This is a genomic window from Chelativorans petroleitrophicus, from assembly GCF_025398195.1.
Lineage (GTDB): Bacteria > Pseudomonadota > Alphaproteobacteria > Rhizobiales > Rhizobiaceae > Chelativorans > Chelativorans petroleitrophicus.
Window position 1 is genome coordinate 1 of record NZ_JAODNV010000011.1, and the last position, 57,129, is coordinate 57,129.

Genomic DNA, 57,129 nt, shown 5'->3' on the forward strand with positions numbered 1-57,129 from the left:
AACAACCCGACCCTACCGGAAAAACACTGGTGACCGCCGCTATCCTGCTACACCACGCCCCGGGACATCATCCAACATCGTCTTCCGACGACCAGGATGACAGGCTCATGTAGCCCCTCCCCGCTTATCTCCTTAACGATTGTCGACAGGCGCCTCGCGGGTACGGAAATCAGGAATTCGTCGCTGGCGTGTTCCGGCGCGTGAAATTTAGCTGCAGCTTCAGGAGGCGTCTAAACTCGGCAAAATCCTCATCAGACAAACCCGAGAACGCCTCTGCCTCGATCCTGTCCGCTACCTCGTCCGCTTGCGCCAGAATGTCTTGGCCTTCTTTTGTCAACCGCGCTGTCAGGATCCGGCGGCTTTGCGCGCTTTCCTCGCGGGACAGGAACCCGCGGCGTTCAAGCGAGCCGACGATCTCGTTCATGGTTTGTGGCGTTACGAAGAACCGGCGGGAAAGCTCTGCCGAGGAGATTCCGTCTCGCGATCCAATGATACTTAGGACCGTGTATTGAATGCCCGTCAGGCCGAGGGGACGGAGGTCCCGCTCAATCCGGCTGCGAACGGCCTGGTTGGCCTGGTTGAGAAGATACATGGTCCTCGGACGCAGCTTGACCCGCTGCGAAACGGTGCCGGGTTGTCTTGACAATATCAGGTCTCCTTATTTATGGCTCCTTGAGATGTTTATCTCAAGGAGCCGGAAAATGACAGCCAGCGACGGAACGCACGCCTCTCCGGATACGCGCAAGCCTTGGGGTGAGTTCGTGACGGTAGCCATCGAGGATGGGATCGCCTGGATCACGCTCAACAGGCCCGAGAAGCGCAATGCCATCAATCCCGGCATCGTCTACGAGATGAACGCGGTGCTGGACGCGATGGAGGAGAATGACGAAGCAAAGGTTCTCGTCATCACCGGAGCCGGAGAAGCCTTTTCGGCGGGCCAGGATCTGAAGGAGTACTTCCGCATACCCGATGCGGGTCCGCCGCTGGAGCGTGAACGTCTCTACCGTGCCAATGCCGCATGGCAATGGCGCCGCATGATGTACTTTCCCAAACCCACCATTGCCATGGTCAATGGCTGGTGCTTCGGCGGCGCGTTCCAGGTATTGATCGCCTGCGATCTCGCGGTGGCGGCAGACGAGGCCGTTTTCGGACTGTCCGAGATCAACTGGGGAATTATCCCGGCGGGCATAGTGACGAAGTCGGTCGCCGAGGTGATGCGACAGCGCGATGCGCTCTACTACATCATGACCGGCGAAACCTTTGACGGAAAGCGGGCGAAGGAACTTGGCCTCGTCAACATTTCCGTGCCGCGCGCCGAGCTGCGCGAGCGCACGATCAAGCTCGCCCAGACTCTGATGGAGAAGAATCCATTCGTTCTGCGCGCCGCCAAGACGGCCTATCACCATGTGAAGGCCATGTCCTGGGAATCCGCCTTCGAGTATCTCATGGCGAAGTCTGACGCGACCAAGTATCGAGACCCGGAAAAGGGCGATCAGGTCGGGATGAAGCAGTTTCTGGACGAAAAGTCTTATCGCCCGGGGCTCGAGAGCTACAAGCGCGAGAGTTGAGACATGGTTCAAGACGGGAGGGGAATTGACCGGCTGCTGCGGCCGCGTTCCGTGGCCGTGGTCGGGGCGTCGTCTGAACCTTTTTCGCTCGGCGCCAATGTCATGGCGAATTTCGAAACCTTTGGCTACACGGGCAATCTCCATCCGGTCAGCCGGCGTTTCGAGACGATCAACGGCATTCCGTGCCGCAAGTCGATTTCGGAACTGCCGGACGGCATCGATCTGGCTGCCCTGGTTGTGCCCGCTGCAGCAGTCCGGCAGGCGATTGAGGAGTGCGCTGCCAAGGGCATTGGCAGCGCGGTCATATTCGCCTCGGGTTTTGCGGAACTTGGAGAGGAGGGCCTGGCCGAGCAGGCGGAGATCGCCCGCATTGCCCGTGCAGCCGGGATGGCTGTGCTCGGACCGAACTGCCTGGGCTTCACCAATTTCGTTTCGTCCGTGCCGGTGACATTCGAGCGCATCCAGCCGATGGCGCTCAACGGCCCTGCGGTTGCCGTCGTGGCACAGAGCGGGGCTATGACCGGGAATATCCGTGAAGCCCTGCGCAGCCGCGGATTGCCCATCGCCTACGCCATCTCGACGGGCAATGAGGCGGTTCTTGCGGCGGAGGACATTCTTTCGGAGCTGGTCGACGACGAAGCCGTCGGTTCCTTTGCCGTCTTCGTTGAACAGATCCGCAATCCGTCGGCATTCCTGGCCTTCGCGCACATGGCCTGGGATCGCGGCAAGCCGGTCGTGCTCATGCACCCGGGCCGCAGCCAGCGCTCGCGCGAAGCGGCCCAGTCGCATACCGGCGCCATGGCCGGCGATCACGCCGTCATGGAAACATTCGTGCGAGCGGCGGGAGTCACGCTGGTCAGCAGTTTCGACGAACTGTTCGACACAACCCTTCTGCGCCACCGCTATCCGCATGCGCGGATCAACGGGCTCGGCATCGTCACCAACTCCGGTGCCGTGCGCGGCTTCTGCCTCGATTTCTGCGAAGACATCGGCCTCGAACTGCCGCTGCTTCAGCAGGAGACTTCCGAGGCTCTGGCAGATGTTCTTCCGGACTTTGCGGCCATCGACAATCCGCTCGACATCACGGCGATGGGCATGAGCAAGCCCAGCCTGTTCGGGGACAGCTGCGCAGCAATGCTTGAAGACAAGGGAATAGACGCGCTTCTCGTTGCTGCCATGGGTGGTGCCCCGCGCCAGGTGATGGCCAAGTGGGAATCCCTCAAGCCTGTCATGTCGGATGCCGGAAAACCGGTCGCAATCGCGTTCATGGGCGACGAACTGCCCATGCCGCAGGAATTTCTCGAAGACATCCGCGCAACCGGCGTTCCCTTTTTCCGCTCCCCCGAGCGCGCGATGCGGGCCTTTGCAAACATTGCCCGCCTGGAATACCACACCGGCCTCCCGGCACCCGCGCAGTTGCCCGGCGGCACCACACGCACTGTCGCAGAGCATCAGGGCAAGGCGCTGCTGCGTGAGCGCGGAATCGCGGTTCCCGACGGAGAACTGGCGCGCGATCTGGCCTCGGCCAAGGCCATCGCGGCGCGCATCGGCTATCCTGTCGCGCTCAAGGTGCAGGCAGCCCACATTGCCCACAAGAGCGACCTTGGCGGCGTGAAATTGAATCTGACCGATGAAGCCGCTCTGGACCGTGCCTGGCAGGACATCGAGACTTCGTTGGAAAATCACGCAGCCGGAGAGGCCATCGACGGCATGCTGGTGGAAAAGATGGCGCCTGCCTTCGACCTCGAACTGGTGGTTTCAGCCCGCCGGGATCCCTCCTGGGGAGTGGTGCTGATCTTCGGCTTGGGCGGAGTGCTTACGGAACTCCTGCGCGACATCCGCATGGTCCCGGCCGGAGTGCCCCGAGCCGTGATCGAGAGCAAGCTCCTCTCGCTCAAGGCTGCTCACCTGTTGCAGGGCTACCGTGGCTCGCCGAGGCTCGACATCGACGCTGTCGTGGAGCTGCTCGAACGGCTCGCGCAACTGATGCTTGATGACTGCTCCATTGCCGAGATCGAGATCAATCCTCTCGCGGTATATCCCGAGGGCGGCGGTGTCCGTATCCTGGATGTGCTGATGACAAGGAGGGACTGACATGACCTCGGCCTATCCGGAACTCGGGCTTTTCATAGACAATGAGCTGCGCCCCGGCAGAGGCTCGGGTGACCGCAGGGTCGTCAACCCGGCCACCGGCGACGAACTGGCTCGCCTGCCGATCGCCTCCGCCGAGGACCTCAATGAAGCGCTCACCAGCTCCGAGCGGGCATTTGCCGCGTGGCGCCGGGTATCGGCTCTGGAGCGTTCAAACATCCTGCGCAAGGCGGCGGGTATCATCCGCTCTCGCGTTGATGAATTCGCCCGCACACTCACCCTGGAACAGGGGAAGGTGCTCGCCGAGGCGCGCATCGAGATGATGGCGGCGGCCGACATCATCGACTGGTTTGCCGAAGAGGGACGCCGCGCCTACGGACGTGTCATCCCGTCTCGTCAGCCGGATATTCGTTTCTCGACCCTGCTGGTGCCGGTTGGACCGGTGGCGGCCTTCTCACCGTGGAATTTCCCGGCTGTGATTCCCGCGCGCAAAGTCGCTGCGTCGCTCGCGGCCGGTTGTACCTGTATCATCAAGCCCGCCGAGGAGACACCCGCGACAATGCTTGGGATAGCCCAGGCGTTCGCCGAGGCGGGGCTGCCCGACGGCGTCCTGAACGTGGTGACCGGCGAACCGGCTGAGATCTCAACCCATCTCATAGCCTCCCCGATCATCAGGAAAGTCTCCTTCACCGGTTCCACCGCCGTCGGGCGCGAGATTGGACGGCTTGCCGCCGGCGGCATCAAGCGGGTGACCTTGGAGCTCGGCGGGCATGCGCCTGTGCTCGTGCTTGAAGATGCGGATATCGAGAAGGCCGTAAGTATCAGCGCGGCCTTCAAATTCCGCAATGCGGGCCAGGTCTGTATCGCGCCCACGCGGTTCTATGTCCACGAACGAGTTTACGATGATTTCGTGAACGGGCTTACCACCCGCGCCGCGGCGCTGAAGGTCGCGGACGGCCTTGCAGAGGGGACGCAGATGGGGCCGCTCGCCAATTCACGCCGGGTCAAGGCCATGGAACGTCTCATTTCGGATGCTGTTACGGCCGGCGCGAGACTTACGACTGGCGGAGAAAGCGGCGCAAACCGAGGCTATTTCTGGCAGCCGACCGTGCTTGCCGATGTACCGGAAACGGCGCGCATCATGAACGAGGAGCCTTTCGGGCCGGTCGCCGTTGTCCGCCGGGTCTCTTCCGTGGACGAGGCCATCGCGGCCGCAAACCGTCTTCCCTACGGGCTTGCTGCGTACGCCTTCACGCGCTCGACATCGAACAGCATCCGCCTGGGCCAAGAAATCGAGGCAGGAATGCTTGGGATCAACAACATGATGATCAACCTGGCCGAAACGCCCTTCGGCGGCGTCAAGGAAAGCGGCTACGGAAGCGAAGGCGGCAGTGAAGGGCTGCACGCCTATCTCGACGTTAAGCTGATCAGCGAAAGCTGAGACACCGGAGCGGCGCGATGGATTTCAGCTTCAGTGAGGAACAGCGGCTGCTGCGGGAGAGTGTCCGCACGCTCATGGATCGCCATGCGCCGCCTGACATGGTGGCGCGTCACGACAGGGAGCGCCTTTACCCCTACGAGCTCCACAAGGCTTGGGCAGAAGCCGGTCTTATTGCCCTTCCGTTCTCGGAGAAGCACGGCGGGCTCGGAGGATCCGTCATCGACATGGCGATTGTCGCCGAGGAGATCGCCTACACGAACGCCGATTTCTTCATGGCCTACGCGGGCAACGTCTTCTGTGGACTGAACATCGAGCGCAAGGGAACGGAGGAGCAGAAGGCGGAATTCCTGCCGAGGCTCATCACCGGCGACCTGCGCATGGCGATCTGCATTTCCGAGGCGGACGCGGGCTCCGATGTGGGTGCGATGCGTACCGTCGCGCGCAAGGATGGCGATGTCTGGCGGGTGAACGGCCACAAGCTCTGGTGTACCGGGGCCGGCGCCAAGAACACCTTGCTCAACGTGTATCTCAAGACGGATACGACCGTTCATCATTCCAAGGGCATGTCGCTGTTCTTGATCGACAACGACGCCCCGGGCGTGGACATGAGGAAGCTCGACATGCTCGGGCGCGGCGCCACCGGCACCTACGAGATCAGATTCGATGAGGTGGCCGTCACGCCCGACAGGATTGTTGGCGGCGTGAACGGCGGTTGGGATTGCATTCTTGCCGGTCTTCAGGTGGAACGCATCACCTCGGCGGCGGGCAATTGCGGGGCGGCACGTGCCGTCGTCGATCTCGCCGCCAATTATGCACGCGAGCGCAAGCAGTTCGGCCGGCCCATCGGATCCAACCAGGCCATCGCTCACATGCTGGCCGACATGCGCACCGAAGTTGAAGCGGCGCGGATGCTGATGTGGCGGGCGGCATGGAAAGTGGCGCAGGGAGAGGAAGCGCTGGCGGACATCTCGATGGCGAAGCTCTATTCGTCGGAGACCTACGTCAAGGTTGCAAATATGGGCATGCAGATCTTCGGTGCCTATGGCTACTCCATGGAGTTTCCCATGCAGCGACACTATCGCGATGCCCGCAGCGCGACGATCGCCGCCGGCTCTTCGCAGATGCTGCGGAATCTCATCGCTCGCTCCATGGGACTGAAGGTCCAGTAGTTTTCCGAACACAAATCTTGCATTTTGAGATTTGTGCCGGTTAATTACAGGATACCTTATATACAGCCGATGGCGAGGATTCGGCTGTGTCACAACGGGAGGAACGGAGAGATGCAGGGAACTGCCAGAATAGTCGGATCATTCGTTACAGCGGCTGTCTTGACGCTTGCCGCAACGCTTGATGCCTCAGCCCAGCTGTCGCGCATCACGATTGGTACCGGGCCCGCCGGTACGGCCTATCACCAGATCGGTACAACCGTCTCGGCGGCGTTGCAGGACGCACTCGGCGTTCCGGCGACCGTCCGTCCGTTCAGTGGAACATCCCAGTATCTGCCGATGCTGCATCGTGGGGAAATCGCGATGGGCATCAATTCTGCCTTGGATGCGCAGGAGGCCTACCTGGGACAGGGCGCCTACGGCCAGCCTATGACGGGAATACGGGCGCTCACATTGATCTCCCGCTCGCCCTATGCCTTCTACGTCAAGGCGGACTCAGGGGTGAAGACGCTCGATGAATTGAGGGGGAAACCTGTCATCACCGAATACCGCGCCATCGCCTCCTTCAATCAGGTTAACGCCGCAGTTCTGGCCACGGCCGGCCTCACACCCGACGATGTCGAGGGTTATACGGTAGCCGGTATTCCGGAAGCCACACGCGCTCTGGTCGACGATCGGGTTGTCGCCTCAGCCTCCGTTCTCGGAATACCGGCTCTGCGGGAGGCCGATGCCTCCATTTCCGGTGGCTTACGCGTGCTGCCGTTGGGAGACAAGGAGGATGCCTTGAGTGCCGTGGCGGGCTTTTCGCCCACGACGCTGCAGCCCGGGCCGGCCTATGTGGGTGTCAGCGAACCGACGCGTGTCGCCCAGTTCGACGTCTTCATGAATGTCGGAGCCAGCATGAGCGAGGACGACGCCTATGCTTTGGCGAAGGCAATTCACGAGAACTGGGAAAGCATGCAGCAGAATCTACCCATGCTGCGCGGAATAGCGGCTGACGAACTGGCCTCTCTGAATTTCAGCCACCCCTATCACGAGGGCGCAATCCGCTACTTCCGCGAAGTGGGGCTTTGGACCGACGTCCATCAGGCACGCCAGGACGAGCTGCTCGCCAACTAGTGGATGAGCCTTCGAACTGACCTGAATGCCAGCGACGACACGCCGCTGGCAGTGGCTGATCCATGACAAAAGAGACCAGCAATGATTGCAACCTGCCTCCAGCGCATCTGCCATGCATTCCTTCTTGTTGGCGGAATCATCTGGGCGCTCAACCTGTTCTCCGTGGCGGGCATTTCCCTTATCGAGGCGGAGTGGTTGGGGCCGTACCTGGGAGTAGGCATCGCGGCCGCGTTTCTCGGCCATCCTTACGGCAGCAAGGCCGGTGCGCTGGAAATCGTCGCGGCCCTGGCCGCGATTGCCTCCTGGGTCTGGCTGGCCCTGAACTTCGAATTCTGGATCGTGGACATCGCAGGAGTCACGCCATCGAAATACATCCCGGCAGTCGTTGCGATCGTCCTGTTGATGGAAGCGGTACGCAAGGTCTGCGGCCTGTCGATCACCCTGCTGGTCTGGGCACTCATCGCCTACGGGCTTTTCGGCTATCTGCTTGAGCCGCCATTGCAGGCAGACCGCGTCTCGTTGGAGGCGCTCGCCTTCTATCTCTACTCCGACACCAACGCCATTCCTGGGCTGGTGCTTGCCATTATCGCCTCGATTGTCATTGCATTTCTGCTGCTCGGCAAGCTGATGGAGGTCAGCGGCGCCACGGCGGCCTTCACCGATCTCGCCCTCGCCTTCATGGGCCACCGGCGTGGCGGACCCGCCAAGGTGGCAATCCTGGCCTCCGCCATGTTCGGCTCGATCAGCAGCTCGCCTGTCGCCAACATCATGTCGACAGGAATTGTGACAATCCCGCTGATGAAGCGCACGGGCTTCCAGGCGCACAATGCAGCCGCAATTGAGGCCGTGGCTTCGACCGGGGGACAGATCAGTCCGCCGGTGATGGGCGCCACTGCCTTCCTGATGGCGGAGTTCCTCCAGATTGGCTATGGGCAAGTGGTCCTCGCCGCGCTGCTGCCGGCAATTCTCTACTATCTGTGCCTGTTCCTGCAGGTGGACGCCATCGCGGCGCGCCAGAACTTGAAGGGGCTCGATCGTTCGGAACTGCCACGCTTGAGGCCAACCCTGAAAACGGGCTGGATCTTCATCATCCCGCTTGTCGTCCTCATCTACCTGATCTTCTGGGGCAATACGACTCCCGGCTTCGCCGCCCTCGTCTCCTCTGCATTGCTGCTGGCATTCGCAGTGTATACGGGACGGCTGCGCAGCCGCGAGGAATGGGCCCGGCTCATCTTCGGCAGCGGGGAGTCAATCGTTCCGCTGGTGCTGATCGCCGGTGCCGCCGGCGCAGTGGTCGGCATCATGAACATATCCGGTCTGGGCCAGTCGCTTTCGTTTGTCCTGGTACGCTTGGGTGAAAACTGGGGGCTGCTTGGCATGCTGATCGTGACAGGGCTGTTGGCGATCGTCCTCGGCATGGGCATGCCCTCAACGGCGATCTATATCATCCTTGCCGCGATCTTGGCTCCCACCCTGGCCGCCATGGGCGTATCGGTTCTCGCCGCACACTTCTTCATATTCTACTTCGGTGTGCTTTCCTTTCTTACCCCGCCGGTTGCCGTTTCGAGTTTCGTGGCTGCGGGCCTCGCGGAGACGAACATGTGGAAGACCGGCTGGGCGGGCATGCGGTTTTCCTTCGTCGCCTATCTCATACCCTTTGTTTGGGTCTATGACCCTGCACTTCTGATGGAAGGTAGCTGGATCGCGACGGGCATTGTTGTTGCGACCACAGTCGCGGCAATCATGATCGTCACCAGGGCCATGTCTATCGAAACGGTGCACTGGCGCGGGCGCGTTGTTTATATTGCGCAGTGGCTGATCGCCATTGCTGTCTGTCTTTCTCCCATACTTCTTGGCGCGGAATCCGTGTGGGCAGCGATCCTCGCAGCAGGAGGAATTAGTTTGTGGTTCTTCGCCCAGCGAGAACGGAACGCCCGCGCCGCCACGAGCGCGGCCGATTAAGCCTGTCTCCTGAAGGGCCAATGGGCGAACACCATCAGGGCCGGCGGCCGGCGGCCGCCGCAAGACCGCAATAACCAGCCGGAGACATGACCACGCCTGCCGTTTATGCAGGGTCACCTTCTTCTGGCTGGCACGAAAGGCCAAGTTCGGAAAGTATCTCGTCGGTATGCTCACCGGGCAGGGGCGGTGGTGCGGATACACCGGGTCCATCATGGGCAAAGCGGAAACCCGCGTTGAGAATGGTTGCGCGCGAGATGGCCGGGTTTGGCACTTCAACCTCAAGCATCAGGTTGCGCCCTTCAAGTTGCGGCAACTTCAGCACCTCGCGCACGGGACGCACCGCGCCAGCGGGTACACCCGCTTCCGAAAGTATGGCTTCCCACTCAAGCGCCGTTTTCGTCATGAAGGTCTTTGCAAGTTCCGCCTGCAGTTCCCTGTCATGTGCCATGCGGGAATCCGGATCTGCAAATCTGGGGTCGGAAAGCAGGTCGGGCCGACCTAGCGCCGCGCACAGCCGCTCATACTGATACTGCTGCACGGCTCCTATGGTTATCGCATTCTCGGCGGTTTCGAACGTATCGGCCGTGGGGGCCAGCGAAAAACCGCGATTACCGGTCCGCTTTGGCTCGATGTTGGAGATGACCAGCGGGTTAACCACGGACGCCATCATCACCAGCGAAGCGTCGAGCATTGACATGTCGATATACTGGCCGCGCCGTTCAGGATCCCGCTCACGCTGGATATAGGCCGCCTGGATGGCGAATGCGGCAAGGAGGGCACTGTAGGTATCGACGACAGGAAAGCCGATACGCATCGGCCCACTATCCGGTTCACCCGAAAGGCCCATAAGCCCCGAAACACTTTGAATGATCTGGTCAATTGCTGGATAGTCGCGCATCGGGCCGTCCTGGCCATAGCCCGAGATCGAACAGAATATGAGACCGGGATTGATCTCGCGAACCGTTTCATATCCGAGCCCGAGGCGATCGATTACGCCAGGACGGAAGTTCTCGACCATGATATCAGCCGTGGCAATGAGCCGTCGTGCCGCTTCCCGTCCGAAATCGGTCTTGAGATCAAGGATGATCGATTTCTTGCCGGCGTTGGCACCGATGAACGGCTCCGCCATTCCGCGCAATTCCTTGCGCTGGGTGTAGTTCCGCAGTACGTCCCCGCCGGGTGGCTCGACCTTGATAACCTCTGCCCCGAGCAAGCATAGGAATTGGGTGGCCAGAGGGCCTGCGATAACATGGCTGAAATCTGCGACCCGGACGCCTTCGAGCGGTTGTGCCAATCCTGCTCCTCCGTTTAGTTCATCACATGAACTAATATGAGGAAGTCTGTCAAGCCGGGATCAGTCGTCACCTTCTCCGGCAATCGCCGCCGACAATCCGGTACGCTGTGCCTGCCGCTCGCCAAGATGCGCGTATAGCTTATTGAGAAGGTCGAAGAACTGCCGTCGCTCTTTCTCGGTGAAGGTTTCAAAGAGCGCGGCATGCTGAGCGGCCACCCGTTCGGAAATTCTTTGGTAGCGCAGCTGTCCCTCTGCCGTAAGTTGCAAAGCGTTGAAGCGCTTGTCAGCCACCACCTTTGCTCGTTCGATCAAGCCGCGCGCTTCGAGCTCCTTGACCAGCTTCGTAATTGCCGACTTCTTGAAGACCAGCGTTGCAGCGAGATCGTTCTGAGAAATCCCCGGATTGAGGGCGATGACACTCAAGACCGCGATCTCACCGTGCTCCGTGGCAAGGTCACCGAAAAATTCCGCATTCTCGGCGCGGATATAGGCGCGCAGGGCGCGTGTCAGGAATGGCAGATTCTCTCGCAGGGAGCCGAGGACCACCCGATCCTGTTGCCCCCCATCCGATGTACCCGCCATGTGCGTCCCCCTCCTTTACTCGATCGCTGACTATCCCTCGCGCCCAAACCTGTCAAACCTGCCAACTTGACGCCCTTCCAATTAGTTCATAACATGAACTATAGGAAAAGGAGGGATGCTTGCCGCACTCATCGTCGCTTCGGTTCGGAGAAGCAGCCGGAACACTACTAGACCGTGCCTTCGACGCGCGCGATCGGCATCGGCCCAGCGTCCCCCTGCCTCGAATAGGCATCTTCGGCAATGGCTTTCCCGAAACACTGGTTGCCGCTGCAGGTGGCCTTCCGGTGCATCTTTCGATGGGACGGCTCAGAAGGACGACGGCCATCGACGAGTTCATAGAACCTTTCGTCGACGAGGAAGTCCGTGTCTTTCTCAATCGCCTGATGAACGGCGAATTTGCGGACTGCCTTGGGATCATCTTTGCCCGCGACGATGCACCAGCGTTGGTTGCCTATCAGTACACCTCCGAGTGGGTGCGGCAGGGCCGGGCACCGAAATCCGTTCCGCCGCTGTTCCTCTGGAACCTGGTCCATACCGCAACGCCGGCCGTGATGCACTTTAACGCCCTTCAGGCCGAAAAACTGTTCGACTTCTTTGAACGGATTGGCCTGAGGAGACCTTCTGATGAAGCGATTGCTGAGGCAGCAGCCGCTGAGGCTGGCCGCCGCCAGGCGCTTGAACGTCTCGAAACAGCAGGATTGTCCGGTACGACTGCGATGCGTTGGCGTAACGCAGGTCGCTTCATGTCGGCAACCGAACATGCCGACCTCCTCAATGCCGCCCTTGTGGATACCAAAAGGACCGCGCAAAAGGGTATGCGCATCGGACTGATCGGATCGTCGCTCGCATCAACCGCTTCCTACGAAGTCTTTGAACGCTTCGGAACAATCGTGTGCGATTGGCAGCCCTGGGGCGCCGTCTGGCCCGGCCCGGGAAACGGCAATGCGACCTTGCCTGAAATCCTGCGCGCAACGGCGGCCGATCCCTCTTGCCCTCGTATTACGCCAACCACGGCTTACCGGAACGCCCTGCTTCAGGCTCTCGCAAACGCGCGCTGTGACCTCGTGCTCTGCCAGCTCGCACCGACTGACGACACCTTCGGCTGGGAAATTCCGGCTCTCGCCTCCAGCCTCGAAAGAAGAGCTATCGCCTTCATCAATCTAGGTTTCCGCGACACGGATCCCGAAACCTGGCACGCACGCGCCGCAACGCTCATTTCCGCCAAGCTTGAGGCCCGAAAGTGACAAGCACCTACGTGCCGCTTGAATCCACCAGAATTGCCACAGACCATCAACGCGGATGGGCCAAAAGCCTTCGGGCGCAAATTACCTCGGGCGCCAAATACGCCTTCGTCAACGCCGATACCCCGCACGAACTCTTTCATCACATGGGCCTGCCTATTGTGACCAACCAGTGGTGGTCGGCGATCATCGCGGCAAAGCAGCTCTCGGAATACTACTTCGATTATATGGAAACCCTTGGTTTCCACGACCGGCTTGCGCGTTATTCCAGCCTTCCTCTCATCGCGGAACTCGAGGGAGATACCGAGCGGCAGCCATGGGGAGGCCTGCCGAAACCGTCCATCCTGTGCGCACGCCAGAGCGCCGACGATCATCAGAAGATCTTTTCGCTCTGGTCGGAAAGAACGGGGGCGCCGCTCTTTCTCATTTCCGCGCCAGCTGTGCCTGACCCGCATCCGGAATGGTGGCGGCTTGCCCGGAGTGACTGGGAAACGCTTTACAGGAGCGACAGGCTCGATCTCATGGTGGCGGAGTTCGAAGCCCTCATCGCCCAGCTCGAGGAACTCACAGGCCGCTCGTTCGATCATGACGGCTTCGTCCGCTACATGGAAGCGATCAATGAGCAGGAACGCATTTTCGAGGACATTTCGGAAATCCTCGCTACTGCTCCACGTTGCCCGATCCGGATTTCCGAGCAGATCCCCAACGTGATGATCCCGCAGTGGCATAGGGGATCAGAATGGGCACTGTCCCACGCGAAGCGTTTTCGCGCCGAGCTTCACGAGCGTGTCAAGGCTGGCGTATCAGTGCTCGAGGAAGAGCGTATCCGCATGATGTGGATCGGCGCTGGTCTCTGGTTTGACACGAGCTTCTACTCAACCTTCGAGGAAAGCCATGGAGCGGTCTTCGCCTGGTCCATGTACCTTCCCTTCGCCGCCGACGGCTACATTCGCGAGATCAAAGGCGACTCACTGCGTGCCCTCGCAGCGCGGGTCTCTGCCATGAACGAACAGCTGCACCAGCCACCATGGATCAATAGCTGGTTGGTCGAGCAGGCGAAGAAGTACCGGATTGATGTGGCACTGATGCTTATTCCCGAGCATGATCGCTTTTCGGGCCAGGGTTCCCTCTTTGCGAAGAAGGCTCTGGAGGAGGCGGGTGTTCGCGTCATCGAAGTCTGGTCCGACATGGTCGACAGGCGCAAGTGGAACCGGGACGAGATGTCCGCCCGCGTCAGCGCCGTTCTCGACGCCGTGCTGGCAGAGAAAGGCGTTTGACTTAGTTCATTCGCTTAACTACCATCCGGGATTGGGATCGGCGCATAACACTTGCGGACAGATGGGAGGAACGCGGTGGGTGCATTGGATGGACTGAAGATCGCCGACTTTTCTTGGGTTGGCGCAGGTCCGCGGGCAACCAAAGACCTCGCCGACAACGGTGCAACAGTCATCAAGATCGAATCCCGCAAGCGCCTCGATTTGGGCCGCATGTCCCCACCCTTTGCCGGTGATCCGAAGGACGTCGACGGTTCGGCATTTTTTGCGCAGACGAACACCTCAAAGAGGAGCGTCACGGTCAACCTGTCCGACCCGCGCGGCATCGAGATCGCGAAAAAGCTCGTGGCATGGGCGGACGTGGTGGTAGAAAATTTCGGGCCGGGCTTCATGGAGCGCATCGGTTTGCACTATCAGGCGCTTCGGAAAATCAAGCCGGACATAATACTTGCCAGTGTTTCGGTAGCCGGGAGGACAGGGCCTCTGTCCGGCTTTCGCGGTTACGGCAACTCCGCTGCGGCCCATTCTGGCCACGCCTGGCTGACAGGCGAGCCGGGAAGCCCACCGCACATGCCTCCCCTCGCCTATGGCGACGTGGTAGCCCCGATGTTTCTCACCGTCGCCATTCTCGCCGCGCTCGAACATCGCGCTCGTACCGGCGAAGGCCAGCACGTCGACGTCTCGCAGATTGAGCCGATGGTGCACGTCATCGCCGATCTCTACGCCCAGGACGAAGCAAAAAAGACAGGCAACGACGACATCGACTTCCTGATCCATGGCGTCTTCCCGACACAGGGCGATGACCACTGGATCGCGATCGCCGTCGAGAACGAAACTCAGGCCGAGGCACTCAAGCGCGAGCTTGGCATTTCGAGCCTAGACCGCGACGCCATCAGCGCTGCGACCAGCGCGCATGACAAGTTCGCACTCTTTGACCGGCTGGCCGCCGCCGGTGTCCCCGCAGGCCCGGTGCTCGACGGCAAGAACGTCCTCGAGAACCCAGAGCTCGCGGCCGCTGGCCATTTCGTCAAGCTCGACCACCCCGTGCTGGGACCGTCGAATATGCCTGCTCCGCCCTATGTGCTGCACGGCACGCCGGGCAAGGTGAACCGCGCGCCGCGCCTTGGCGAGCACAACCGCGAAGTCTTCATCGACATGCTTGGCCTCGAAGCGGACGAGATCGAGATTCTAATCGCCGAAGGGTGTCTCGCATGAGCATGCTGGCCGCTCTCCGCGTTCTCGAGATCGCTGACGGGCTCACCGATTTCGGCGGCCGCATGCTGGCGGAGCTGGGCGCCGACGTTGCCGTTGTCCTTCCCGTGACAAAGGCCAACCGTGCCCGCACGCTCGCCTGGCACCACGGCAAGACGGTCATCGCGCCCGATGACGCCGAGGCGATCCGCGCCCTCGCGGCCAAGGCTGATGTCGTCCTCGACGGCCAGCGCGAAGGCGACCGCTTCGGCCTCGACAAAGCCGTTTCGGACAAAACCATCTACATCCGTGTTGCGCCCTTCAGCGCCAACGGTCCCTATGCCGGCCGCCCGGCAACGGACCTCACGCTCTTTGCGCTTTCGGGCCTCATGCACGTCACCGGCGAACCAGACGGGCCGCCCCTGAAATTCCCCGGTCAGCAGGCATATGCCCTGACCGGTATCCAAGCGGCCACCGTCGCCCTCCTGGGGCTTTACGCCCGTCGGCGTACAGGCAAGGGGCAGAAAGCGGACCTCTCCGCCTTCCAGTGCGCCACACTCTCGAACTACCGCGAAGCCATCATGTACGAATGGACCGGCCGCATCGGCCGCCGCCGAGGCAACATGCTGGTGCGCGGCAAGTCGGGCGTACGCCAGATCTGGGAGTGCAAGGACGGCTTCGTTACTTGGTCGATGATCGACAACCCGTCAATGATGCGCGCGGTCGTGTCCGTTATGGAGGAAAAGGGCGCCGCAGGGGAGCTGAGCCATATCGACTGGAACAACACCCTTGTCGCGGACACCCCACAGGAAACCATCGAGCGTTGGCAGGGGATCGTCGCTGCCTTCTTTGCCAACCATACGCGCGAAGAACTGGGCGCCTGGTCGCTCGAAAAGGGCTGGGGCCTGTCCGTGATCTGCAGCCCGCAGGATGTATGCGACAGCGAACACCTGAAGGCACGCGGCCTTTTCGTCGAGGTGACAGACGAAGAAACGGGCAAGACCGTATCGGTCCCCGGCCCTCTCTTCCGTTCGGCGCAGATGGATACCCCGAGGCGTACCCTCGCAAAGCCGGTGCCTGCCTCAAGCTTCACGGGATGGTAAGGGTAATGAGCGCGCTCGAAAGGGTCAGGGTCGTCGACTTTTCGAAATTCCTGCCGGGGCCTTATTGCACCTGGCTGCTCGCCGACATGGGCGCCGACGTTATCCGCATCGAGAACCCGCGCGAGATCGCCAAGCAAGCCAAGGTGTTCGGCTGGGACCGGCTCTCCGAGGACGAGCGCAAGGCGCTGCGTGAGGTCGATATCCTGGCCCGCAACAAGCGCTCGGTAATGCTCGATATCGGTGACGAGAAGGCGCAGGAAGCTATTAAGGCGCTGGTTGCCACCGCCGATATCGTGGTCGAGGATTACCGGCCGGGCGTACTCGAAGGCATCGGGCTAGGCTACGAGTCGCTCAAGGCCGTCAAGCCCGACCTCATCTATGTGAGCCTCACCCTTTGTGGGCAGACCGGCCCTTATCGAGAAAAGCCCGGACACGATCCGATCGCGCTTGCCATATCTGGCGTTCTCTCACGCATCGGTGAGAACCCCGACGCACCGAGTTTCCCGGGAGTACCTGCTGCCGACGTCATTACCGGCACCCACGCCGCCTTTGCGACACTCGCCGCCTTCATTCACCGCCAGCGCACCGGCGAGGGGCGGCATATCGATGTGGCGATGAGCGATTGTGCGATGAGTCTTCTCGTCAACGTACTCTCGCGCCATCCAGACCCTTCGACCATTCCTCCACGCGGCACACGTCGCGCCGACACGGGGCTGTGGCGCACGAAGGATGGCTCCTTCATCTGCACCACCGATATGGAACCGCGCTACTGGCGCACCTTCTGTGAAACGATTGGGCGGCCCGATTTCATCGAAAGCCAGAATGATGTTGCGCGCCGCAGCGAAATCCGTGCCGAACTCGAGGAGCTATTTGCGTCACGCACCCGTGACGAATGGATCAGGATTCTGGAAGCGGCCGGAACGCAGTTTGCTCCGGTCAATGAGATTTCCGAAGCACTAGTTGATCCCCACCTCCGCGCACGCGGCATGGTTATAGAAAAGCAGGGAACATCCGGCCGCACCGTGCGACAGATTGGACAGCCAGTCCGGTTGGAGGGGGAGACCAGAATCCGGAATTTAGGCCATGCGCCCGGCAGCGACACGGAAGAGGTTCTATCGGAACTGGGACTTTCCAAGGAAAAGATCAACCAGCTCAAGCCAAAGGCAACCTGACGCGCAGGGATGCCCGAACAGAGGGAGGAGAACCATGACAATTAGATCAATAACCATCGCGCTGCTCACCGCGGTGAGTATGGGTACGGCATCCGGCGCCGTGGCGGCGGAGTTCGAACTGACTTACTCAACCACCTATTCTCCAACACATCCGTATGGCCAGGCGGATGAAATGTGGATTCAGCGCATCGAGGAGCAGACCAACGGCCGCGTAAAGATAACCCCCTTCTGGGGTGGTGCGCTCATCAGCAGCCGGGAAGGTATCGACGAGCTCAACGCCGGTGTAGCGGACATCGCCTACATTGCTCCGATCTACGCGACCTCCGGCTATGATCTCAACCGGCTCACGCCGCAATTCTTCTACGGCTATGAGGACGCTTCCAAGGTTCTCGAGGTTTATCTGCAGCTCTGGGAAGAATATCCGCAATATGCGGAGGAACTCGATGGCGCCCAGGTACTCGGCTACAATGTGGGCACCCCGATGCATCTGATGCTTCGGGAAAAGCCCTTTACCCAACTTTCGGACCTCGAAGGTCTCCGTATCCGTTCGGCCGTAGATTATATCGGCGCGCTTACCGCGGCCGGCGCCGAGGGCGTTACCATGCCCATGACCGAAACCTATCCGTCGCTGCAGCGCGGCGTTCTGGATGGCGTTATCGCTCCTTATGAGGCGCTGAAGTCGCTGAGTTTCGCGGAGGTGATCAAGTATTATTCCGAACTGCCGCACAGCCGCGGGGCCTATCCCTCGCGTGCAATAAACGCGGCCGCGTGGTCACGCCTGCCTGAGGACATACAGCAGGTTTTTCTCGATAATATCGATTTCCTCACGCAGAAAACCTACGAACTTGCGCAGGCTGCCGAAGATGAAGGCCGTGCTTACGGCGAGCAGCTTGGCGTTCAGTTCAACGCCGTAGCGCCCGAGGTCATCGCCGAGTACTCTGCTGCCTTCGAGCCCGCCGCCAGGGAGACTGCAGCGCAGCTCGATGCAAAAGGGCTGCCGGGCACGGAAATTCTCGACAAGATTCGCGCCGCCATCAAGAACTAGAGCGAAGGAACGCTTTGCTGCCCGGGCAACCCCGTGGCGGCAAAGCGGCACCGAATAGACCATGCATTTCATTGATACGACTTTGCGACGTATTTGCGCCACAGCCGGCGTAATAGGCATTGCCGCCATTCTCGGCCTTATGGGGCTGACGGTCATTACCGTGGTGCTGCGTGCCCTGCACATCGCTTTTCCGGGAACATACTCACTTTCTGAGCTTCTGCTGATCCCCGCCGTGAGCATTTCGATTGCCTATGCTGCCATGCATAACGACCACACGCGGGCGGTAATCTTCGTAAATCGGATTTCAAACACTAGGCTTCGCCACTTCATTCACGGCCTCATGCTGATCTTGGGGTCGCTGTTCTGGGCGGTGGTGGCTTGGGCCACCATGCGCGAGGCGATCCGTCGTATGGCACAGAACGAGCTTTCGCCCATCATCGACGTCCCGGTGGCTCCGTTTCGCTGGGCAATGGCGTTGGCCATCCTCCTTTGCGTGATCGTGCTGCTCTGGCAGGGGTTCAAGCTCCTGAAAGGCATCCCGGTCGAAGATGAATCTCACCAGTACGCGGACCCGGAAAAATGACCGCGCCGACATTCGGCTTGATCGGAATTGTCATCCTGTTCACGTTGATCGGCTTCGGCATGCCGATCGGCTTTGCGATGGGCCTTGTCGGCTTTGCAGGGTTCGCGTTCCTGGTGAGTCTTGATGCCGCCATCGTGAGGACCGGCGTCACCACCTATAACCTTGCCACCAACTACGCCATCGGCACGGTACCGCTGTTTCTTTTCATGGCTCACATCCTCTTCGCGGCTGGTATCGGCAAGGATCTTTTCGACTTTGCCGCCAAGTGGATTGGCCGCCGGCGCGGCGGCCTGGCAATGGCAACTATCGGTGCTTCGGCTGGATTTGCCTCCGTCAACGCTTCCAGCCTTGCGGCGACAGCGACCATGGGGCTCATCGCGCTACCTGAAATGCGCAAACACAACTACGGTCTTCCACTAGCCTCGGGCAGCGTCGTTGCTGGCGGCACAATCGGCTCGCTTATCCCGCCCAGCGGCATGTTTATCATCTACGGCATCCTTACCGAGACTTCGATCGGAAGGCTTTTCTCCGCTGGCATCATCCCCGGCATCCTGCTCGCCATCTTCTACATGGTAGCGATCGGCATCTGGTGCCGCGTCGATCCCGGGGCCGGGCCGCGCGGACCCAAATATTCCTGGCGAGAAAAGCTTCTGAGCTTCACCAAGATCGGCGAAGTCCTCGCGCTCTTCGTTCTTGTCATGGGCGGCATCATCAGCGGCTGGTTTACCGCCACTGAAGCTGGCGCGGTAGGCGCAACGGGGGCCATCCTCATCGCCCTCGTCCGGCGGCGTCTGACATTTGAAAGCGCCAAAACCGCCATTTATGCCACTCTTAAGACAACCGGCATGATCTTCGGCATCCTTTTTGGCGCCATGGTTTTCAACAGCTTCGTCACCGTTACCACTATCCCCACGCGCGTCGTCGACTTGGTGGCGAATGGCGACTTCTCACCCATGGTCGTGCTGCTGCTGATCCTGATAGTCTATTTCTTTCTGGGTATGATCCTCGATGCCTCAGCGATGATGACGCTGACCGTCCCCCTCTTCTTTCCAATCGTCACGTCGCTGGGCTTCGATGCGATTCTCTTCGGTGTTCTGGTCGTCCGCATGACGGAGATCGCTCTCATCACGCCGCCGGTAGGGATGAATGTCTATGTCCTTTCAGGTATCGCCAAAGATATCCCCCTGACCACCATGTTCCGGGGTGCCATGCCATTCGTCGCGGCTGACATTCTGCACGTAACAGCCCTCATCATCTTCCCCGCGCTTGCTCTCTGGTTGGCCTACCTATGAGCGATAGCCGGCGGACGAGCTGGGCGCTGGTCACCACAACCGGCGTACTCACAGGTTTGGGACACGGCTTTGCCGCCTTTGCGGTTTCCGCCCTACTGAAGCCCCTTGCCGTCGACCTGAATACGGGGCGCGGTACCGTTTCGACCGCCATTGGACTGGGCAGGCTCATCAGTGGACTTTCCGCCCCAATCGTAGGGCGCATCACCGACCTCCACGGGCCACGCCTTATTGTGATCGGCGGTATGCTTCTTTCAGCGCTTGGACTTTTCGTCCTTGCTTTCGTGCGCTCCGAGCTCGAACTTTATATCGCCTGGTCGCTGCTAATTTCGGCTGGCGTAGCGGCAGGTTTTACCGTTGCGCTCGATAAGCTTGTCGTCGCCAGCGTCGCGCGAAGGCGCGGCATGGCGCTTGCGGTGCGGTTCTCGATATCGGCACTCGTCGCGACGCTGATCGTGCCCGTAGTCAGCGTCATGGTCGAAGTTGTCGGCTGGCGTCAGACATGCATCGCCTGGGCCGCCATCACCCTCCTGTTGATCCCGATTCCGGCAATCTGGTTTCGGCGGGCTCCGGTTGCGGAATGCGGAACACTGGAGCTCCGGGATCACGTCGAAGCGAACACCTTGGCCGCGCCATTCAAGGTTCGATCCTTTCTGGGGAACATGAATTTCTGGCTTGTCGCCACGGCACTTTGCGCGCAGGCATCCGTTACCACCGGGCTTTCAGTGCACCTCCTGCCCTTAATGACTGACTACGGGCTCGATCCGGTATTTGCAGGAACACTCTTGGGCGCCACGATCCTCATGACCATTCCGGTTCGTCTGCTGGCCGGCTATATCGCCGACCGGTTGGACCCGAGGCTTCTTCCCAGCATGCTTAGCGGCCTCCTCCTCCTCGAGGGCCTCGCCATTTGCAGCTTCCCGCTTGCGCCGGGCCTTCCGGCCATGCTCGTTGTTGCATGCGCCCTCGGAATCGCCGCCGGCGCCCCCATGGTTCTCGTGCTTGTCATCTGCAACGAACTGTTCGGCCAGTCCAGATTCGGCACTGTCCAGGGAAGTCTGATGATGATCCAGTTTCCCGGAACCACGCTGGCGCCAGCCCTGGCAGGCTATATATACGATTTCACTGGGTCGTATGTCGCGGTTATCGCCGGCTTTGGAATTCTGTTGATTCTTGGCGGTTCGATGCTTGGCTTCGTACGGATGCCGGATCAACGCCGCTAGGTCACCAGTTCGCTATACACCCGCCGGACAAATAGCTTCAAGCGCGGGGATTTCTTCCAGCTTAAAGAGGTAGCGTGCCGCAACCGTTTCGTCGATCTCGATGCCAAGTCCGGGGGCGTCCGGCGCACTCCAAACTCCATTCTTCATATCGAGCGGATAGACCTCGGTGCAGATGTCTCGAAACGAGGGTACAAGCCCTACCGTTCGGACCATAGCGCCGCCGCCTGAAAAAATCTTATAGTTCAAGGGATCAGTAATGGCGCGAGTGACGGGGCTCGAACCCGCGACCTCCGGCGTGACAGGCCGGCACTCTAACCAGCTGAGCTACACCCGCGCTTCGACGCGGCTCGCGCGTCGTGGCGGTGAATTAGGCGCTTCCCGTTGCGCTGTCAAGCAGGTGCAAGCGGGTAACCGGTGAATTCGTCTATTAGCCTGTTGAAGGGCGATTCCCCCTTGCGATCGGGCAGCGAACGGCCTAAACGGACGGGCTTGAAAATGGGCGGCAGCACCGCCCCTTCAGGCGGGCGATTAGCTCAGCTGGTAGAGCGCTTCGTTTACACCGAAGATGTCGGGAGTTCGAGTCTCTCATCGCCCACCATTTCAACCCTTGGAATCACCGGAAGTGACCCCGGGGCCGCTATTCAGCCCTCGTGAAAAGATGGCCTGCGTCAATCGTCAGCGGGCCCCGATCCCTGATGCAACCACGATCTCGGATGCTGGAGCCGCCTTTCCTGCGCGGGTTCAATGAGAACCTGACAGCGCTCGCGCTCAAGCACTTGAAAGTCTGATTTTTGAGGCCTTTGGCTAAGTGGCGGGTTTTCGATGGCCCGCAAAGTGCTGGGGATCCCGCCCTTCGAGCACGCCCGCGCCGCATGGGCTGTGCGTGGCCGGAAACCCGATTGGCGAGATCGCGAATTACCTGTCGGCGAATAAGGCTACCGTCAAGAAGCACGATCGCCGTCGCCACCGTGGCATTACAGGATACCCGAAGGGTCCTCGCGACGGGCTCAGGGCAGACGCCGAGGAGGCGGAACGTGGGATGGCCGGCCGCCCGCCAATCTCACTCGCGCATCAGCACGGCCGCGCGTTCGCGGGATGAAAGCTCCCGCACCGTCTCTTCTTTCCGCCAGACAGGCTCGAACCCCATTTTCTGATAGAGGCCGAGCGCGGCGGGATGATCGAGCGTGCAGGTCTCCACCGAGACCAGACGGGGATTGTGCGCCCAGGCAGCCCGGATCGCCTCTCCCAGGAACCAGCGACCGAGCCCGCGGCCGATCGCATGCGCCATCAGGCCGAAATGAACGAGCCGGCATTCCCCCTCGTTGAGAAGCCTCAGCTCGAAGAACCCCGCCGGGGCGCCGTCCATATAGAGCACGTGGATGTCCGTGCGGCTGCTTGAGAGCCGTTCGGCAAGCTCCGCATCGCTCAGCATCAGCGCGGCCGTCCAGTGCCATGTCCGGCCTACCCGGTCGTAGAGATAGCGGTAATAGTGCAGCGGCATGTTGCGGCATCTCAGAAGCGCAAGCTGAACGCCCACCGGCAGCGGCGGATAACGCTCGGGCGGCCGGTCCATCCGCAGCCGCGTGACGGTCGCGCGAAGCACCCGGCCTTCTCCTGCCGAACCGCCGCTCATCCCTCCTCCGTCACGACCGGCGTGTCGGTTCTGCCGCCCCACTCGCTCCAGGAGCCGTCGTAAAGCCGGTTGTCACGATGGCCGAGCGACTCCAAGGCCAGCGTGATCACCGCCGCCGTAACGCCAGAGCCGCAGGAGGTGACGACCGGGCGCGACAGATCCACGCCGGCCTCCGCCAGCCGTGTGCGAAGCCGATCGAGCGGCAGCAGGCTGCCGTTTTCGGCAAGCGATGCGGCCGGCACGTTCAACGCTCCGGGCATATGGCCGGAGCGCACGCCGGGGCGCGGTTCCGGCTCCTTGCCGGCGAAGCGCCCGGGCGAACGCGCGTCAGCGATCTGCGCCTCGCCCGTTTCCACGAGCCGCCGCATCTCGGCAAGCGTTGCCACGCGGCTTTCATCGAATTCCGGCATGAAGGCGGACGGAGCGATCCGGGTCGGCTCCGCCGTCACGGGACGCCCCTCGGCGCGCCAGCGGTCGAACCCGCCGTCGAGGACATAGACGCGCTCCGCACCCATGACCCGAAAGAGCCACCACACGCGCGGTGCTGAGAAGAGGCCTGGCCCGTCATAAACGACGATGGTGTCGTCCCGCGTGATTCCCATGGAACTTACGTGACGCTGGAATGTGACCGGGTCGGGAAGCGCATGCGGCAGCTCCGATTCGGGATCGACCACAAGATCCTGGTCAAAGAAGATCGCGCCCGGAATGTGCGCTGCCTCGTATTCTACCCGCCCGTCGCGGCCCTGCGCGGGCAGGTACCAAGAGCCGTCTACTATGGACAGGCCAGGCGTCTCCAAACGTTCCTCCAGCCAGTCAGAAGAGACAATGAAGGGGCTCTTTTCGCTCATGGATGCTCCCTGATACCCGCTCGGCGGCAATGAAGGTTCAGCCGCCTTCAATAGATAGGACGCCGCATGTCCCGGCAAGAGGCCTTCGGTTTCGCGCGCCGCTCAGTACGCCGGGAGAGGCCCGAAGCGGATGCGGAACCGCCGGTTCTCGCGCCCCTTCTTCTCGATCTTTCCGATGTGCACCTCTCCCACCTCACCCGTACGCGCCACGTGGGTGCCGCCGCAGGGCTGGCTGTCCACAAGAGCGTCCTCGCCGATACAGACCAGCCGGATGCGACCGCTGCCGGCCGGCGGGCGCACGTTCTTGGACTTCACCAGGGAGGGGTTGGCCTCAAGCTCCTCCTCGGTGATCCAGCGCGTGTAGACGGGGTGGTCGGCCTCCACCAGCTCCATGAGCCGCTCCGTAACGGCCTCCTTGGTCCAGCCCGCCTCGGGCAGATCGAAATCGAGGCGCGAATCGGTCTCGTCCACCGCCGCCCCCGTGACCGGGAAGGGGCAGATAGCGCTGATAAGGTGACAGGCGGTGTGCATGCGCATGAGTCGGTAGCGCCTGTCCCAGTCGATCTCTGCCGTCACCGTCTCGCCCAGCTCAGGCAGGGCTTCGCCTTCGGCGGGCACATGGATGATGTCGTCCTTGGTAAGCCCGGTGACGGTCGTGGCGACGCGGATGCGTGATCCGTCGGCGCGCAGCAGATGCCCCGTATCGCCCGGCTGCCCGCCCGATGTGGCGTAGAATACCGTGCGGTCCAAAATGATGCCGCCGCGCTCGTTGATGCCGGTGACCACGGCTTCTGTCGATTTGAGATAGGGCTGATCGCGGAAAAGCGCTTCGCTGCGCATTGCTGGCTCCGTCGCTGGTTGCAGATGCCGGTTCTGAAAGCAGGCCGAATGCAGCACAGACATAAACCGGATTGTGCCACCGGAAAACCGGCCTTTTTCGCCCGCGCCGAAGCCGCAGCGGACTTGGCCGCGGCCGCACAGTTGGTAGCCGACGGCTTTGCCGGTGCGCACCGGCAGACGATCGGCCGGAAGCGTCTCGGACTGAGGGTCGCCGGTATCAGCCTTCAAGCACCGGCTCGAAGGGCACGGAGATGTTGCCGCGCATCTCGATCCACGCCGGTACAGGCAGGCCCTTTTCGCGCAGGAAGGCCGGGTTGAACAGCTTCGACTGATAGCGCGTGCCATAGTCGGCGAGGATGGTGACGATCACGTGCCCTGGCCCCATCTCCCTGGCAAGCCGGATGGCGCCGGCAATGTTGATGCCGGTCGAGCCTCCCAGGCAAAGCCCTTCCTCCTGAACAAGGCCGAAGATGAGCGGCAGGGCCTCCGCATCGGGAATCTGATAGGAGAAATCAGGCCGGAAGCCTTCGAGATTGGCGGTCACGCGACCCTGGCCGATACCTTCGGTGATCGAACTTCCCTCTGCCTTCAGCTCACCCGTGGTGTAGTAGCTGTGAAGCGCCGCCCCCATGGGGTCGGCGAGAGCGATCTTGACGTTCGGATTCCTTTCCCGCAGCCCCTCGGAAACACCGGCCAGCGTGCCGCCCGTGCCGACAGCGGTGACGAAGCCGTCGATCCGGCCTTCGGTCTGCCGCCAGATTTCCTGCGCCGTGGTCTCCCGGTGCCCGTCGCGGTTCGCCACATTGTCGAACTGGTTTGCCCAGATGGCTCCATTGGGTTCGGTGCGGGCAAGCTGCTCTGCAAGCCTGCCGGAGACCTTCACGTAATTGTTCGGGTTCTTGTAGGGCACTGCGGGCACCTCGATCAGCTCGGCGCCCAGAACGCGCAGCGCGTCCTTCTTCTCCTGGCTCTGGGTTTCGGGAATGACGATGACCGTGCGGTAGCCAAGCGCCCTGCCGACCACGGTGAGGCCAATGCCCGTATTGCCGGCCGTGCCTTCCACGATGACGCCGCCGGGCCGCAATAGGCCCTTCCGCTCCGCATCCCGGATGATGAACAGGGCAGCCCTGTCCTTGACGGACTGACCAGGATTCATGAACTCGGCCTTGCCGTAGATATCGCAGCCGGTCTCCTCAGAGGCGCGCCGGAGACGGATGAGCGGCGTGTTGCCGATGGTTTCGATCACGGATTGATGCATAACGATCCTCGATTGCGGCCGGCTTTACGCGCAGGGGCGCCAGTGAAACCTAGAAACCGGCGCCACGCATGGCAAGCCTCCTGATTTTGGAGCAATGTCCGGTGGTGGCAAATGCTTCGGCCTATGTCCATCCGCTTGGGACGGATTTCCAGTATCTACCGCTCCGCCGGTTCGGGTGCCGCGTCGATGGAACGCTCAGGCGCGGCGTCCCTCGATACAAGATAGACAAGCAGGGCCGCCGCCAGCGGCGCGGCGTAGAAGGCAAAAAGCCAGCGGTAAGCGACGGCCGGCTCTCCCGGCACGGTGGCGGCCGTCACGACTGCCCCGGTCGCAAACTGCATCGCGCCGGTACCGCCAATGGAAAAGAAGTTGAGCAGCGTTACCCCGCGCCCCATCAGATGCGGCGGCAGGAAGGCTCGGCCCTGCGCAAGCAATATGCCATAACCGCCGCCGCAAATGCCGATGACAACCAGCACCAGCGTGGTAATGCCGAGCGGCAGGACCGGAAAGGCGGCAAGCCAGACAAGGGCCGCAAGCCCGATTCCGTTGCTGGCCATCGCTACCCATTTGCGGGTGCCGAAGATCGTGTCGAGAGGCCCGTGAAGAAACGAGCCTGCCGCCATGGCGAGCGCCATGAACAGCGTGATCTCGCCGATGAGCAGTGCCTCCGCGCCATGGACATCGACTAGATATGGCCCTGCCCATAGTCCGCGGATGCCCACCGAAGCGGCCGTGGTAAGCGCAATTAGCGGAAAGATCGGCCACAGCTCACGCAGCCGCAGAAGCTCGAGATAGCCGGAAAGCCCGGCATCGGCCGCGGAATGGCCTTCCGCCGGCGGGTCTTTCAGAAAGACGAGGACCGCCGCGGCGACCACAAGCGTAAAAACTCCAAATCCCGCCAGCACCGGCCGCCAACCGAGCGCCTCGGCGGCCGCTGCCAGGGGTGCCGCCCCAACCACATTGCCCAGCATGCCTGTCGCCATGAGCCAAGAGGTCAGCACCGCCAGCCGCGCAGACGAAAAGGACCGGGCAAAGATGTAGACGGACGCCATCAGGATAGGCGCGCAGCCCATGCCGATCAGCCCCATGGCCAGGATGACCACCCATGGCGCCCAAGCGGACGCACAGAGAAACGCGCCGCCACCCGCTCCGATAGCCAGCAGAGCAGAGGCGGTGCGGCGCGGACCGTAACGGTCAAGCCACACGCCCACAGCGAACTGCATCAGGGCGAAGACGGCAAACCACGTACCCGAAGCTGCGGAGAGGTCCGCCGTGCTCGCGCCAAGCTCGGTCGTCAATGCAGGTGTCAGAACCGCAAGAAAAGAGCGGTAGAACTGCGAAAGGACATAGGCGACCGCGAGCGCGGCGATCCCTGCCATCGGTGGAGATTTCCCCCTCTTTGGACGAGCCTAAGCCTCGGCGGTAAATCCGGCAGGACGTGCCTAACCCAGACCGGTGGGGCAGGCATTGTGCCAGGACCATGGCAATGGGTTGTCCAGAGGCGGCGCAACCGATGCCGGAACGGGCAAGCGCCCGCGCTCGCGCTAGATCCCTTCTGCGTCTCGCCGAAACGTAGAAGGATCTAAGTTGTTGTTTTTGCGCAATTCCAAACGGAAAAATTACCTACTTTCCTGGAATTGTGCCGGACGATCAGGCTGCCTGGGAACCGGCGCGCCTTGAAGTCCCCCAGTTCCGTCTGCGCCGGCTTGAGCTGCGGCGCGGCGGCTTGGACGCCGTCTGCTGCCCCCTCCATGTTCTCGAGCTGCGTGCGGGAACCGAAGCCTCTTCCGCACCATGTCCGGCGTTCGCAGGGCGGGGCTGCGCCGGATCGGGCTCGCCGGTCACATCGCGCAGGACGGGCAGGCGCATACGGATCACCCGTTCCACCTGCCGCAGTTTGGCGACCTCGGACGGATCGCACAGCGTGATGGCCTCGCCGACCGCTCCATTGCGCCCGGTGCGGCCTATGCGGTGTACATAGCTTTCCGCCTCGTCCGGTAGGTCGAAGTTCACGACATGGCTGATGCCCGGCACGTCGATCCCGCGGGCGGCAATATCGGTCGCCACGAGGATGCGCACCGTGCCTTCGCGGAAACTGTCGAGCGCCCTCTGCCGGGCATTCTGCGACTTGTTCCCGTGGATAACGGCGGCTTCAAAGCCGTCGCGTAGAAGATCGCGTGTCACTCGATCCGCGCCATGTTTCGTGCGGGCGAAGACAATGACCTGCCTCATCGTGCCGGTGGAGAGCAGGTCGGCCAGCACCTGCCGCTTCTGCTTCAGGCGTGCCATCACCAAGTGCTGGCGGATTTCGGCTGCCGTCGTGCCCTGGGGCGAGACCTCAATGCGCACGGGATCGCGCAGCAGGCTTGAGGCCAGCGCTTCGATCTCCTTGGGCATGGTGGCGGAAAAGAGTGCCGTCTGGCGTGCGGGGTGCGTCGCCTTCGCGATGCGCCGCACGTCGTTGATGAATCCCATGTCAAGCATGCGGTCGGCCTCGTCGAGAACCAGCCAGGTGGTCTCCGAAAGCACGACCTCTTTCTCGCGCACCAGGTCGGTCAGGCGTCCGGGTGTGGCGATCAGCACGTCCACGCCGGGTGCCATGCGCCTGACCTGGGAGCTACGCGAAACACCGCCGAGCACCATCGCCGTTGAAACATGCGCTCCACGGGCAAGCTCGCGCACCACCTTTTCGATCTGAACCGCGAGTTCCCGCGTCGGCACCAGAACCAGCGCGCGCGCTGTGCGCGGCCGGCGCTTGTCGCCAAGGCCGATGATCTTCGACAGGATTGGCAGGGCGTAGGTGGCCGTCTTCCCGGAGCCGGTCTGCGCCACGCCGAGGACGTCACGCCCGGCCAGGAGCGGTGGTATTGCCCTCTGCTGGATCGGTTTGGGTTCGCACAGACCTGCGGCCGCCGCTGATTTCAGCAATGTGCCCGAAAGCCCAAGACCGGCGAAGCCCGCCGGAACGGCATTGTCATGATTGGTCAAATCTTTTCTTTCTGTACGGCCTTCCAAGAGGAAAGCCCGAATGAACATGCGGCGGGGCGCAACCCGCCGGCTATAGCTTTGATGAAACGACGAGACGGCGGGATTTCCCCCGCGCGGCTGCGCTGTCGCGCCGGGGGCTATTGCCCCAGGCTGCTAATCCTCTTGCCGTCAAAGAAGGACATGAGAGGCAAGGCGCAACCAGTCTCTTGGAGAGAAAGCCGGTCAACCCAGCCCATACGCCTGTGAACTCCATATGGCGCTTCGGGGCCCAAAGCGCAACATAATTATTTGTGCGCCGCAAAATAGTTCAGGGTCAGAGCGCCTCGACCATGCGTCGCAAGGCCAGCGCGGTGCGCCAGTTACGCGCAGTCATGGGCACTTTAAGCGTCGGCTCTATTTTGGGAGCGAAGAGAGACCGACCCATGCCATCTGGCGTATGAAGATAAAGCACCCTGCCCTTCACGACGAAACGCTCGGTGCCGGTGGCCTTTTCCTGAAGCGCAGCCACACGGTCGGGATCCGGCTCACGTTCGAGACAGTAGAGATGGAGCTTGGTAGGTGTCTCGACGGCTTGGGGATAGGGGTTGGCATCGACCGCCCAAGCCCATTCCGCCGCGCTGCGGGCGAAAACGCTCTTGCCAAAACCCATTTTCTCGCTGACCACGGCGGCGACGCGCGCCACAATCTCTTCCTCCGATGCCGACGAGGAAAGGACGGCATTGCCACTGTTGATATAGGTGGCAACGTTCCTGAAACCGGCTTCAGTCAGCACTTCGCGCAGCCTCTTCACGGGGAGCTGGGTGTCGCCACCCACCCCGCGGAAGAGAACGACATATGCCGTTTCCTTCACCATGCTCTCACGCAGGCATCAACAGATCGATCTTCCGGAAGGCGGTAACGTCGATAATCCCGAGGTCGGAAATGCGCAGTTCGGGAATGACGACCAGCGCCAGCAGCGAGTGCTGCATGAAGGCGTTGTTGAGCATGCAGCCCATCTCGCGCATGACCGCGGAAAGCCGCGCCGCCTTCTCCGCGACGATCTCCGCACGCTCATCGGACATGAGGCCGGCGATCGGCAGCTCCACCAGGGCGAGCTCGCGCCCGCCGGATATCAGCACCACGCCGCCGCCCACCTCGCCCAGGCGGTTGGCGGCAGCAGCCATGTCCTCTTTGCCGGTGCCCACCACGATCATGTGGTGTGAATCATGCGCCACGGTGGAGGCGAGCGCGCAGTCCTGCCGGTAGCCGAAGCCGGACACGAAGCCGTTCACCACACCGCCGGTGCCACGATGGCGTTCCACCAGGGCGATCTGGCAGATGTCGTTCGGCCGATCCATGGCGACGACGCCATTCTCGACTGCCAGTTCCGCCTCAAGCGCCCTGGTCGGCGCCTGGTTCTCGATGACGCCGATGACATGGGCGCGGACGCGCTGCGCCCCTTCAGGCGCGCGGATGTCGAAATCGGAGGCCGAGAGGCGCCGGCCGAGCCGCACCGTGTTCTTCGCATGCGCGGGATAGTCGTAGGCCGGAATGTCCGCCTCCAGCCGACCTCCCCGCGCGAGGCACACACCCCGAGCGTAGACCTCGTCGATGACGAGAGACGGGAGATCAGAAACGATGAGGAAGTCCGCAAGCCTTCCCGGGGCAATGGAACCCAGTTCGCGGTCGAGGCGGAAGTGCTGGGCCGTATTGATGGTGGCCATCTGGATGGCTGTGATCGGCTTCAGGCCCTGCTGGATGGCGTGGCGCACCACACGGTCCATGTGCCCGTCATGGACGAGGGTACCGGAGTGGCTGTCGTCCGTGCAGAGGATGAAGTTGCGCGGATCGAGCCCCAGCTCGGTGATGGCCCTCACCTGGCTCGCGACATCGTACCAGGCGGAGCCGAGCCGAAGCATGGCGCGCATACCCTGGCGCACGCGGGCCACCGCATCATCGAGGCGCGTTCCCTCGTGGTCGTCCTCCAGGCCGCCGGCGACATAGCCGTGGAAGGGGCGGCCCAGATCCGGCGAGGCATAGTGACCGCCCACGGTCTTCCCGGCACGCATGGTAGCCGCAATCTCGCCTACCATGAGCGGATCGTTCGCAGCCACGCCTGGGAAGTTCATCACCTCTCCCAGGCCGATGATGTTCGGCCAGGACATGGCCTCTGCCACGTCCTCGACGCTGAGCCGTGCGCCGGCGTTTTCCAGGCCCGGTGCGGAAGGCACGCAGGAGGGCATTTGGACGTAGACATTGATCGGCTGCGCCATGGCCTCGTCATGCATGAGCCGCACGCCATCGATTCCCAGAACGTTGGCGATCTCATGGGGGTCGATGAACATCGTGGTGGTGCCGTGCGGAATGACGGCGCGGCAGAATTCCGTCACCGTCACCATGCCGCTTTCCACATGCATGTGGCCGTCGCAGAGGCCCGGCACCAGATAGCGCCCGCCCGCGTCGATCACCCTGGTGTTTTCACCAATCGTATGTTGCGCGTCGGGTCCGCAATAGGCGAAGCGCCCTTCAGCAATCGCAAGATCGGTTCCGGGGATGATCTCCCCCGAGTACACATTCACCCAGCGTCCGTTGCGCACCACGAGATCCGCGGGCCTGCGCCCCATCGCTACGTCGACGAGAACCGGCGCAACTGCGCTCCAGGGCTTGGGGTGAGCTGTGCTGGCAGGCATTGTCGGCATATTTTTCCCCTTTTTGCCGCAGAAGAACACGCCGCGCGGCCGAGCGCAACGGGCATAAAAGGGTCGCGACAGCGCCTGCCCTACTCTCATTGCGCTGTGATCAGCACCAGCGTTGGTGCAGAGCAGCCAGCGCCAACACCGTCATCCCGGCCAAGCGAAGCGAGAGCCGGGTTCTAGAGAGGCGGTGGAGATGGCGCTGCTGGGTCCCGGATAGCCGCTGCGCGGCTTCCGGGATGATGGGTGCGACGGGTGTTGGTGCGATCACCCTCCGCGCCAACACCAACGTCAATGATGGCCATGAGCGCCGAGCCTAGACCTTCGCCAGCGCCTGCTCCAGATCGCCAATGATGTCGTCCACGTCCTCGATGCCGATCGACAGGCGGATAACATCGGGCCCCGCGCCCGCAGCGATCTTCTGCTCGTCGGAGAGCTGCCGGTGGGTCGTGGAGGCCGGATGGATGATGAGCGAGCGTGTATCGCCGATATTGGCAAGGTGCGAGAAGAGCTCCACACCTTCCACCAGCTTCACCCCGGCGTCATATCCGCCCTTGAGCCCGAAGGTGAAGACCGCACCGGCCCCTTTGGGAGAATACTTCTGCTGGAGCGCATGGTTGGGATCATCCGGCAGGCCGGGATAGGACACCCACGCGACGGCCGGGTGGTCCTTCAGCCATTCGGCCACCTTCTGCGCGTTGTCGCAATGGCGCTGCATCCTGAGCGGCAACGTCTCGATGCCGGTGAGGATCAGGAAGGCGTTGAAGGGCGAGATCGCCGGGCCGAAATCGCGCAGGCCCAAGACGCGCGCGGCAATGGCAAAGGCGAAGTTGCCGAACGTCTCGTGCAACACCATGCCGCCATATTCGGGCCGGGGCTCGGAGAGCATCGGGTACTTGCCGGATTTCGACCAGTCGAAGGTGCCGCAATCGACCAGAATGCCGCCGATTGAGTTGCCGTGCCCGCCCATGAACTTCGTGAGCGAGTGCACGACAATGTCGGCGCCGTGCTCGATGGGCCGTATCAGATAAGGCGTCGCCATGGTGTTGTCGACGATGAACGGCACACCGTGCCGGTGCGCCACCTCGGCGATCTTTTCCAAGTCAACAAAAGTTCCGCCCGGATTGGCAAGGCTCTCCACGAAAATGGCGCGTGTCTTGTCGTCAATCTGGCTTTCGAAGCTGTCGACGTCATCGGGGTCCGCCCAGCGGACGTGCCAGTCGAAGTTCTTGAAGGCATGGCCCATCTGGTTGATCGACCCGCCGTAGAGCTTGCGCGCGGCAATGAAGTTGCAGCCCGGCTGCATCAGCGTGTGAAAGACAAGAAGCTGAGCCCCGTGGCCCGACGCCGCGGCAAGGGCCGCGGTGCCGCCCTCAAGGGCTGCGACGCGTTCCTCCAGCACCGCCTGCGTCGGGTTCATAATCCGCGTGTAGATGTTGCCGAAGGCCTTCAAGCCGAACAGCGAGGCGGCATGATCCACGTCGTCGAACACATAGGAGGTGGTCTGGTAGATCGGCGTCGCGCGGGCGCCGGTGGCCGGATCGGGCTGGGCGCCTGCATGGACGGCAAGCGTGTTGAAACCGGGCGTGCGCTCGTTCATCGTTTCCTCCTTAGGGCGGTAATTTCCGCGGCCATCAATACAGTTGCCACAGGCAATGGCAAAGGAGATTCAATCCAAAGAGCCGGGTGTTGAGCAAAATCAACGCTGGCGAATGCCGAAACTCTGAAAACCTTGCCGCATCACCGGTTTTTTGGATGAAATTACTCTGCTGTTCACGCCGTTCCAGCCGATCTCACCAGAGAGGCGCCCGTATTCAATCTTGGGGCAGCGGTTCATGACCACCTTGATGCCCTTCTCCTCCAGCCGAGCAGCAGACGCGTCGTCGCGCACGGTGAGCTGCATCCACACCACCTTCGGCAAAGGGTCCATGGCGAGAATCTCGTCCGTAATACTGGGCACGGCGCTGGAAGGCCGGAAAATGTCCACCATGTCGACGGGTTGGGGCAGATCCGCCAGGGATGCATAGACCTTTGCGCCCTCTATCTCCTTGCCCGCGTGGCCGGGATTGATGGGAAAGACCTTGTAGCCCTTGTCGATCAGATATTTGGTGACGAAGAAGCTCGGCCTGACATCGTTGGCGGACGCGCCGACAATGGCAACGGACTTCACGCTGTGAAGGATGCCGGCGATGTAGGAGTTATCGTAGGAGTCGTGGTTCATTCGGGAAGCGATATACGGCCCTGTTCGTCTAGAGGGAAGCCCGGATTGTGGGCGACCTCCCAGAGATTGCCCTCGGTGTCGCGGAAATAGCCCTGCACGCCGCCGAAGAAGGCACGCTGGGCGGGCTTGACTATGCGGCCGCCGGCCTTCTCCGCCATTTCCAGGATGAGACCGACCTCTGGCTCCGTGCGTGTGTTATAGGCAAGCGCCACGCTCGACGATGCCGTCGCCGCCCGCTCGTGGTCCCCGTCGCCCTCCCCGATATCCGCCGCCATCTCCGCGCGCGGCCACAGCGCGAGGATCATGCCGCCCATCTGGAAGAAGGCTACGCCCTCGGTGATCTTCCGGTTACGCTCAAGCCCCATGGCTTCATAGAAGCGCACTGCCCGGTCGAGATCATCCACGCCAAGCGTGACGATGGATATGCGTGGTTCCAGTTTCATTTGAATCCAAAATGGCTCCGGAGAATTGAGAACAATTGCGCGGAAGAATGCTCGTCCAATTGGATTGATTGGCTCACTTTTCCTGGCATTTCGCGAGTTGGCCGTCCCATAGTGTTAATTTGAAGTAGCTTTCGGCCATCCATCTCGTATCTACTGCATCTATCGGATCATGCAGACTCATTCGCTCGAGTTTTCCTTCCGAGAAGTTCTGAATTCTCGCCATACTCACTCCCCCGTCCATTGCGGCTCGCGTTTTTCGATAAAGGCACCGATACCCTCTTCCGCGTCCCGCGCCAGCATGTTCTCCACCATCACGCGCGCGGTATATTCATACGCATCCGACAGGCCCATCTCGGCCTGGGCGTAAAAAGCCTCTTTGCCGATCTTGAGCGTCAACGGCGATTTCGAAGCTATGGTTCCGGCGAGCTCAGCCACAGCCGCCTGCACTTCGCCAGAGGGCACCACGCGGTTGACGAGACCGAAGGAAAGCGCCTTCTGCGCGTCAATCATCTCTCCGGTCAGAAGCATCTCCATGGCGTGCTTGCGCGAAACGTTGCGCGACAGTGCCACCATTGGCGTGGAGCAGAACAGGCCGATATTGACCCCAGGTGTTGCAAAGCGGGCCTGATCGCTCGCCACCGCCAGATCGCAGGAAGCGACGAGCTGGCAGCCGGCCGCCGTCGCCACGCCGTCCACGGCCGCAATTACGGGCTTCGGATGGCTCACGATCGTCTGCATAAGGGACGAGCACAGCGCCATGGCGTTGGTAAAGAACGTCCTGCCGCGGTCCGAGTCTTTCCGGTGCGCCGTCAGTTCCTTGAGATCGTGGCCGGCCGAGAACACCTTGCCTCCGTGCGCCAGAACGATCACACGCACCGCCTTGTCCTCGCGGGCGCGGTCAAGAGCGGCTTTCAGTGCCTCCATCATTGCCATGGAAAGCGCGTTGGCCGGCGGATTCCGCAAGGTGAGCGTCAGCACGCCCCCATCCAGCCGGCTTTCCACGAGGCCCACAGTTTCGCCACGGGCGGGCACGACAATTTCGGCCATTCCTCGCCTCCTTCATCTCACTCCTCACCTAACATAGGGCGGCAAGAAGAACAGCCTCCAATCTACGCCGCGCAGGTCTCACTATGACGGAAGGCCACGCAAACGGGTACAGAATTTGTGGTATTATATTACCTATTTCGTAAGCGATTGATTCAACGATGCTTTTCTTTCTGCACTCCAGCAATAACCCTTGACATGCAATTAAGCGCCTCTTATAAGCCGCCAGTCGCCGCACCTGCCGGCATTTCGAGGGTTCGCTCGGCGGGCCATCGGTTTAAGCAACAAGAAACGCTCTGCCTTGCGGCAGGGATCTGAAGACGGACAGGACAGTCATGAAGACCTTCTCGCAGAAACCTGCGGAGGTGACGAAGAAATGGGTGCTGATCGACGCTGAAGGGCTCGTCGTCGGCCGCCTCGCCTCTATCGTTGCCAACCGCCTGCGCGGCAAGCACAAGCCCACCTATACGCCGCATGTGGATGATGGCGACAACGTCATCGTCATCAATGCGGACAAGGTGGTGTTCACCGGCCGGAAATACCAGAACAAGAAGTATTACTGGCATACGGGCCATCCTGGCGGCATCAAGGAGCGCACGGCGCGCGAAATTCTCGAGGGCCGGTTCCCCGAGCGCGTGGTGGAAAAGGCCGTGGAACGCATGATCCCACGCGGGCCGCTTGGACGGCGCCAGATGAAGAACCTGCGCGTCTATGCCGGTCCCGACCATCCACACGAGGCGCAGCAGCCCGAGAAGCTCGACATTGCGGCGCTGAATAAGAAGAACGTAAGGGTCTAGGCCTATGGCTGAAATCAACTCCCTCCAGGAACTCGGCGCGACCACCCAGACGGCAACTGCTCCTGAAGCTCCGGTGCACGTGCAGAAGCTCGACGCCCATGGTCGGGCCTACGCTACCGGCAAACGCAAGAACGCGATCGCCCGCGTTTGGGTGAAGCCGGGCACGGGCAAGATCATCGTCAACGACAAGGAATTCAGCGAATATTTCGCTCGCCCGGTGCTGCAGATGATCCTGCAGCAGCCGATCGTAGCCGCCAACCGCAACGGGCAGTACGACATCGTCGCCACCGTGAAGGGCGGCGGCCTTTCGGGCCAAGCCGGTGCGGTTCGCCATGGCATTTCCAAGGCGCTCACCTATTACGAGCCGGAACTGCGTGCGGTTCTCAAGAAGGGCGGGTTCCTTACCCGCGACGCTCGCGTCGTGGAGCGCAAGAAGTACGGCCGCCGCAAGGCCCGCCGTTCCTTCCAGTTCTCCAAGCGCTAAGGCTCGGGCGCATATCATTTATGGAAAGCGGGCCTCCGGGCCCGCTTTTTTGTTGCGCGAGCGTCGCGCGCTGCCTAGCCGTGTTCGGTGCCGAAGGAAATTGCCAACCATGCCATCGAAATCCATCGATCATGCATTTACCGCGCGGCACGCGCTGGGTGCGGCCAGCGACCCGACCTATGCGGGCGCGCTGTCCTTCATGCGCCGCAGATTCACTAAGAATGTGAAGGGCGCGGACGCTGTGATATGGGGCATTCCTTTTGACGCGGCAGTGTCGAACAGGCCGGGCGCGCGCTTCGGTCCGCAGGCGATCCGGCGAGCCTCGGCGATTTTCGACAACGACCCGCAATATCCTTTCAGCCTGGACCTTTTCGAGGCGCTTTCGGTCGTCGATTACGGCGACTGCCTCCTTGACTATGGCCGGCCTGACAGGGCTCCCGCCATGATCGAGCGGGAAGCGTCGAAGATTCTGGCTTCAGGCGCATTTCTCGTCTCTCTCGGCGGAGATCATTTCGTCACCTGGCCTCTGCTCAGGGCGCACGCGGAAAAACATGGCTCGCCGCTTGCCCTCGTCCAGTTCGACGCGCATCAGGACACCTGGCCGGATGACGGCAAGCGCGTGGATCACGGCTCCTTTGTAGGCCGCGCCGTGCGCGAGGACATCATCGACCCAGCCCGCTCCATTCAGGTGGGCATCCGCACGCATGCGCCGGAAGATTGCGGTATCCGCATCCTGCACGGGTTCGACCTCGAGGAGATGAGAGCTGAGGAGATTGCCGAAATCATCCTCGGACATGTCGGAGAGACTCCGGCCTATGTCACCTTCGACATAGACTGCCTCGATCCAGCCTTTGCCCCCGGCACCGGGACGCCGGTGGCGGGCGGCCCCTCCTCCGCCAAGATGCTGTCTGTGCTGCGCCGGCTGGGCGGGCTCAACATCGTCGGTGCGGATGTGGTGGAGGTCGCGCCGCCCTATGACCATGCGGACATCACGGCCATTGCGGGTGCGGCCGTGGCGATGCACTATCTGGGTCTCCTGGCCGAGCGGAAGCGACGATAGGCTTGAAGGGATGATTCAAGAAGTTTCCGGATTGATTCCGGATTCGGCCCCAACCATCTGAAACAGACTCTTTTCGGGCGATAACCCATGACGGCAAAAATCTTCATCGACGGTGAGCACGGCACGACGGGGCTGCAAATACGCGCGCGGCTTGCCGGGCGCAAGGACATCGAGCTCATTTCGGTTCCGGCGGAGCGGCGCAAGGACCCAGCGGCCCGCGCCGAGTTCCTGAACGCCGCCGACATCGCCATTCTGTGCCTGCCCGACGATGCCGCGCGCGAGAGCGTATCGCTGATCGAGAACGATACGACGCGGGTGATCGATGCCTCGACCGCCCATCGGGTGGCGGATGGCTGGACCTACGGATTCGCTGAGATGGATGGCGGCCAAGCGGAGGCCATCGCAAAGGCCAAGCGCGTGGCGAATCCAGGCTGCTGGCCGCAGGGACCCATCGCGCTTCTGCGCCCCCTGATATCGGCCGGTCTGCTTCCGGCCGACTTCCCGGTCACGGTCAACGGCATTTCTGGCTATACAGGCGGCGGGCGGTCCATGATCGAGGATTATGAAGCCAAGGGCGAGGATGCACCCGAGTTCCTGCCCTACGGCCTCACGCTTTCGCACAAGCATCTGCCGGAGCTGCGCGCCTATGCCAAACTCGCCCGCGACCCCCTGATACAGCCCGCGGTCGGCAATTTCGCCCAAGGGATGATCACCGCCGTTCCCTTGCAGCTCGGTCATCTCGATCGTGTGCCGAAAGGTGAGGAACTCTACGAGGCGATCGCCGGGCACTATGCCGGGCTTAAGGCAAGTCTGGTCGAGGTGGCGCCCCTCACGGCCATCGAACGTTCGCCGGAAATCGAGCCGGAACGCTTCAACAACACGGACCGAATGCGGCTTTACGTCTTCGCCAACGATGCGCGCGCGCAGGCGCTGCTGCTTGCCGTCTATGACAATCTCGGCAAGGGCGCATCAGGTGCGGCGGTGCAGAACCTGGACCTGATGCTGAACGGAGCGGGTTGAGAAGCCCGCCTGCAAGCGCGATCAGCCCACGCTGGACACCCGATCGAAATCTTCAGAAGCAAGCGCGCCGGAGGGGTAGCTCCCTCTGGTGGCGCGCCAGTGGGCCGTGGCAAAGCCCAGGACAACCAAGGCGGCAGCCTGATGGAGCAGCGCCCAACCAAGCGGCGCGACCAGGAGGAGCGTGGCGATTCCGATTGCCGCCTGCAGTGAGACAAGCACGAAGAGAAGTACGGCACGGCGCGCGTGGGTGGTGCCGGGTTCAGAACGCCAGACCGCGATCGCGTGCCAGAGCGAGAGGGGGAGCACCGTATAGGCGCCGAGACGGTGCACGAACTGAACGGTCTTCGGGTTTTCGAACAGGTTCACCCATACCGGTTCCTGCGTGAAAAGCCCGCCGGGAATGAGCGCGCCGTCCATCAGCGGCCAGGTATTGTAGGTCGCCCCCGCATCGAGGCCGGCGACAAGCCCGCCGAGATAGATCTGCACGAGAACGGCGACGACGAGCCAGCCGGAAAAGCGGCGCGTCCCGTAGCTCGACGGCCCGGTGCTGTGAGGGGCTAGCCCCCGCGCGACGGCCATCGTAGCGACGAAGATGAGGCAGGCGATGGTAAGATGCGTGGCGAGTCTGTACTGGCTCACGTCGACGCGGTCGACCAGACCCGAGGCTACCATCCACCACCCGACGGCTCCCTGAACGCCGCCCAAAGCCAGAATGCCGAGAAGCTTCAGTTTAAGGTGACTTTCCAGCCGTCCGGTTACCCAGAAGAAGAGAAGCGGCAGGGCGAAGACAAAGCCCACGCCGCGCGCCAGAAGTCGGTGCGCCCATTCCCACCAGAAAATCACCTTGAACTCGTCAAGGCTCATGCCGCGATTGATCTGCTGGTATTCCGGTATCTGCCGGTACTTGTCGAATTCCTCCTGCCATTGAGCGGCATTGAGCGGCGGGATCACACCATGAATGGGCTTCCATTCGGTAATTGACAGGCCGGAATCGGTAAGCCGCGTCGCTCCTCCGACCAGCACCAAGGCGAACAACAGTATGAGAACGCAATAGAGCCAAACGCGCAACCAGAGGCGGTTGCGATGTTCATCGATGCGGCTTGAGGTCTTCAACTCGGTCGCAGTCACGGCTTTTCCATCCAGATGACGAGCTAGGTGGACCAAAGCCACCCTGCTTGCAAGGCTTCGCTGCGCGACACGAGGTCGCCGCGTGCGGCAATATGGGGCTGTCGGCCAGCTGCCGATTGTTTTATGGACGGCCGCGAAAGGATTTCCGCGATGCCCGTGCGCCTGAAGAAGTTCATCGGCATGATCGGCCTGCTGCTTCTGGTGGTGATCTATGCCGTCGTCTCCACGGCGGTGGCCGTAGCGCAGCTTGCCGACAAGAGCGCATGGGTGCATCTGGCCTTCTATTTCTTCACTGGCCTGCTGTGGGTGCTCCCGGCCATGCTTCTCATAAAATGGATGGAGGGTAGGCCCCGGCGTGGAACCGATATCGAGCATTGATTCACTTTTTCCGCCTAAGCTGCGGGAAAAATGTGACGAATGCCGGTATGAGGACATGGCAGAGATTGCGGCGCCGGAACAGGCAATTTTCCCGACGGAAGGGACGGCTGTCGAAGCCATAGGCTGGTCGGCCCGAGTACTGCCTGCCGACGAAGCGGGGCTTAAGGCCTATGAAGCCTTTTGCGAAGGCGCCTGCTGGGCGCCGCCGCAAAGTCCGCTTTGGGCAAAGGCCTGGCTGTACGATGCTGACGAAAACGGGGTTATCGCCCTGCTTTTCCGCGACGGCGCGCCGGCCATGGCCCTGGCGCTCGAAGTCGTACGTAAGGGCTTCGTACGCGTGGCGCGCTTTGCCGGCGGGTCACATGCCAACGGAAACTTCCCCGCCCTTCACCCCTCTGCCGGTCCGGAGCGCGGTGATCCTTCGGCCGTTCGGTCCCTCCTGCAAGGCGTCCGCGCCGCCCGGCCGGACATCGACATGCTCGCGCTCGAGCGGCAGATGGAAAGTCTCGGGAACCATCCAAATCCGCTGCTCACCCTCCCCCACACTCAAAGTCCCAATCTGGCGCTTGCCGCCGACCTTACGGGCGGTTTCGACCGGCTTCTGTCGCGCAGCAGCAAGGACCGGCGACGCAAGAAGTACCGTTCCCAGCTCCGCAAGTTCGAGGCCGCCGGCGGCTACCGCCGCTTTGAAGCGTCCTCGGCAGCTGAGGTGGACAACCTCCTCGACCTGTTCTTCCGGTTCAAGGGCGAGCGCCTAAAGCGCATGGGTGTTGCGGATACCTTCGCCTCCCCGCATGTGCGCGAAAGCTTCCGCCGTCTTTTCCGCGCCGCCCTCGACACACAGCCGTCCCCCTTTGCCCTGCATGCGCTTGAAGTGGGCGGCAAAATCCGTGCCATCACGGGGTCGAGCCGCAGCGGCGACAGGATTATTTGCGAGTTCGGCGCTTTCGCTGAAGACGAACTTACCAAGGTCGCGCCGGGTGATTTCCTGTCCTATCAAAATATTGCCGAAGCCTGTGCCGAGGGTGTTGCGCTCTACGATTTCGGCGTCGGGGACGAGCCCTACAAGCGCGCCTGGTGCGACATCGAAATCCGCCACGCCGATGTGTTTGTCGGCCTGACACGGCGGGGCCGCGCGTTGGCCATGACGAGCTTTGCCAAGACCGCTGCGAAACGCATGGTCAAGCAGAATCCCACTCTGGCGAGGATTGCGCGACGCGCGCGACAGGTGCTCGGCCGGGGCTAATGTTACGCCGCATCGCGGCCTGGCGGCGCGGAGGGCGGCACGTAGCCGGCAGGGGTGACCAGAAGCGGTTTGCCCAGCCCGCCATCAGCGAGGGCGGCGGCAGTGGCCGTGACGCGGTTCTCCTGTGGATCGAGGACGCTGACGAGCACTTGCGCGTCGTCCCCCATAAGGCACTTCACGGCGGCGGCATCCGCCGCTCCGCATTCCACCACCACCACGTCATAAGCGATGGTGAGCGAATTCAGGATGATCGGCAGCCGGTCAAAACCCCGCATGGCATGCTCGGGATCGGCCGTGCCCACGGGAATGATATGGCAGCTTGAATAGAGGTCGGCGTGGATGACATCGGCGAACTGCGCCCGCACCGCCAGAAGATTCGTAATACCGGCATAGGCCGTGCTTTCCAGCATGGGCCGCGAGGCGGCACCCGAGGCGGTAAGATCGATGAGCAACACCCGTAGGCCCGCATCGGCCACCTCGCGCGCCACCAGAACGGCGGTCGCCGCGGCCTCGTCGCCTTCCGGAGAGACGAAGATGGCGCGGGCGATCCCCTTGGAAATCAGTGCTTCGGCCGCCATTTCGATATCGATTTCCCCGAGGCTGCGCGAGCGGTATGGGCGGCTGGCTTCAGCACCGGTGCCCTGTTTCGGTTCAGCCGTGGAAGCCGTGGGCGGCGGGGTCGCTGCCGGCGCGGCCTCCCTCTCCACGGTCTCGGTTTCCTCCTCCGCCACTGCAGGCGCGAGGACGGGCATATCGGTAGATTCGGCCTCCAGAGCCCCTTCGGCAGGTCGCAGAGCGCGGCCGCTGAAAAGCTCCTTCAGAAGCGTGAAGATGAGCATCAGCAGAAGGGTGGCCGCGAAGGCGGCGAGTGTCAGCGGCCCCACTTTCGGAAAATAGGACTCCGAAGGCACGATGGCGCGCGAGAAGATGCGGGCGTCGACCGGCAGGTAATTGCGGTCCCTGCGCGCGGCGGCCTCGCGATAGCGCGTCAAATAGGATTCCAAGAGCTCGCGCTGCGCTGCCGCCTGCCGCTCAAGGGCCCTCAACTCGACCTGTTGCTCTTCCGCACGCGCCGATTCGGCCTTGAGCCGCTCCACCTCGGCTGCAAGTTCCTCTTCGCGCCTGCGGGCTGTCCCAGCCTCGGTTTCAAGCCCGGCTAAAACCTTCTCGGATTCGGCGCGGATCTGAGTGTCCAGATCGGAAAGCTGCGAACGCAGTGCCCTTATGCGCGGATGGTTATCGAGGAGCGTGGTGGACAGTTCAGCGATCTCAGCCTGCAGCTCCACCTGCCGCTCACGCAGCCGCTGTATCAGGCCGGAAGCGAGAACATCGGGTAGAGTCTCGGGAGGCACACCGCTTTCGATGGCGGCGCGAACCGATTCGGCCTTGGCTTCGGCAGCGGACCGGCTGACGCGCACGCGCGACAATTCACTGGACAGTTCGGCGAGCTGCTGCGTCGCCAGGACGGTGTTGTTCCGGCCGATCAGAAGATCCGATTGCGCGCGGAACTCCGCCACACGCGCCTCCGCCTCCCTCACGCGCTCGCTGAGATCGGCAATTTCCGGCTCCAGCCATTCCGTCGCATCCACATTGGACTGCAGCTTGGCTTCGCGCTGGTTTGCCACATAGGCATCGGCCACTGCATTCACCACCTGCGCGGCAAGCTCCGGATCCTCGGAGGAAAACTGGATGACGATGACGCGGGAATCCTCCACGCGGTAGACATTGAGCTTTTCACGGAAGGCGCGCAGCACCCTTTCCTCCGGCGGGATGCTGGAAGGGCTTTTCAGGCCAACGGTTATGAGCGTCCGCTCAAGTAAAGAATCTGTGGCCTTGAACTCTTCCCGGCTCGCCAGATTGAGCTCCCGGGCAACCCGCGTCAGCACTTCCGACGAGGTGATGACTTCCACCTGGCTGGCGACACCCTCCTCGTCGAGAATGGCGGAATCGCTGTTGGTGCCCGCCGCCTGCGGCCGCGTGTAGACCGACTCGCGCGTCTCGATCAGCACCCGAGTTTCGGCGCGATAAAGGGGGGTGACGAGGAGCAGGAGCACGAAGACGGCGGCCGCAACCACAAGGGAGACAAGCAGGATGCGCCGCCAATCGCGCCGGACGCTCGCCAGCAGCCGGCCAAGATCGACATCCACGTCGTTGACATCAGGCGCGCGGCTGTTCATCCACCCTCTCCGGATCGCTCGACTGTCAAGGTAAATGCACATGGTAACCAGCAGGTTAACCGGCGCATCTCACGCTTCCTGCCCCGCGGCGGCAACTTAACCGAGCATTAACCCTGATGTTTCAATAACGTCAGAGTTATGGCATTCGCAGGATGCCGCCCGGGAGATCGCAATCCGGCTATGAAGAAACTGATCCCGCTCCTTATGAGCCTTGTTGCGGCGGCCATGCTTGCTGCATGCTCAGGTTACACGCCGCCCCCTCCCGCCTTCCATGAGGTCCTGTATCAGCCTTACGTGATCGATGCGGGAGACGAGTTGCGGATCACGGTCTTCGGCCAGGACAATCTCACCAACACCTACAGCGTGAACCAAGCGGGATACATCGCTTTCCCGCTGATCGGCGCTGTGCCCGCGCGCGGCCATACCGCCAGCCAGATCGAGCAGCAGATCGCAAGGATGCTGCGCAACGGCTATCTGCGTGATCCCGACGTTACGGTGGAGGTGGCGCGCTACCGGCCCATCTTCGTGATGGGCGAGGTCGGAAACCCCGGACAATATTCCTACGTGCCCGGCATGACCGTGCAGAAGGCGATCGCGGCGGCCGGCGGCTTCACTCCCCGCGCCAATCAGCGCAATGTGGACGTCACCCGCGACATCAACGGCCAGGTGATGACGGGACGGGTCGTAACATCCGACCCGCTGCTTCCCGGCGATACGATCTATGTACGTGAGCGCCTGTTCTGACGGCGGCGGCGCCGTTTCCGGCAGAAGGCGACCCTTGCGTGTCGTCCATTGCTTCCGCTCGCCCGTAGGCGGCATCTTCCGCCATGTCAGGGATCTGTGCGAGGCGCAGGCTGCAGCGGGCTATGAAATTGGCATCGTGTGTGATTCCACCACCGGTGGAGCCTTCGAGGACCGGCTTTTCGAGGCCATAGCCGACAAGCTCGCGTTGGGCGTGGTGCGCACGCCGATGCAGCGGCACGTCGGCCCCGGCGATCTTTCCGCCGCCTGGCGCACACTCCGCATTATTCGGCGCATGAAGCCCGATATTCTGCACGGACACGGGGCGAAGGGCGGCGCCTATGCACGGCTGTTCGGCACCGCGCTAAGGGCCACCGGCCGTCGCGTCGTGCGGCTATACGCGCCCCACGGCGGCAGCCTGCATTACGACGCCGACGCGCTGTCCGGCCGCGCCTTCTTCATGCTGGAGGCGCTGATGGGTCGGATGACAGACCATATCTTCTTCGTCTCCGAATATGAAAACCGCGCCTACAAGGAGAAGGTGGGCGTGCCGCACGCGCCGGCAAGCCTTATCTACAACGGCTTGCGGCCGGAAGAATTCGTCTCGATCGCCAATGCGTCCGATGCCGCCGACTTCCTCTATGTCGGCATGATGCGGGATCTCAAGGGGCCTGATCTCTTCATAGAGGCCCTCAAGGAAACGGAGCGGCGCACGGGCCGCACCTTGTCTGCAAAGTTGGTGGGCGACGGCGACGACCGGCCAAAATATATGGAGCAGACCAGCAGGCTTGGCCTGTCGGATCGAGTGACCTTCCTGCCCGCCATGCCTGCACGCGAAGCCTTTGCTCTGGGCAGGATCATGGTGGTGCCCTCGCGCGCGGAAGCCATGCCCTATGTCGTGCTGGAGGCGCTGGCGGCCGGAAAACCGCTGATCGCGACCGCCGTGGGTGGCGTGCCCGAGATTCTCGGCGTAGACTCCCCTGCCCTTGCCGCGCCTTCCGTCTCCTCCCTCGCCGACCGGATGGTTCTGGCGCTGGCCGACGAAGAGGCCTACCGGAAGCTCATGCCATCGGAAGACGTGTTGCGATCCCGCTTCAGCGTGAGCCGCATGGCGGAACGGATCGAGGCGGTCTACCAAGAGGCCCTAGCAACAGCCTTGCCGCGCTGACGCGACAGCCGCTCTTCGTATCAAGGGATTCTTTAGGTCCTTGCCATAATAGCCGAACGAACTGGCTATTATGCACCATGAACAAGGTCGAGACCACGGATCGTTTTGCCACCGAGGCGGGGCGGACTCAGGCAGAGCGGCGAGAACAGGCCGTGCTTAGTCCCGTCGCGCTTCAGGTCGCGCAGCAATACCGCCGCGATACCATGTCCCCCGTCATCGTCAGCGGGGTCATGCGACTTGTGGAATTTGCGGTCCTTCTTCTTTCGGGGTTGCAAATTTATGCTGGCTATGTGGGTCTGGGCGGAGAGCTCTCATGGGAGTACCCGCTCGTCATCACCGGCGTGTCGCTGCTCGCCGTGATCCTCCTGGAGGTGCTTGACGCCTACCAGATGCCAGCGCTGCGCAATCCGCTTTCCCAGGCGGGACGCATTTTCCTCACCTGGTCGGCCGCTTTCGCGCTGCTCATCGTCGGGCTGTTCTTTCTGAAGGTTTCAGCCCAGTTCTCGCGCTTCTGGCTGGGCACCTGGTACGCCGCGGGCCTGTTGCTAATGCTCATCCTGCGGCTTGCCGCCGCAAGGCTCATCCGCCGCTGGGCACGCAACGGCCGCATCGAGCGGCGGGCCGTAATCGTCGGCGGAGGCAAGAACGCCGAAACGCTCATCCGCGCGATCGAGCAGCAGCCCTATAACGACATTCGCATCTGCGGTATCTTCGACGACCGCGATGACACACGCTCGCCACCCGTGGTGGCGGGATATCCCAAGCTCGGCAACATAGACGAGCTGATCGCCTTCGCCCGCATCGCGCGCATCGACATGCTGATCGTCTCACTGCCGATCAGCGCCGAAGCCCGCGTGCTCTCGCTTCTGCGCAAGCTTTGGGTGCTGCCGATCGACATCCGGCTTTCCGCACATGCAAACCAGCTTCGCTTCCGCCCGCACGCCTATTCCTACATCGGTTCCGTGCCGATGCTGGATATATTCGACCGCCCGATCAACGACTGGGATTCGGTGGCGAAGCGGGCCTTCGACATCGTCTTCAGCCTGCTCGGCATCATCGTCTTTTCACCCATCATGCTGGCGACGGCCATCGCCATAAAGCTCGACAGCAAGGGGCCTGTGATCTTCAAGCAGAAGCGGCACGGCTTCAACAACGAGGTGATCGAGGTCTACAAGTTCCGCTCGATGTATGTTGAACACAGCGATCCCACCGCGCGCAAGCCGGTGACGAAGGGCGATCCACGGGTAACGCGCGTCGGCCGCTTCATCCGCAAGACGTCGATCGACGAACTGCCACAATTCTTCAACGCGCTTTTCGGCAGCCTCTCCCTTGTCGGCCCGAGGCCGCATGCGGTAGCCGCCGAAGCGCACAACCGCCTGTTTTACGAGGTAGTGGACGGCTATTTTGCCCGCCACAGGGTGAAGCCCGGCGTGACCGGCTGGGCCCAGATCAACGGTTGGCGCGGCGAACTGGATACGGAGGAAAAGATCAGGAAGCGTATCGAATACGACCTCTACTATATTGAGAACTGGTCGCTTCTGTTCGATCTGAAGATCCTGTTCCTGACGCCGATCCGGCTTTTGGACACGAGAAACGCCTATTGATTGCTCAAGGCCAGGAAAGCGCAGCCTTCCCCACACTGCCGCGTGCGGTGGTGAACGCGAAGCTCGTGGTGCTGATACGCACAGGGGCTGTCATGCTCGGGGTATTCCTTTCGGGCTTCGTGCTGCGGGAGCCGGCGCCCTATGAGCTCTACATGGCCGGGCTGATCGCTGTATGGAGCCTGTTCGGGCTGCGGCTGTCGCGTCACGTCATGCCGCTTCTTGTCCTCCTGGTCGTGTTCAATATCGGCGGGCTCATCTCCATGAGCCAGCTACCCGAGCTCGGCGACATCCCCCTCTACCTCGCCGTCTCCCTCTTTCTCGCCCTGACGGCGGTTTTCTTCGCTGCTATTGTAGAGGCCTATCCCGACCTCCTGCCGCTCATCTTCCGTCCCTGGATCGCGGCGGCGGTGGTCACTGCGTTTGCCGGTATCCTGGGCTATTTCAATGCCTTCCCTGGTGCTGAAATCTTCACCCGCTACGGGCGAGCATCAGGCGTGTTCGAAGACCCCAACGTGTTCGGCCCCTTTCTCACATTGCCGGCCATCTTCCTGCTACACCGGATGATGACGGGTGCGCCACGCGCGGCCTTTCTCGCCATACCGGCCTTTCTCGTCATCCTCTTCGGCCTCTTTCTCTCCTTCTCGCGTGGCGCATGGGGCCTCTTCCTCGCTTCAGCGGTGATGCTCACGCTCGCGCTTTTCATTCACAATCGGCGCGGCGCGGTACGGCTCAGAATCGCGGGCATGAGCCTCGCGGCCTTTGCGATCATAACGCTGACGCTTCTCGTCGCCCTGCAGATTCCTGCCGTGGCGGACCTCTTCTCCGAGCGCGCACGCCTGGTGCAGGAATATGACGCTGCCAGACTGGGCCGCTTCGCCCGCCATCTGATCGGCTTTGCGATGGCGGCCGAACATCCGCTCGGAATAGGCCCCCTGCAGTTCGGCAAGCTCTACGGCGAGGACACGCATAATATCTGGCTCAAGGCGCTCCTCGACTATTCCTGGCTGGGTTTCGCGGCCTGGCTGACACTGATGGTGTGGACAGTGGCGGCGGGCTTCCGCATCATCTTCCGTGCCCGGAGCTGGCAACCCTTTCTGCTTTGCACCTATGTGACCTTCCTCGGCCACATCGCGCTCGGCACGGTGATCGATACCGACCATTGGCGGCATTTCTATATGCTTTTGGGTCTGTTGTGGGGCATGATGGCGCTGGAACAGCGGCATCAGACAGCAGCGCGGCATGTGACCTTCTGAGATCCAGAGCCTTGAAAGGAGGCTCGCCAGGCTCGGGCCCAGCCTCGGCCATGACCCCTTGGACAGGGTCTCTTTAGGTCTTGCGCCGCTTCGTGCGAAACTATAAGGGTTCAGCGGTTCGGAGCGTAGCGCAGCCCGGTAGCGCACTTGACTGGGGGTCAAGGGGTCGTGGGTTCGAATCCCGCCGCTCCGACCATTTCTCAAATTGCCTGGCCCGAAGACAGGGCAACAGCTCGTCCCCAAGACATGGGTGATAATCTGTTCACCGGTCAGCGACACTTGAGCCCCTCCTCACACGAACGATTCGCTCAAGGCGAAACCAGAAGGCTTTCCGGGCGTTACAGCCAGACACGCCTTGGAGGGCGATATGGCGCCGCGTCCTTACTGGAAGGGATATCTGAAACTCTCGCTCGTGACCTGTCCGGTCTCGCTCACGCCAGCGACCACGGAGGGCGAGAAGATTCGCTTCCACACCATCAACCGCGTAACCGGTCACCGCGTTAAAAGCCGCTATGTGGATGCCGAAACTGGCAAGCCGCTTCGTGAAGAGGACGAGATAAAGGGTTACGAGACGGCCGAAGGCGAATATGTGACCTTCGAGGATGAAGAGTTGGAGGCCGTCGGCCTCGAAAGCACGCGCACGATCGACATCGAGCAGTTCGTGCCCGCCGATTCGATCGAGTGGATATGGTACGACAAGCCTTACTACCTCGTGCCGGACGACGAAGTCGGCCAGGAGGCCTTCGCCGTCATCCGCGAAGCCATGGCAGCGACGGATACAGTGGGCATTTCCCGGCTCGTGCTTTCCCGGCGGGAGCGCGCCGTTCTTCTGGAGCCGCGCGGCAAGGGGATCGTGCTTTGGACGCTGCGTTACGGCGATGAGGTGCGCCAGCCGGAGGAGATCTTTGCCGGGCTAGGGGACAGAAAGGTGGAATCCCGGCTCGTCCCCCTTATCGAGAATCTGATCGAAGACATGAAGCAGCCCTGGGATGCCTCCATGGTCACGGACCCGGTGCAGGCGCGGCTTAAAGAGATCATCGAGCTCAAGCAGAAAAAGACCAAGCGCCCGGCGAAGCGGAAGAAGAAAGAGGAGGAAGAGCCAGAGGTGCCAGGCAATGTCGTCAGCATCATGGATGCACTGAAGAGATCCATCTCCCACGAAAAGAAGCGGCGCTAACGGGTTTTAAGCCGCTTTTTTGATACGGCGCCCGAGGGGAGCCGCCGCCTTGAAGAAATCCTCCCATGGATCGGTATCAACCGCTGCAAGGCGGGTGAGCGCGTTTTTCACCGTAAAGTATGACGGGCCGATCGCGGGGCTGAGTTCGTCCCAGGCAAGCGGCATGGAAACAGCCGCTCCCGGCCGTGCGCGCGTGGAATAGGGAGCGATTGCCGTCGCGCCCCGGCCGTTTCGCAGATAATCGATCAGGATTTTTCCGTTTCGTCTGGCCTTGGTGACGGTAGCGACGAAGCGGTCCGGACTGTCGGCGGCCATGCCGTCGGCGATCCCCTTGGCGAAAGCCTTCACCTCCTCCCAGCCGGCGCGTGGCTTCAGCGGCGCGACCACATGCAGGCCCTTGCCGCCGGAGGTCTTCACGAAACTCGCCAGCCCTTTCCGGTCAAGCCTTTCACAGACTTCCTGTGCAGCTTCAATCACCCTTGTCCACGGAACGCCAGGGCCCGGGTCGAGGTCCATGGTGATCATATCGGGCCGTTCCAGGTCGTCGAGGCGCGCACCCCAGGGATGGATTTCCAAGGCGCCGCCCTGCACCAGCCCCAGCAGCCCAGACAAACCGTCGATAGCAATGATCGGCTCATCGTCCTCAGGGTCATCCGCCTTCAGGATCTCGGCGGACTGGCCTTTCCATGCGTGCTTCTGGAAAAAGCACTGCCCCTCCACCCCGTCGGGGCAGCGCAGCAGGGCCAGCGGCCGCTTGACAATGAAGGGCTCCATGCGCGGCCAGACTTCGGCGTAGTAATCGGCCAAGCCTTGCTTGGTAACGCCTGCATCCTTCCAATAGAGCCGGTCCGGATGCGTGAGCCGGACTGCCGGTGCCCGTCTCTCCGGCAATGCCTGGCCGCCCGTCTCGCGAACGATCTGGCAAGGTTCCTTGTCCTCGCGCAGTCCGCGGAAAGAGGCGTGGCGGATGTGATCGTCAGCTGTCCATGTCCTGAATTCCACCTCCGCCACCAGCTCCGGGCGGACGAATCTGGCCTGCCGTGCCTCTTCGGTCGAAAGCTTGTTTGCAAAGGGGCTTTTCGCCACCCGCATCGGCTCCAGGCGCTGATAGAGCTCCTGCGCCAGCGCGTGGCTAAAGCCCGTGCCCACGCGACCCGCATGCATCAGATTGCCGTCCTCGTAATAGCCAAGAATCAGCGAACCGATTGCGTTGCGGAAGGTGGCCGACGGCACATAGCCCGCGATCACGAATTCCTGGCTCAGGGCGCATTTGACCTTGAACCAGTTCTTGCCCCGGCCGGAGCGATAGGGCGCATCGCGATCCTTAGAGATAATTCCCTCGAGGCTCAGCCTGCAAGCGTGGCGCAACACCAGGGCGCCGTCCTCCTCGAAATGCTCGCTGTAGCGCAGGACGGGCGGTGCGTGTTCCAGCAGTTTTTCCAGAACCTCCTTGCGCTCGATAAGTGCTGCGGGGCGCACATCATTGCCATCCAGATAGAGGAGATCAAAGAGGTAAAAGACCATCCGGTCGGTGCGGCCGGCCGACAAATCCGCCTGAAGAGCGGAGAAGTCCGCCGCACCGCCGTTGCCTTCCACCACCAGCTCCCCATCGATGATGGCCTGCGTTACCGGGAGGGCGGATAGGGCGCTCGAAACCGCCTTGCCGAACCGCGCGGTCCAGTCTAGCCCGCTTCGGGTGAAGAGCTTGACCGCATTGCCGCGGATATGAGCCTGCAGGCGATAGCCGTCGAACTTGATTTCGTGCAGCCATTTCGTGCCGGATGGCGGCGTGTTCCTGGGCGAAGCCAGTGCCGGCTCGATGAAGCCCGGATATCCGGCCTTCCTCGCGCGCTTGGGCAGCGGGAGCTTGTCCACCGACGGCCGCTCTATGCGTCCCGTTCTCGACGACCAGCCCGGCGCCTCTCCCTCGACATCCTCGATCATTCGCCCCGTCTTCACCGATTCGGGACGTTCCTCGAGAATGTCCGGGGCCCGTTCGTCGCGGGCAAATTCGTCATCGCCCTTGATCAGAAGCCAGTTTTCCTTCTCCTCGCGCGGCTTCTTCGCCATGCGTACAAGGTGCCACCGCCCGCGCAGCTTCTCGCCATGGATCTCGAAACCGAGATGCCCCTTGGCGTAGCCCTTCTTCGCATCCCCGATGGGAGACCAGCGCCCCCGGTCCCAGATGATCACCGTGCCGCCGCCGTACTCCCCTTTGGGAATGGTGCCTTCGAAGTCACCATATTCCAGCGGATGATCCTCCACATGGACGGCGAGCCGCTTCTCGCCCGGCACCAGGCTAGGCCCCTTGGCGACCGCCCAGCTCTTCAGAACGCCGTCCATCTCCAGGCGCAGATCGTAGTGGAGGCGCCGAGCGGCGTGCTTCTGTATGACGTAGCTGTCGCCGCCTTGGGGCTTCTTTTTCGCCCTGCCGCGCGGCTCTGGCGTAGCGGCAAAGTCCCGCTTCTTGCGGTAGGCGGTCAGCGCCATCAGCCTGCCTTGCGGCGCCGCGCGGACGCGGTCTTTTTCGTTTTGTCGGCGCGCGCCTTCTTCGGTGCCTTCCCGCCGCTGGCTTCAGCGCTTCTGCGCAAGGCATCCATCAGGTTCACCACCTTCGTCTCCTTAGGCGGCTTCGGCAGCTCGATCTCCCTCCCCTCCAGCTTCGCCTTGACCAACTCCGCCAGCGCCTGGTCGTAGCGGTCGTCGAAGGCACACGGATCGAAGTCGCCCTGCTTGGTCTCGATGATGTATCTGGCAAGATCGAGCATCTCGCTCTCGATCTTCAGATCGGGTAGATCCTCGAAGACGGTCTCAGCGGGGCGCACTTCGTAGTCGAAATTGAGAGTGTTGGCGACAAGCCCGGGCCCATCCGGGCGCAGCAGCAGTGGGCGCACACGCCGGAAGAGAACCGCACGCGCGAAGGCGGCAACCTTCTTCCGCCGCATGCCCTCGCGGATCACCGCGAAGGAATCGGCGCCCACGGGTCCCGTGGGCGCGATGTAATAGGGCCGGTCGAAATAGGCGGTGTCCACCTCGTCCAGAGGCAGAAATGCTTCGATCCGGATGGTCTTGTCGCTTTCCGGAATCGTCTCGGCGATCTCTTCCGGCTCCAGGACGACATATCGGTCGTCGCCCGCATCATAGCCTTTCACCTGCGCGTCGCGCTCTACCGGCTCCTCCGTTTCCTCGTCGATATACTCTCGATGGACGCGGTTGCCGGTTTTGCGGTTAAGCACATGGAAGGAGACGCGCTGTGAAGTGGTGGCACCGGCGTAAAGCGCAACCGGCACCGTGAGTTCGGAAATCTTGAGATAACCTTTCCAGGTTGCCCGGGGCGCCACGGTACTCTCCATCAACAGAACCGCTCTAAACGCGCGCGGCCGGCTGTATGTTCCGCCACGCGGTAGTGCTGACTCATTCGGGAAGAGCTGTCGGATCAGGGGTTACAATACCCGCTCACAGGAGCATGACTAACATTAACATTTTCCGTGCACGCTTTATCTTCTTGCTAGAATCGCAAACGATCACAATAAGTTATCTCACGTAATGGTACATAGATTTGGTATAATCTATTTGTAAAATTACTTCATTTTGCAAAATTGCTCTCCACTTCCCCTTGAGTAGTCCTGCTCATGCAGAAAGACAGCTGGGGCGGGAGCAAAGGCCGCGGATGCGGACGGCAGCGGCGATCTTTCGCCGTACGAGTTCGCTGCCCTTGCCGGCCAGGTCAAAAAAGAGGAATATGACAATGAGGACACTTATCGGATCGATCGCAGGGGTTCTGCTTCTTGCGCTCGCCGCTTGCGACGGCGGCGGTTCTGCTCCGCCTCAGGGCGGCAGCGACGCAGGTGGAACGGTCACCGTTCCGTCGTCGGAGCCGACCGACATGGGCGGAGCCAGTCCTACCCAGCCTGCACAATAAGGCTGTGCGGGAATCCTGAACGCCGACTGCTCCCGGCGCCCCGCAAAGGCTTAGACCGCCGGGAGCGGTTTTCTCCCTACTGTGCCAACCCTCCCCGGCGGGGAGGGTTTTATTGTCTCTGTCATATTCTGCTGTCCTACGGCGCACCGAGCGGATTGGACGGCGGGGCACCAGACGCGACACCTGCAATGACCTGTTGCAGGAAGTTGACTTCGCGGCCACCTGTAGGCGTCGTCCGTGAGATGAAGTCGAACACCTTGCCGTCCTTGAGCCCGTAGTGAGCGATCTGCCGGACGCGCTCGTCGTCACCGAAATAGACGGCCAGCACCTGCTGCTCGACCAGTTTCGGCCGCATGAAGGCCGCGCCCCGCACCCGCTTCTGAGAAATGTAGTAGAAGGCCTCGTTGTCGAAGGTCGCTGTGGTGGACGGCGTGCCGAGCGCAAGCAGCACCTGCTCCCGGCTGGAGCCAACCGGAACAAGTTCCAGCGCCTCCTCGTCGATGACGAAGCCATGGGTCAGGGTCTCGCTTCCACCGAGGGTCGAGCCCACACTGCCGCATCCTGAAAGCAGCACGCCGCCGATCGCAGCGGCAAGCACTGCCCGGCAGGCACCGTTGGTCTTGATTTTCCGCACCCGCAACGACATCTCCCTGATCGACCCGCCCGGCAAAGCCGGGTCCAGCCCTTTGCGTAGCCCGGCAAAACCGGTAAACCAGCTTTCGCGCCGATGCAACCGGACCCCAACCAGTCGAAGGAGGCGCCCGTCATGTTTCAATGGCTTTCCGGCGCGCGCCGGCGCGACCGCCGCCTCGTGGTGGAGGCGCTCTACGGAGAAATCGTGGCAGCGGCACGGCGGCCGCCGCTTTACGCCGACTGGGGTGTGCCCGACACGCCGCTGGGACGCTTCGAGATGCTGTCACTCTTCATGTTCCTGTTTCTTCACCGCATGCGCCAGAGCGGCACCAGCGGGGCGCCGAAGGAGCTCTCACAGGAAGTGACCGACCTCTTCTTCCTCGAGGTGGATCATTCGCTGCGGGAGCTCGGCGTGGGCGATCTCGGCGTACCGAAGCGTATGAAGAAGCTCGCCCGCATGTTCTACGGAAGGCTCAATGCCTACGGAGCTGCAGTGGATGCGGCCGACGCCCTTGCCCTCGCCTCCGCATTGCACAGGAACATTGCGCCCGATCGCGCGGTATGGGAAGAGGCGGCCGCGCTGGCAAACCACGTGCTGGAAGCCCACCGGTCGCTCGCCGGGCTCGCCGATGAGGAGATTCTGGCCGGCAGGCTTCGCTTCGCGCCCTTGCCGCAGGAGATTGACCATGGCCCGTGACCCTGTCACCAGCCCCGTTTCCTATGAGCTGAACGTCAGCCGTCTTCCCGCGAAGGGTATCACCATCACCATGGAGGCCGACACGGCGCAGCGGGTCGCCCTTGCCCGTACCCACGGCCTTCTTTCAGTTGAATTTTTCTCGACCGAACTTCTGGTACGGCCATGGAGGGGCGACGGTGTGCGGGTGACCGGCAGGGTAACAGCCGACATGACGCAGGCCTGCGTGGTAACTCTTGAGCCGCTCGCGGCGCGAGTCGACGAGGAGATTTCCGCTGTTTTCATCCCCGAGGGATCGAAGCTCGCCCGAATCGAGGGGGAGAGCGGCGAGATCGTCATCGAGCCTGAAGGCGCTGACCTGCCGGAGACATTTTCCGGCGACACGATCGATCTGGGCGCGCTGGCTGAGGAGTTTTTCGCCCTTGGAATCGATCCCTACCCCAGAAAGGAAGGAGCGGCGTTCGACATCACAGCGGAACCGCCCGAGGAAGCCGCTGCCGGACCGCTGCAGGAAGCGCTCATGAGGCTGCGCAACGGGAGGTGAAAAGCCTGTGGACGAAAGCAGGTTGTGCGGTTGCGCAAAAGCGCTATTTTCGCCGGACTTTTCGGGTTTCGTTCGTTGTATAAATTGAGGCAATAAAGCGTGATACGCATATCGATCGACGCAATGGGCGGCGACCACGGGCCGGAGGTCGTCCTACCGAGCCTTCTCAGGGTCGCCGAGCGGCGGCCAGATGCGCGTTTTGTGATCTTCGGCCGCGAGGAGGCTGTCCGCCCGGTGCTCGATCGACTGCCCCGGCTTCGGGAGGTGAGCGACTTCGTGCATTGCGACGTCGCCGTGCGCATGGACGACAAGCCCAGCCAAGCGCTTCGCCAGGGGCGCTGGAAATCCTCGATGTGGAAGGCGATCGAGGCAGTCAAGACCGGCGATGCCGACGCCTGCATCTCGGCCGGCAACACCGGCGCTCTGATGGCCATGTCGAAATTCTGTCTGCGGACGATGGCGGACATCGAGCGCCCGGCCATAGCAGCGATCTGGCCGACCATACGCGGCGAAAGCATTGTGCTCGACGTGGGCGCCACCATCGGCGCCGATGCCCAGCAGCTTGTCGATTTCGCGATATTGGGCGCGGCCATGGCCAACGCCCTGTTCGACATCGAGCGCCCGACGGTTGGCCTTCTCAATGTGGGCGTGGAGGAGATCAAGGGCCAGGAGGAGGTCAAGGAAGCCGGGCGCATGCTGCGCGAGGCGGCGCTGGAGACCATAGACTATCGCGGCTTCGTGGAGGGCGACGACATCGGTAAGGGCACGGTGGACGTGGTGGTCACCGAAGGTTTTTCCGGCAATATCGCGCTCAAGGCCGCGGAGGGAACGGCGCGCCAGATCGCTGAATATCTGCGCGCCGCCATGAGCCGCACTCTCATGGCGCGGATCGGCTATCTGTTCGCGCGCGGCGCCTTCCAGCGGCTCCGTGAGAAGATGGATGTGCGCAAGATCAATGGCGGGGTCTTTCTCGGCCTGAAAGGCATCGTCATCAAGAGCCACGGCGCCGCGGACGAGGAAGGCTTTGCGGCGGCGGTCGAACTCGGCTACGAGATGATTCGCAGCGGCGTCTTCGACAAGACACGCGCCACGCTAGACCTCTATCACGCCCGCAGGCCGATGCTGGCCGTCGGCGCGGTGTCCGATGCATAGGAAAGCATGATGATCAGGTCCGCCGTCGTCGGAGTGGGCTCGGCGCTGCCCCGCCGCGTTATGACAAACAAGGAGTTCGAGTCGCTTGTCGATACCTCGGACGAATGGATCGTTCAGAGAACCGGGATACGCCAGCGGTACATCGCGGGCGCGGACGAGACCACGGCTTCCCTGGGCGAGGCGGCCGCGCGCGATGCACTGGCCAATGCAGGCTTGGGACCCGCCGATATCGACTTCATCGTGCTTGCCACATCGACGCCCAACAACACCTTTCCCGCCACCGCTGTAGAAATCCAGAACCGGCTCGGAATGGCGCATGGCTTCGCCTTTGACATGCAGGCCGTTTGCTCGGGCTTCGTCTATGCCATCAGCACGGCGGATGCTTATCTGCGCGGTGGCGGGTTGCGGCGCGCGCTAGTGATCGGCTCCGAGACCTTCTCGCGCATTCTCGACTGGACGGACCGCACCACCTGCGTGCTCTTCGGCGATGGCGCAGGCGCGGTGGTGCTGGAAGCGATCGAGGGTAGCGGCACGATGGAGGATCGTGGCGTTCTAGCCTCCGCCCTGCGCTCCGACGGCTCGCAGAAGGACAAGCTCTATGTGGACGGCGGGCCTTCCACCACCGGAACGGTCGGCCATCTGCGCATGCAGGGCCGCGAG

At 62.1% G+C, this 57,129-nt stretch carries 52 protein-coding genes and 3 tRNA genes (1 of these 55 only partly in view); 33 read left to right on the top strand and 22 right to left on the bottom strand.

Annotation, left to right across the window (positions count from 1 at the left end):
• Positions 1-169 precede the first annotated feature (169 nt).
• On the bottom strand, positions 170-592 hold the full coding sequence (locus NYR54_RS10675) for a MarR family winged helix-turn-helix transcriptional regulator (protein WP_261515816.1): 423 nt from the start codon (positions 590-592) through the stop codon (positions 170-172).
• Positions 593-701: 109 nt separating this feature from the next.
• Here NYR54_RS10675 and NYR54_RS10680 point away from each other — a divergent pair, with 109 nt between their 5' ends.
• The 6 genes from NYR54_RS10680 (at position 702) to NYR54_RS10705 (ending at position 9,347) form a co-directional block, all read left to right on the top strand.
• A complete protein-coding gene (locus NYR54_RS10680; RefSeq protein WP_261515641.1) occupies positions 702-1,568 on the top strand; it encodes a p-hydroxycinnamoyl CoA hydratase/lyase in 867 nt (288 codons plus the stop codon).
• Positions 1,569-1,571: 3 nt separating this feature from the next.
• Positions 1,572-3,662 carry an acetate--CoA ligase family protein gene (locus tag NYR54_RS10685; protein WP_261515642.1) on the top strand — a complete coding sequence of 697 codons (2,091 nt, stop codon included), beginning with the start codon at positions 1,572-1,574 and terminating at the stop codon, positions 3,660-3,662.
• Position 3,663: 1 nt separating this feature from the next.
• Positions 3,664-5,100 carry an NAD-dependent succinate-semialdehyde dehydrogenase gene (locus NYR54_RS10690; RefSeq protein WP_261515643.1) on the top strand — a complete coding sequence of 479 codons (1,437 nt, stop codon included), beginning with the start codon at positions 3,664-3,666 and terminating at the stop codon, positions 5,098-5,100.
• A 17-nt stretch (positions 5,101-5,117) separates the two neighbouring features.
• On the top strand, positions 5,118-6,269 hold the full coding sequence (locus tag NYR54_RS10695; protein WP_261515644.1) for an acyl-CoA dehydrogenase family protein: 1,152 nt from the start codon (positions 5,118-5,120) through the stop codon (positions 6,267-6,269).
• Between the two features lie 111 nt (positions 6,270-6,380).
• Complete coding sequence (locus tag NYR54_RS10700; RefSeq protein ID WP_261515646.1) at positions 6,381-7,385, top strand: TAXI family TRAP transporter solute-binding subunit; 1,005 nt, start codon at positions 6,381-6,383, stop codon at positions 7,383-7,385.
• A gap of 81 nt (positions 7,386-7,466) precedes the next feature.
• Positions 7,467-9,347, top strand: coding sequence for a TRAP transporter permease (locus NYR54_RS10705; protein WP_261515648.1), 1,881 nt, complete (start codon positions 7,467-7,469; stop codon positions 9,345-9,347).
• 103 nt (positions 9,348-9,450) lie between these two features.
• On the opposite strand, the gene NYR54_RS10710 is transcribed toward NYR54_RS10705, so the two are convergent.
• A complete protein-coding gene (locus NYR54_RS10710; RefSeq protein ID WP_261515649.1) occupies positions 9,451-10,641 on the bottom strand; it encodes a CaiB/BaiF CoA transferase family protein in 1,191 nt (396 codons plus the stop codon).
• Between the two features lie 60 nt (positions 10,642-10,701).
• Positions 10,702-11,223 carry a MarR family winged helix-turn-helix transcriptional regulator gene (locus NYR54_RS10715; protein WP_261515650.1) on the bottom strand — a complete coding sequence of 174 codons (522 nt, stop codon included), beginning with the start codon at positions 11,221-11,223 and terminating at the stop codon, positions 10,702-10,704.
• Positions 11,224-11,342: 119 nt separating this feature from the next.
• Here NYR54_RS10715 and NYR54_RS10720 point away from each other — a divergent pair, with 119 nt between their 5' ends.
• The 9 genes from NYR54_RS10720 (at position 11,343) to NYR54_RS10760 (ending at position 21,344) form a co-directional block, all read left to right on the top strand.
• A complete protein-coding gene (locus NYR54_RS10720; RefSeq protein WP_261515651.1) occupies positions 11,343-12,467 on the top strand; it encodes a 2-hydroxyacyl-CoA dehydratase family protein in 1,125 nt (374 codons plus the stop codon).
• A complete protein-coding gene (locus NYR54_RS10725; RefSeq protein WP_261515652.1) occupies positions 12,464-13,741 on the top strand; it encodes a 2-hydroxyacyl-CoA dehydratase family protein in 1,278 nt (425 codons plus the stop codon). The genes NYR54_RS10720 and NYR54_RS10725 overlap by 4 nt, the downstream gene beginning before the upstream one ends.
• A gap of 75 nt (positions 13,742-13,816) precedes the next feature.
• Positions 13,817-14,953, top strand: a complete 1,137-nt coding sequence (locus NYR54_RS10730; RefSeq protein ID WP_261515654.1) for a CaiB/BaiF CoA transferase family protein — start codon at positions 13,817-13,819, stop codon at positions 14,951-14,953.
• Positions 14,950-16,032: a CoA transferase gene (locus NYR54_RS10735; protein ID WP_261515655.1), complete on the top strand. Its 1,083-nt coding sequence runs from the start codon at positions 14,950-14,952 to the stop codon at positions 16,030-16,032. The genes NYR54_RS10730 and NYR54_RS10735 overlap by 4 nt, the downstream gene beginning before the upstream one ends.
• Before the next feature lie 5 nt (positions 16,033-16,037).
• The gene (locus NYR54_RS10740; protein ID WP_261515656.1) at positions 16,038-17,204 is read left to right on the top strand and encodes a CaiB/BaiF CoA transferase family protein; all 1,167 of its coding nucleotides are present in this window, start codon (positions 16,038-16,040) and stop codon (positions 17,202-17,204) included.
• Between the two features lie 34 nt (positions 17,205-17,238).
• A complete protein-coding gene (locus tag NYR54_RS10745) occupies positions 17,239-18,249 on the top strand; it encodes a TRAP transporter substrate-binding protein (protein WP_261515657.1) in 1,011 nt (336 codons plus the stop codon).
• 61 nt (positions 18,250-18,310) lie between these two features.
• Positions 18,311-18,832, top strand: a complete 522-nt coding sequence (locus tag NYR54_RS10750; RefSeq protein ID WP_261515658.1) for a TRAP transporter small permease — start codon at positions 18,311-18,313, stop codon at positions 18,830-18,832.
• Positions 18,829-20,124: a TRAP transporter large permease gene (locus NYR54_RS10755; protein WP_261515659.1), complete on the top strand. Its 1,296-nt coding sequence runs from the start codon at positions 18,829-18,831 to the stop codon at positions 20,122-20,124. Before NYR54_RS10750 ends, NYR54_RS10755 begins: the two co-directional genes overlap by 4 nt.
• Positions 20,121-21,344 carry an MFS transporter gene (locus tag NYR54_RS10760; RefSeq protein WP_261515660.1) on the top strand — a complete coding sequence of 408 codons (1,224 nt, stop codon included), beginning with the start codon at positions 20,121-20,123 and terminating at the stop codon, positions 21,342-21,344. The genes NYR54_RS10755 and NYR54_RS10760 overlap by 4 nt, the downstream gene beginning before the upstream one ends.
• 12 nt (positions 21,345-21,356) lie before the next feature.
• On the opposite strand, the gene NYR54_RS10765 is transcribed toward NYR54_RS10760, so the two are convergent.
• Together NYR54_RS10765 and NYR54_RS10770 are read right to left on the bottom strand one after the other, a co-directional pair.
• Positions 21,357-21,590: a hypothetical protein gene (locus NYR54_RS10765; protein WP_261515661.1), complete on the bottom strand. Its 234-nt coding sequence runs from the start codon at positions 21,588-21,590 to the stop codon at positions 21,357-21,359.
• Positions 21,591-21,601: 11 nt separating this feature from the next.
• Positions 21,602-21,678 (bottom strand) — tRNA-Asp (locus NYR54_RS10770).
• A 188-nt stretch (positions 21,679-21,866) separates the two neighbouring features.
• Here NYR54_RS10770 and NYR54_RS10775 point away from each other — a divergent pair.
• Positions 21,867-21,942 (top strand) — tRNA-Val (locus tag NYR54_RS10775).
• Between the two features lie 462 nt (positions 21,943-22,404).
• Here the strand turns inward: NYR54_RS10775 and NYR54_RS10780 are convergent.
• The 12 genes from NYR54_RS10780 to NYR54_RS10835 all read right to left on the bottom strand — a co-directional run bounded on the left by NYR54_RS10780 (position 22,405) and on the right by NYR54_RS10835 (position 35,294).
• On the bottom strand, positions 22,405-22,977 hold the full coding sequence (locus NYR54_RS10780) for a GNAT family N-acetyltransferase (RefSeq protein WP_261515662.1): 573 nt from the start codon (positions 22,975-22,977) through the stop codon (positions 22,405-22,407).
• Positions 22,974-23,825 (bottom strand): 3-mercaptopyruvate sulfurtransferase, encoded by an 852-nt coding sequence (sseA, locus tag NYR54_RS10785; RefSeq protein WP_261515663.1) that lies wholly within the window; start codon positions 23,823-23,825, stop codon positions 22,974-22,976. Before sseA ends, NYR54_RS10780 begins: the two co-directional genes overlap by 4 nt.
• Before the next feature lie 102 nt (positions 23,826-23,927).
• On the bottom strand, positions 23,928-24,665 hold the full coding sequence (locus tag NYR54_RS10790) for an alanyl-tRNA editing protein (protein ID WP_261515664.1): 738 nt from the start codon (positions 24,663-24,665) through the stop codon (positions 23,928-23,930).
• Between the two features lie 217 nt (positions 24,666-24,882).
• Positions 24,883-25,923: a cysteine synthase A gene (locus NYR54_RS10795; protein WP_261515665.1), complete on the bottom strand. Its 1,041-nt coding sequence runs from the start codon at positions 25,921-25,923 to the stop codon at positions 24,883-24,885.
• Between the two features lie 155 nt (positions 25,924-26,078).
• Complete coding sequence (locus tag NYR54_RS10800) at positions 26,079-27,302, bottom strand: MFS transporter (protein WP_261515666.1); 1,224 nt, start codon at positions 27,300-27,302, stop codon at positions 26,079-26,081.
• A 271-nt stretch (positions 27,303-27,573) separates the two neighbouring features.
• Positions 27,574-28,911, bottom strand: a complete 1,338-nt coding sequence (locus tag NYR54_RS10805; protein ID WP_261515667.1) for a DEAD/DEAH box helicase — start codon at positions 28,909-28,911, stop codon at positions 27,574-27,576.
• 313 nt (positions 28,912-29,224) lie between these two features.
• Positions 29,225-29,764, bottom strand: coding sequence for a DUF1697 domain-containing protein (locus NYR54_RS10810; protein WP_261515668.1), 540 nt, complete (start codon positions 29,762-29,764; stop codon positions 29,225-29,227).
• Between the two features lie 4 nt (positions 29,765-29,768).
• The gene (gene ade, locus NYR54_RS10815) at positions 29,769-31,580 is read right to left on the bottom strand and encodes an adenine deaminase (RefSeq protein WP_423738605.1); all 1,812 of its coding nucleotides are present in this window, start codon (positions 31,578-31,580) and stop codon (positions 29,769-29,771) included.
• A gap of 319 nt (positions 31,581-31,899) precedes the next feature.
• The gene (locus tag NYR54_RS10820) at positions 31,900-33,183 is read right to left on the bottom strand and encodes an O-acetylhomoserine aminocarboxypropyltransferase (RefSeq protein ID WP_261515670.1); all 1,284 of its coding nucleotides are present in this window, start codon (positions 33,181-33,183) and stop codon (positions 31,900-31,902) included.
• Positions 33,184-33,282: 99 nt separating this feature from the next.
• Entirely contained in the window at positions 33,283-33,804 is a 522-nt protein-coding gene (locus NYR54_RS10825; protein ID WP_261515671.1) for a CoA-binding protein, read from the bottom strand.
• On the bottom strand, positions 33,801-34,241 hold the full coding sequence (locus NYR54_RS10830) for a VOC family protein (RefSeq protein ID WP_261515817.1): 441 nt from the start codon (positions 34,239-34,241) through the stop codon (positions 33,801-33,803). The genes NYR54_RS10825 and NYR54_RS10830 overlap by 4 nt, the downstream gene beginning before the upstream one ends.
• Before the next feature lie 231 nt (positions 34,242-34,472).
• Positions 34,473-35,294, bottom strand: coding sequence for an enoyl-CoA hydratase (locus NYR54_RS10835; protein ID WP_261515672.1), 822 nt, complete (start codon positions 35,292-35,294; stop codon positions 34,473-34,475).
• A gap of 332 nt (positions 35,295-35,626) precedes the next feature.
• Here NYR54_RS10835 and rplM point away from each other — a divergent pair, with 332 nt between their 5' ends.
• The 4 genes from rplM (at position 35,627) to argC (ending at position 38,652) form a co-directional block, all read left to right on the top strand.
• Complete coding sequence (rplM, locus tag NYR54_RS10840) at positions 35,627-36,088, top strand: 50S ribosomal protein L13 (protein WP_261515673.1); 462 nt, start codon at positions 35,627-35,629, stop codon at positions 36,086-36,088.
• A gap of 4 nt (positions 36,089-36,092) precedes the next feature.
• Positions 36,093-36,572: a 30S ribosomal protein S9 gene (gene rpsI, locus NYR54_RS10845; RefSeq protein WP_261515674.1), complete on the top strand. Its 480-nt coding sequence runs from the start codon at positions 36,093-36,095 to the stop codon at positions 36,570-36,572.
• 109 nt (positions 36,573-36,681) lie between these two features.
• Positions 36,682-37,632: an agmatinase gene (gene speB / locus NYR54_RS10850; RefSeq protein ID WP_261515675.1), complete on the top strand. Its 951-nt coding sequence runs from the start codon at positions 36,682-36,684 to the stop codon at positions 37,630-37,632.
• Positions 37,633-37,719: 87 nt separating this feature from the next.
• Positions 37,720-38,652, top strand: coding sequence for an N-acetyl-gamma-glutamyl-phosphate reductase (gene argC, locus NYR54_RS10855; RefSeq protein ID WP_261515676.1), 933 nt, complete (start codon positions 37,720-37,722; stop codon positions 38,650-38,652).
• A gap of 21 nt (positions 38,653-38,673) precedes the next feature.
• On the opposite strand, the gene NYR54_RS10860 is transcribed toward argC, so the two are convergent.
• The gene (locus NYR54_RS10860; RefSeq protein ID WP_261515677.1) at positions 38,674-39,780 is read right to left on the bottom strand and encodes a COX15/CtaA family protein; all 1,107 of its coding nucleotides are present in this window, start codon (positions 39,778-39,780) and stop codon (positions 38,674-38,676) included.
• A 150-nt stretch (positions 39,781-39,930) separates the two neighbouring features.
• Here NYR54_RS10860 and NYR54_RS10865 point away from each other — a divergent pair, with 150 nt between their 5' ends.
• On the top strand, positions 39,931-40,158 hold the full coding sequence (locus NYR54_RS10865) for a DUF2842 domain-containing protein (protein ID WP_261515678.1): 228 nt from the start codon (positions 39,931-39,933) through the stop codon (positions 40,156-40,158).
• A gap of 55 nt (positions 40,159-40,213) precedes the next feature.
• Complete coding sequence (locus tag NYR54_RS10870; protein ID WP_261515679.1) at positions 40,214-41,404, top strand: GNAT family N-acetyltransferase; 1,191 nt, start codon at positions 40,214-40,216, stop codon at positions 41,402-41,404.
• 2 nt (positions 41,405-41,406) lie between these two features.
• Here the strand turns inward: NYR54_RS10870 and NYR54_RS10875 are convergent, their stop codons facing one another.
• A complete protein-coding gene (locus NYR54_RS10875) occupies positions 41,407-43,581 on the bottom strand; it encodes a Wzz/FepE/Etk N-terminal domain-containing protein (RefSeq protein WP_261515681.1) in 2,175 nt (724 codons plus the stop codon).
• Positions 43,582-43,761: 180 nt separating this feature from the next.
• Between NYR54_RS10875 and NYR54_RS10880 the strand changes: the two genes are divergently transcribed.
• The 6 genes from NYR54_RS10880 to ku (NYR54_RS10905) all read left to right on the top strand — a co-directional run bounded on the left by NYR54_RS10880 (position 43,762) and on the right by ku (NYR54_RS10905) (position 49,524).
• Positions 43,762-44,325 carry a polysaccharide biosynthesis/export family protein gene (locus NYR54_RS10880; protein ID WP_261515682.1) on the top strand — a complete coding sequence of 188 codons (564 nt, stop codon included), beginning with the start codon at positions 43,762-43,764 and terminating at the stop codon, positions 44,323-44,325.
• Positions 44,303-45,490 (top strand): glycosyltransferase family 4 protein, encoded by a 1,188-nt coding sequence (locus NYR54_RS10885; protein ID WP_261515683.1) that lies wholly within the window; start codon positions 44,303-44,305, stop codon positions 45,488-45,490. The genes NYR54_RS10880 and NYR54_RS10885 overlap by 23 nt, the downstream gene beginning before the upstream one ends.
• 77 nt (positions 45,491-45,567) lie before the next feature.
• Complete coding sequence (locus NYR54_RS10890; protein ID WP_261515684.1) at positions 45,568-47,094, top strand: undecaprenyl-phosphate glucose phosphotransferase; 1,527 nt, start codon at positions 45,568-45,570, stop codon at positions 47,092-47,094.
• Positions 47,094-48,347, top strand: coding sequence for an O-antigen ligase family protein (locus tag NYR54_RS10895; RefSeq protein ID WP_261515818.1), 1,254 nt, complete (start codon positions 47,094-47,096; stop codon positions 48,345-48,347). Before NYR54_RS10890 ends, NYR54_RS10895 begins: the two co-directional genes overlap by 1 nt.
• Before the next feature lie 119 nt (positions 48,348-48,466).
• Positions 48,467-48,543: transfer RNA gene (locus NYR54_RS10900), tRNA-Pro, on the top strand.
• 171 nt (positions 48,544-48,714) lie between these two features.
• Complete coding sequence (ku, locus tag NYR54_RS10905) at positions 48,715-49,524, top strand: non-homologous end joining protein Ku (protein ID WP_261515685.1); 810 nt, start codon at positions 48,715-48,717, stop codon at positions 49,522-49,524.
• A gap of 6 nt (positions 49,525-49,530) precedes the next feature.
• On the opposite strand, the gene ligD is transcribed toward ku (NYR54_RS10905), so the two are convergent.
• Positions 49,531-52,014 (bottom strand): DNA ligase D, encoded by a 2,484-nt coding sequence (gene ligD, locus NYR54_RS10910; RefSeq protein WP_261515686.1) that lies wholly within the window; start codon positions 52,012-52,014, stop codon positions 49,531-49,533.
• On the bottom strand, positions 52,014-52,877 hold the full coding sequence (gene ku, locus NYR54_RS10915; protein WP_423738609.1) for a non-homologous end joining protein Ku: 864 nt from the start codon (positions 52,875-52,877) through the stop codon (positions 52,014-52,016). Before ku (NYR54_RS10915) ends, ligD begins: the two co-directional genes overlap by 1 nt.
• A gap of 395 nt (positions 52,878-53,272) precedes the next feature.
• On the opposite strand from ku (NYR54_RS10915), the gene NYR54_RS10920 reads away from it, so the two are divergent.
• Positions 53,273-53,446, top strand: coding sequence for a hypothetical protein (locus tag NYR54_RS10920; protein ID WP_261515688.1), 174 nt, complete (start codon positions 53,273-53,275; stop codon positions 53,444-53,446).
• 136 nt (positions 53,447-53,582) lie between these two features.
• Here the strand turns inward: NYR54_RS10920 and NYR54_RS10925 are convergent, their stop codons facing one another.
• Entirely contained in the window at positions 53,583-54,092 is a 510-nt protein-coding gene (locus tag NYR54_RS10925; RefSeq protein ID WP_261515689.1) for an outer membrane protein assembly factor BamE, read from the bottom strand.
• 120 nt (positions 54,093-54,212) lie between these two features.
• Here NYR54_RS10925 and NYR54_RS10930 point away from each other — a divergent pair, with 120 nt between their 5' ends.
• The 4 genes from NYR54_RS10930 to NYR54_RS10945 form a co-directional block, all read left to right on the top strand.
• A complete protein-coding gene (locus NYR54_RS10930) occupies positions 54,213-54,776 on the top strand; it encodes a ubiquinol-cytochrome C chaperone family protein (protein WP_261515690.1) in 564 nt (187 codons plus the stop codon).
• Positions 54,766-55,317 (top strand): YceD family protein, encoded by a 552-nt coding sequence (locus NYR54_RS10935; RefSeq protein ID WP_261515691.1) that lies wholly within the window; start codon positions 54,766-54,768, stop codon positions 55,315-55,317. Before NYR54_RS10930 ends, NYR54_RS10935 begins: the two co-directional genes overlap by 11 nt.
• Positions 55,318-55,416: 99 nt before the next feature.
• Positions 55,417-56,469 carry a phosphate acyltransferase PlsX gene (gene plsX, locus NYR54_RS10940; RefSeq protein ID WP_261515692.1) on the top strand — a complete coding sequence of 351 codons (1,053 nt, stop codon included), beginning with the start codon at positions 55,417-55,419 and terminating at the stop codon, positions 56,467-56,469.
• A gap of 9 nt (positions 56,470-56,478) precedes the next feature.
• Positions 56,479-57,129, top strand: partial view of a beta-ketoacyl-ACP synthase III gene (locus NYR54_RS10945; RefSeq protein ID WP_261515693.1) — the 5' portion only. The gene runs 321 nt beyond the window's last position; the window shows 651 of its 972 coding nt (coding positions 1-651); its start codon is at positions 56,479-56,481; the stop codon falls past the right edge of the window.

Bases quoted from the DNA above. Each gene is read 5' to 3' on its own strand.
- NYR54_RS10780 (WP_261515662.1), bottom strand. From the start codon at position 22,977: ATGAGCGGCGGTTCGGCAGGAGAAGGCCGGGTGCTTCGCGCGACCGTC.
- argC (WP_261515676.1), top strand. From the start codon at position 37,720: ATGACGGCAAAAATCTTCATCGACGGTGAGCACGGCACGACGGGGCTG.
- NYR54_RS10735 (WP_261515655.1), top strand. From the start codon at position 14,950: ATGAGCATGCTGGCCGCTCTCCGCGTTCTCGAGATCGCTGACGGGCTC.
- NYR54_RS10800 (WP_261515666.1), bottom strand. From the start codon at position 27,302: ATGGCAGGGATCGCCGCGCTCGCGGTCGCCTATGTCCTTTCGCAGTTC.
- ku (WP_423738609.1), bottom strand. From the start codon at position 52,877: ATGGAGAGTACCGTGGCGCCCCGGGCAACCTGGAAAGGTTATCTCAAG.
- NYR54_RS10835 (WP_261515672.1), bottom strand. From the start codon at position 35,294: ATGGCCGAAATTGTCGTGCCCGCCCGTGGCGAAACTGTGGGCCTCGTG.
- ade (WP_423738605.1), bottom strand. From the start codon at position 31,580: ATGCCTGCCAGCACAGCTCACCCCAAGCCCTGGAGCGCAGTTGCGCCG.
- rplM (WP_261515673.1), top strand. From the start codon at position 35,627: ATGAAGACCTTCTCGCAGAAACCTGCGGAGGTGACGAAGAAATGGGTG.
- NYR54_RS10925 (WP_261515689.1), bottom strand. From the start codon at position 54,092: ATGTCGTTGCGGGTGCGGAAAATCAAGACCAACGGTGCCTGCCGGGCA.
- rpsI (WP_261515674.1), top strand. From the start codon at position 36,093: ATGGCTGAAATCAACTCCCTCCAGGAACTCGGCGCGACCACCCAGACG.
- NYR54_RS10740 (WP_261515656.1), top strand. From the start codon at position 16,038: ATGAGCGCGCTCGAAAGGGTCAGGGTCGTCGACTTTTCGAAATTCCTG.
- NYR54_RS10755 (WP_261515659.1), top strand. From the start codon at position 18,829: ATGACCGCGCCGACATTCGGCTTGATCGGAATTGTCATCCTGTTCACG.
- NYR54_RS10930 (WP_261515690.1), top strand. From the start codon at position 54,213: ATGTTTCAATGGCTTTCCGGCGCGCGCCGGCGCGACCGCCGCCTCGTG.
- ku (WP_261515685.1), top strand. From the start codon at position 48,715: ATGGCGCCGCGTCCTTACTGGAAGGGATATCTGAAACTCTCGCTCGTG.
- NYR54_RS10685 (WP_261515642.1), top strand. From the start codon at position 1,572: ATGGTTCAAGACGGGAGGGGAATTGACCGGCTGCTGCGGCCGCGTTCC.
- NYR54_RS10760 (WP_261515660.1), top strand. From the start codon at position 20,121: ATGAGCGATAGCCGGCGGACGAGCTGGGCGCTGGTCACCACAACCGGC.
- NYR54_RS10810 (WP_261515668.1), bottom strand. From the start codon at position 29,764: ATGGTGAAGGAAACGGCATATGTCGTTCTCTTCCGCGGGGTGGGTGGC.
- NYR54_RS10695 (WP_261515644.1), top strand. From the start codon at position 5,118: ATGGATTTCAGCTTCAGTGAGGAACAGCGGCTGCTGCGGGAGAGTGTC.
- NYR54_RS10885 (WP_261515683.1), top strand. From the start codon at position 44,303: ATGTACGTGAGCGCCTGTTCTGACGGCGGCGGCGCCGTTTCCGGCAGA.
- NYR54_RS10820 (WP_261515670.1), bottom strand. From the start codon at position 33,183: ATGAACGAGCGCACGCCCGGTTTCAACACGCTTGCCGTCCATGCAGGC.
- NYR54_RS10920 (WP_261515688.1), top strand. From the start codon at position 53,273: ATGAGGACACTTATCGGATCGATCGCAGGGGTTCTGCTTCTTGCGCTC.
- NYR54_RS10795 (WP_261515665.1), bottom strand. From the start codon at position 25,923: ATGCATCAATCCGTGATCGAAACCATCGGCAACACGCCGCTCATCCGT.
- NYR54_RS10870 (WP_261515679.1), top strand. From the start codon at position 40,214: ATGGCAGAGATTGCGGCGCCGGAACAGGCAATTTTCCCGACGGAAGGG.
- NYR54_RS10790 (WP_261515664.1), bottom strand. From the start codon at position 24,665: ATGCGCAGCGAAGCGCTTTTCCGCGATCAGCCCTATCTCAAATCGACA.
- NYR54_RS10880 (WP_261515682.1), top strand. From the start codon at position 43,762: ATGAAGAAACTGATCCCGCTCCTTATGAGCCTTGTTGCGGCGGCCATG.
- NYR54_RS10825 (WP_261515671.1), bottom strand. From the start codon at position 33,804: ATGAACCACGACTCCTACGATAACTCCTACATCGCCGGCATCCTTCAC.
- sseA (WP_261515663.1), bottom strand. From the start codon at position 23,825: ATGAGCGAAAAGAGCCCCTTCATTGTCTCTTCTGACTGGCTGGAGGAA.
- NYR54_RS10680 (WP_261515641.1), top strand. From the start codon at position 702: ATGACAGCCAGCGACGGAACGCACGCCTCTCCGGATACGCGCAAGCCT.
- speB (WP_261515675.1), top strand. From the start codon at position 36,682: ATGCCATCGAAATCCATCGATCATGCATTTACCGCGCGGCACGCGCTG.
- NYR54_RS10715 (WP_261515650.1), bottom strand. From the start codon at position 11,223: ATGGCGGGTACATCGGATGGGGGGCAACAGGATCGGGTGGTCCTCGGC.
- NYR54_RS10935 (WP_261515691.1), top strand. From the start codon at position 54,766: ATGGCCCGTGACCCTGTCACCAGCCCCGTTTCCTATGAGCTGAACGTC.
- NYR54_RS10675 (WP_261515816.1), bottom strand. From the start codon at position 592: ATGTATCTTCTCAACCAGGCCAACCAGGCCGTTCGCAGCCGGATTGAG.
- NYR54_RS10875 (WP_261515681.1), bottom strand. From the start codon at position 43,581: ATGAACAGCCGCGCGCCTGATGTCAACGACGTGGATGTCGATCTTGGC.
- NYR54_RS10745 (WP_261515657.1), top strand. From the start codon at position 17,239: ATGACAATTAGATCAATAACCATCGCGCTGCTCACCGCGGTGAGTATG.
- NYR54_RS10700 (WP_261515646.1), top strand. From the start codon at position 6,381: ATGCAGGGAACTGCCAGAATAGTCGGATCATTCGTTACAGCGGCTGTC.
- NYR54_RS10750 (WP_261515658.1), top strand. From the start codon at position 18,311: ATGCATTTCATTGATACGACTTTGCGACGTATTTGCGCCACAGCCGGC.
- NYR54_RS10690 (WP_261515643.1), top strand. From the start codon at position 3,664: ATGACCTCGGCCTATCCGGAACTCGGGCTTTTCATAGACAATGAGCTG.
- ligD (WP_261515686.1), bottom strand. From the start codon at position 52,014: ATGGCGCTGACCGCCTACCGCAAGAAGCGGGACTTTGCCGCTACGCCA.
- NYR54_RS10865 (WP_261515678.1), top strand. From the start codon at position 39,931: ATGCCCGTGCGCCTGAAGAAGTTCATCGGCATGATCGGCCTGCTGCTT.
- NYR54_RS10890 (WP_261515684.1), top strand. From the start codon at position 45,568: ATGAACAAGGTCGAGACCACGGATCGTTTTGCCACCGAGGCGGGGCGG.
- NYR54_RS10705 (WP_261515648.1), top strand. From the start codon at position 7,467: ATGATTGCAACCTGCCTCCAGCGCATCTGCCATGCATTCCTTCTTGTT.